Source organism: Fodinibius sp., from assembly GCF_041642155.1.
Classification (GTDB): domain Bacteria; phylum Bacteroidota; class Rhodothermia; order Balneolales; family Balneolaceae; genus Fodinibius.
Genome location: NZ_JBEPWZ010000001.1, coordinates 1 through 57,671, shown reverse-complemented (window position 1 = coordinate 57,671; position 57,671 = coordinate 1). Strand labels below are relative to the sequence as shown.

The following is a 57,671-nucleotide window of genomic DNA, read 5'->3' as shown; positions in this document are numbered from 1 at the left end:
ATTCGTGGAATGCTGTTTTCGGGGATATATCCTCCGACAGCGCGTACGGGGGCATGGGCGTACCTTTTTCTATGGGCAGCAATGTGGAAACAGAGGATGCCTATCATTTTGACACCATTACGACGATGGAAATTGAAACCATTAGAGAAGATGGGGAGTCCGACCCGCCGGTCGTCATGGAGATGCATTTCAATACAGACGAAAGGTATACCGGCACTTTTTTTTCCGGGGAGGGCATGAGTCAGGATGAGGGAGACCTGTTTATTGTCTATGATTTTAACAACGCCGCCATGCTGATGCTGATGGAAAATGAAAATGACAAATTTTCTTTTGCCTACGACTGGAAACAGGCGTTGGAACATCCAGAGAGCAGTGCCGAAACCCGTCAGGCGGAAGAAACAGACTGGGATGAAGTAGACGAGTGGCAGGGGTACACCAAAATCGGAAACAAAACTATTCAGGGCTATGAATGTGATGGCTACCGGTCGGAAAACAGCGATGGCGTAGTCGAAGTGTGGGTGAGCCGGGATGAGACGCTTGGAATGCAGAATATGTTCAAGGCGAACGCCAATGCCAAGCAGGTGAGGGGCAAAATTCCGGACAACTATCCCTACGGCATGATGATGGAAATGACCTCCGAAGACCGGCAAAGCGGGGACAAGACCGTTATGAAGGTAACCGATATCAATAAAAATGCCCGGGTAACATATGCGATGTCTGATTATCCCACCATGAGTCTCGGTGGAAAAAGCGCGAACAAGTAGGATGCCCGTCACGGCTCAAAGTTACATGGGGTTGCAGGACCTGATAGTCCTTTATTATTTATTTTATTTTGACTACCCATTGTGATTAGTTTGGCCGGGTTACCATCCTGAAATTATCTTTTCTATTCCACGACCATCAGGGCGGAGGACCAATCCATTCTGGACTGGTGAATAAAACAGCAGAGAACTTTGAAAAACCAGTCCCGAAGTATCGGGAAATATCAAAGTCTGAGCACATTCAAAACAGCTGAATATAAGGCATAAATGAGGATTCTGAATTCGCGAAAATACAGAGCTTGCCCACAAGAACAGCTTTGCAAAGCCCTATAGAAGTTCTTTTAACTAGCAATATCCAATAAAGTTATAAAAAACAGCTATGAAACAGTCATTTGTTATTTTGATGTCCGCCCTTGGCGGTCTGGTGCTTTTGCTGCAGGCAGAGGTGGTGTGCGGACAGAGCGGTCATACTCATGAGTATGACCACAACCACGACCATGAGCACACCGCTGACCACACGCACAAGAAGGTCGACTATAGTTTTCGTTCTGACGCGGGACAGTACGATCCCCCTGAGCCGGATGAAAACGGCTATTACTGGTGGAAGGGCAACCTGCATACCCATACACTCTGGAGCGATGGCGACCAGTTTCCGGAGGTGGCGACCCAGTGGTATTATGAACACGGCTATCACTTCCTTGCGCTCTCCGATCACAACATCCTGCAGCGGGGGAAAAGATGGATCAATCCCGAAACCAACCCGCTTGCCGGGAGGGGCGGCGGTATGGAGGTCTATGAGCTGTACCGGGAGCGGTTCGGTGATGAGTGGGTGGAAACCCGCCAGGTGGATGGCGAGCTGGAGGTACGACTCAAGCCCCTGGACGAGGTTCGGGCCCTGTTTGAGCAATCCGGCCGGTTTCAGCTGATTGATTCCGAGGAGATTACCGAAAGCCAGCATGTGATCCATGTAAACGCGACCAATATCAGGGACCTTATTGAGCCCCGGAGCGGGGAGACCGTCGAAGAGACGATCCGCCTTAATATGGATGCGGTAATGGAGCAGCGCAAGGAAACGGGACGGGACATGCTACCCCATCTGAATCACCCCAATTTTGGCCAGGCAGTCACTGCGGAAGACATGGCCCCGGTCGAAAACCTGCGGCTCTTTGAGGTCTATAACGGGCATCGAGGGGTTCTCAACTTTGGCAGCGATGACGGTAGTAAGGGATTGGACCGGGTGTGGGACATTGTGCTGACTAGACGGCTGGGAGAACTCGATCTCCCCCCGGTTTACGGGCTAGCGGTTGACGATGCCCACCACTATGAAGAAAGTGATTCCGAGACGGCGAGGCCTGGCAGAGGATGGGTCAGGGTCCGGTCGCGATACCTTACGCCCGAACATATCGTGCGCGCACTGGAAAAAGGGGATTTTTATGCCAGCAGTGGTGTGGAAATGCAGGAGATCTATTCGGACGGCAGCAGGTACACGGTAAAGGTCGATCCGGAAGAGGATGTGGAATATACGATCCGCTTTATCGGCACCCGTGAGGGATACGACCCGTCGAGTGAACCGTATGTGGATGCGGAGGGCCAGGTGCGGGAAGACCGAACCCGGCAATACAGCGAAAATATCGGGACGGTACTGCAGGAGACGACAGGTAATGAGGCAAGCTATGAGTTTCAGGGAGATGAGCTGTATGTACGGGCCAAAGTGATCTCCTCGAAACGTAAAGAAAACTACTTTGTGGAAGGAGAACAGGAGATGGCCTGGCTGCAGCCCCTGCTGCCCGGACAGCAATATGGAATGGGAAAGTGAAGAAATCTGTAAGATAACTTATAAAATGGTTGACCTATTCAATATCCAGTGGCGATAAGCGTCGATATTGATCAACGTTGTTTCAAGCGTGGACCCTATTGTGAAAAAAATTTCAAAGGTCAGGTAGCTTGAAACAGGCAGAAAATTATATTTTCCGGTATCCCTTTGGGATAGTTTTCAACACCTTACTCCTAATACCCGGGAGCCACACCAACATTCTGGAAGAAAAAGGACCAGGTATCAGCATGCTCGACAATAACCATGGAGGTCGGTTTGCCGGCGCCGTGACCCGCTTTGGTTTCGATACGGATAAGCACCGGGTTTTCCCCCTCATGGTATTCCTGAAGACGGGCGGCAAATTTGAACGAATGTGCCGGCACCACCCGGTCATCGTGGTCGGCCGTCGTGACAAGCGTTGCCGGATATTCCGTGCCGGGTTCCAGCGAATGATAGGGCGAATAATCGTAGAGGTACTTAAACATCTCTTCCGAGTCATCGACGGTACCATAATCCGATGCCCAGCCCGCCCCGGCCGTAAACTGGTGATAGCGCAGCATATCCAGCACGCCTACGCCGGGCAAGGCGACTTTAAAGAGATCGGGACGCTGCGTCATCGCAGCTCCCACGAGCAGCCCCCCGTTTGAACGTCCCGAAATACCCAGGTACTCGGACGACGTATAGTTGTTATCAATCAGATACTCGGCGGCGGCGATAAAATCATCGAACACATTTTGCTTGTCCATCCTGGTGCCGGCTTCATGCCACTCTTTGCCATACTCTCCACCGCCCCGCAGGTTGGGAACGGCATAAATGCCGCCGTTTTCCAGTAAGATGATATTAGCCACGCTGAAAGAAGCGGTGAGACTGATGTTAAATCCGCCATATCCGTATAAGAGGGCAGGGTTTTCGCCATTGCGTTCCACTCCTTTTTTGTGCGTGATAATCATAGGAACGCGGGTGCCGTCCCTGGAGGTGAAAAACACCTGCTTCGATTCGTACTGCTCCGGATCAAAGTCCACGCCGGATTCCTTGTATACTTCGGACGCTCCCGAGGCAATATCATAGTGGAAAATCGTCGGCGGATAAATATAAGAGGTAAACGTATAGTACAGTTCGTCTTCCTCTCTCTTTGTGCTAAATCCCCGGGCCGACCCCATGCCCGGAAGATCAATCGTACGCTCCAGCTCTCCATCCATTCCGTATTGCTGCACCAGAGAAGTGGCGTCCTCCAGGTAATGAGCAAAAATCTTGCCCCCTCCGGTAGAAGCATCCAATACGTTGTCGGTCTCCGGAATAAGGTCAGTCCAGTTTTCAGGGCCCGGATCGGCTGCCTCCGCCGTTATCACGCGCTCATTGGGAGCATCGAGATTTGTCTGAATGTACAGGGTATCGCCCTCGCTGGCAAGGACGCTGTGTTCGTGGTCCATATTCTTAACCACTGGCATAATCGGGCTATCCGGATTGCTGAGATCCTTAATATAAAGCTCGTTTCCGCTGGTTGAGTGGGCGGCGGAAATAACCAGGAAACGCTGGTCTTCCGTTACTGATGCCCCGATATACCGCCGGGGTGTTTCGGAGCCTCCGAAAATCAATTTGTCTTCACTTTGGAGCGTACCCAGCTCATGATAATACAGTGTATGCTGGTCCGTCATGGCTGAAAGGGCGCTGCCTTCATCGGGTTTGTCGTAGCTGCTGTAGTAGAAGCCCTCGTTTCCTTTCCAGGCGATACCTGTAAATTTGAGATCTCTCAGCGTATCACCGACCTGCTCTTTGGTTTCCGTATCCACAACGATCGCCTTGCGCCAGTCCGAACCGCCCTCGGAGATCATATAAGCCGCCTGGCTTCCGTCTTTGGTAAAGCTGATGCCGGCCAGCGAGGTGGTTCCATCTTCGGAAAACGTATTGGGATCCAGAAATACCTCCGGCTCGCTATCGTCCTGCTGGCGATAGAGCACCGAATGATTTTGCAGCCCGTCGTTTTTATAGAAGTATGTCCACCCGCCCTCTTTGAACGGGGCGCTGTATTTTTCATAGTTCCATAACTCTTCAATACGCTCCCGAAGTGGAGATCGGAAAGAGATTTGCGAGAGATAGTCAAAGGTCACTTCGTTTTGCGCTTCTACCCATTTGGCGGTGGCCGCCGAGGTATCATTTTCCAGCCAGCGGTAGGGATCGGGCACCTCTGTGCCAAAATAATCATCCACCACCGTTGTATTCTTGTCAGTCCGGGGATAGGATTTTAACTCGACAGGAGCAACTTCTTGTTGGGATTGTTTAACGTCGCATGAAATGATTGAGGCTGACATCAAAAGAAGTAATAATGACTTAGGGCAATTCATAATAAATGGGGGTCTTACTTTCTTACACCGCTGCTTTGTGCTATGCAAAATAGGAAGCTACAGTTACCATCGGTAAAAGATAGCATATTTGACATACTTTTCACGGTCCGGATTTGGGTTTCCCCATCTATCAGCGATATCCCCCATACGGTATGTTTGGGGGCGTTTATCACCGTTGATTCTGGTTGCTCCTGGCAGAATAATTCAACGGAAATAGTTTGTCAGACGAAAAAAGATTTGCGTAACTGATCAGTTACATGTAAATTAGTAACCGAACAGTTACGTAAATATGCTTAATCCCTGATATATATGCAACGAGATGTTTTCCAGGCCATCGCCGATCCGACGCGGCGTGAGATTATCGATCTGCTGGCGGATCAGTCGCTTCCGGTTAAAGATGTAGCCAGTAACTTTGAAATGTCGCGGCCGGCTGTTTCCAAGCATCTGAAGATTCTGGATGAGTGTGGATTGGTCGTGATTCGAAAAAAGGGCCGTAAACGGTTATACCGGTCCGATCCCCGCAAGCTGCGAGAGGTGGCGGAATGGACGGCACGCTATCACAGATTCTGGTCTCAAAAGCTGGATGCCCTGGAAGCGGCTTTGGCCGAGGAAGACAACAACAAAAATGACTAATCGATAAACAGACAGTTTTATAAGTACACAAAATCCACCACTCGTACAAGTGCAAATGCTTATCCGAAAGCCCGTTGAAGAGGTTTTTGAAGCGATGATCAATCCGGATATCACTTCAACATTCTGGTTCACTAAAAGCAGCGGCCGGGTTGAACCTTGGAAAACCCTGGAATGGGAAGGCGGACAGTTCTCTTATGTAGTGGACCGGGATGGCCAGAGAATCAACCATATGGGCACCTATCGGGAAATTCAACGCCCGAACCGGCTGGTTTTCACCTGGGGTGTTGATGTTGAGGCCGGAGATGAGAGCGTAGTGACTATCACGATTCTACCTGCTGAAAGCGGATGCCGGCTGACTCTCGTTCACACCTTGGATCCCAAATGGGAAGAATATAAAGACCGTACCCAAGAGGGCTTGAGTTATATGCTCGGCAAACTGAACAAACTATTAATAGGTAGTTGAAAAAAATAATTCTATGCAAGATGGACACCCAACCCATAAAACACCCAAGACATGAATCCAAAAATTACCACCTTCCTGATGTTTGAAGGCGACGCAGAAGAAGCGATAACCTTTTACATATCACTTTTCGATGACTCTGAAATTGTGAGAATCAAAAAATACGGGCCCGGGGGACCGGGAGGGCCGGAAGCCGAAGGCACCGTGCAGAATGCCGTATTTACCCTGAAGGGGCGACGATACATGGCATTCGATAGTTATATTGAGCATGATTTTACGTTCACCCCCTCTATATCGTTGTTTGTTGAATGCGATTCGGAAGAAGAGCTTAAAGCACTATTCGACAAGCTGAGTGATGGCGGCGAAGTGGCGATGCCGCTCGACAACTATGGATTCAGCACCAGGTTCGGCTGGGTAAACGACCGGCTCGGGGTCTCCTGGCAGTTGAATTTCGGGCCGTTAAATTTTGAGTAAGCAACTCGGGACAGGTACCGGGAACCATACAGAAAGCCTCCGTTTAATGTCGTGTAAAGCTCTTTTTTTTGCACGCAGTTCAATAATAAAATGAAAAATAACAATGAATAATTACGGCATCTTTACAGAAACGGGCACCATTCGATTTGAACGGCTATTACCCGGGCCGATCGAGCGTGTGTGGGCCTATCTGACGGAATCCGGTAAAAAGGCAAAGTGGCTGGCTGCCGGCGTGGTGGAACCCCGTGTGGGCGGGAAGGTGGAGCTGCGTTTCCGGCACGACACGCTTTCTCCCCATGATGAACAGCCGCCCGACAAATACAAGCACATGAAAGACGGCACCGGTTTTACCGGTCGTGTTACCCGGTACGATCCTCCCCGCCTGCTCAGTTACACTTGGGGAGAGGGGACGGGCGAAGAGTCGGAAGTCACGTTTGAGCTGACTCCCGAGGGAGAAAAAGTCCGGCTGACATTAACGCATCGCCGGCTCGGAGACGATCCCGATATGCTCGCCAGCGTGGCCAGCGGCTGGCATACGCACCTGGGTATCTTGTCCGCCCGTCTTAATGATCGGATGCCCCGGGGATTCTGGTCGGTGCACCGTGAGATGGAAGAGAAGTATTTGAAGATACTGTCCGGATTCTAAAAACGGGGTAAAGAATTCATAATGTGAGCCTGTTAGTGGTTCACCAGTGGGAATCGAAGAGCAATCAGCACGAAAAACGGCCGGGTGATGGACCGGTTATCATACCCGGAATAAGGGAGTTAAGCATATGAGTATACATTTATACTCCTGATCACCATGATTGTAAACAACGCTGCTAACAGCAGCAGTCAGCCTGGGCGGGTTCTTCTTTTGTTGAAGGATCCGCAGGGGGACTAAGGCTGAATTCTTCATCCGTGTAATGGTATTGAATGCGGATGGCGTTCGCAATAGCGAGGAGGGCGACTCCCACATCCGCAAAAATGGCCTCCCACATAGTTGCCATCCCCAGCGTAGCCATGACCATGACCAGGATTTTAATCCCCAGGGCAAAACCTATGTTCTGCCATACCACGCGGTGCGTGAATTGAGCAATATCGATGGCCAGGGGTATTTTGGACGGCTGGTCGGTCTGAATGACGACGTCCGCAGTCTCTACGGTGGCATCGGAACCGATCCCTCCCATGGCGATGCCGATATCGGCGAGGGTGATGACCGGGGCATCATTTACGCCGTCCCCGATAAAGCCAACCGTACGGCCCGGTTGCAACGCCTCCTCCACATGCCGGTATTTTTCGTCCGGTAGCAGATTGCCATACGCCTTGTCCAGTCCCAGTTTCCGGGCTATCCCATCGACCACTTCCTGGTTGTCGCCGGACAGCATGATAAGCTCGCTGATTCCCAGCCCGCGAAGCTCTTCGATTGCTTTTTTACTGTCGTCTTTTATTCGATCGGCAATACCGATGGTTCCGGCGTGGACTCCCTCAATAGCCACATGCACGTATGTATAGGCTTCATCTAATCCATTTCCGCTGTACGTTACACCATGTTCGGCCAGCCAGTCGCTGTTTCCTACCAGTATGTTGCGCGTGCCGACCTCTCCCTGCAACCCCTTGCCCGGACTCTCCTGCTGCCGCTGCACCGGTTGCAACGGTTGTCCGGTCGCATAGTCCAAAATAGCTTTTGCGATCGGATGAGTGGAGTGCTGTTCCAGGGAAGCCGCTAACCGCAAAAGCTCCTCCCGGTCAAAGCCGTTCCGGGGGTGGACCTCCCGCACCTCAAAGGTGCCTTCGGTAAGGGTTCCGGTTTTGTCCATGAACAGCATCGTCATCTTTCGAAGCTGATCCAGGAAGTCGGAACCCTTGAGCAGGATACCGTTTTGCGAGGCCGCACCAATGCCGCCAAAGTAACCGAGGGGAATGGAGATAACCAGTCCGCAGGGACAGGAAACAACGAGGAAAATGAGTGCACGATAAAACCAATCCTGGAACACGTAATCATCCACAACGAGATAGGGAACAAAGGTCAGTGCTGCCGCCAGCCACACGACCACCGGGGTATAGATTTTTGCAAACTTTGTCATAAACCGCTGGGTGGGTGCCTTGCGCCGGGCCGCCTCCTGAACCATGGTAAGGATATGGGACAGCCTGGTATCCTCGTAATCGCTGGTGACTCTAATACGTGCCGGCACGTCCTGGTTGATGGACCCCGCCCAGACCTCTTCTCCGGCTTTGCGTGCCATTGGTTTGGATTCCCCCGTCAGGGCTGCGGTATTAAAGGAGGCTCTTTCCGTGAGCAGTTCGCCGTCCAGCGGTACTTTTTCTCCGGGCCTGACCCGGATAACCTCCCCCTTTTCAACTGCTGAGGGATGGACTTGCTCGGTAGAGCCCCCCCGTTCGACCGCCGCTATATCCGGCTGTTGATTGATCAGCTTCCTGATGGAATGTTTGGCGCGGTGCACCGCCCCGTGCTGGGCATACTCGCCGATCATATAGAAAAGCATGACGGCGACCCCTTCGGCATACTCACCGATGGCAAAAGCCCCGACGGTAGCAATACCCATTAGCAGGAATTCACTGAATATTGTGCCGTCTTTTATGGAATAAAAAGCCTTCAGCCAAACGGGTCCCCCTACTGCCAGGTACGAGAGGCCATACAACGGGAGGTACAGGTAATGCCGGCTGGGAAAATCGGCACCGTACTGGACGGTTAGCGCCGCGGCAAGCAACAGGCCGCTGATGACTGCTTCCTTATATTTTTTTATAAATGCGATAATAAGGTCCATTATGTATTTAAAGAGAGCTTTGAAAATCAGTTTTGTGATTCAATCTCTGTATTTTCGCGCATCCAATATCCTCACATATGCTTTATACGGGGTGGTTTTGAAGGCGCTCAGGCTTTGATATTTCCCGATGCTTCGGGACTGGCTTTTCAAAGCCCCAGAAATTCAGGCCGTAAGATAGGGATAGAGCGGGGAACGGTCTTATATCTTTATGTATATCTTGTGCAGGATTATGTTACAGCTGATCGATGGAGGTGCGTTTGTTCTCCTTTATATTCTTGAAATGAGAGGGCGCGAGGCCGGTTTCTTTCTTAAACTGTCGCGAAAAATGCTGCTGGCTGCTGTAGTCCAATTCATAGGCTATTTCGCTGAGTGTCTTTTCGCCATAGACGATGAGTTCTTTAGCCCGCTCAATTTTTTGGAGGATGAAATAGCGTTCGATGGACTTTCCCTCTACCGCGGAAAATAGCCGGCTGAGCTGCTGATAATCCTTGTGGATACGGTCCGAAAGATATTCCGAGAGGTTGCCGTTAAGCGGCTCGCTGGAACGGATGTGATCAATAATAAGATGTTTGATACGCTCTACGATCTGGCTGGCTTCATCATTGATGATGTCAAAGCCGTTTTTGCGCACGACCGACACCAGCCGTTTATAGGCAGTCTGATCGACCGGTCCCGCCAGCTGCAGTTCCCCCAGCTCAATTTTTTGTACACGGAAACCGTTTTCTTCCAGTTTTTCCTTCAGTACCTCTGCACAGTGACTGCACACCATGTTTTTTATGAGAAAGTTTTTTTTCGTATCCATAAGCTGATGAAATGGTTCTTTACCGTGGCTAAGAGGGAGCGTTCAGGGGCTGACAAGTTGGTTAAAATCAATCGCATAACATGTTAAGTAAACTATTTGATATGGTCTCTGCAACAGAAAACAGGTAAAGAATGTAAAGAATTCTGCTATAACTTTTGCTTTGCATGTCCTTTGATTATTATTGAGTGGCCATTGCGGAACCCAACAACTAATTAAATAAGATCAACTGACCTATGTACACCGGATTTCAACACCTGCATTCCGGCATAGCCTACATTGTGCTTGCCGTCCTGCTGTTTTCCTTTATCTATGCGCTCATTAATTTTATACAAAAAAAATCCTTCACTGAAAAGGTACGGAAAGCATCGCTGGCGGGGCTTATTGCAGCGCATCTACAGCTGCTGATTGGCCTGGTGTTGTATTTTATTTCTCCACAGGGACTATCGAACTTTTCGGGTGAAGCGATGGGGGATGCGATGTCGCGGCTGTATATGCTGGAGCACCCGCTGACCATGATCATCGGCGTTATTTTAATCACCGTCGGTTATTCTAAAGCAAAGCGGGGAGCAGGCGACGCCACGCGATATAAGAAATTACTCATCTATTACGGATTGGGTATTGCATTCATCCTCATACGCATTCCCTGGTCCGTCTGGCCTCCGATAGGCAACTGAATTCAGGTACCTATTAATCTGCGTTGTATCCAGTAGTAACCAACGGGAACGATCACGCCGGGGTTACTTTCCGATATTAATGAGGTGTTCTTTACGGCGACGGCGTGCTTTCAGGTATCGCTCGTCCTCGGCGTAGGTAGTCGGATATACCTTGGGCACCGGCTGGGGCTGCATTTTATGATCAACATTCACAAACGTGAAAACACAGGTATTGGAAAGGGCCCGGGTCACCTTGTCCAGGCTGGTGCGTTCAATATCAATTTCAATACTGATGGACGTCTCACCGGTGTAGACGATCCGGCTGGTAAAATCCAGCTTATCGCCAATACGGATGGGCTGCAGGAAGTTAATGCGGTTCACCCGCACAAACACCGGCCGGTGGGTGGCGATTTCTTCCGCATGCATCAATGACAGTTCAAAGGCGCGGCGAATGACATACCCGCCGAAAATCTTTTTGGGCACATTTTCCTGATCCGGGTACATTCGCTCCATGCTGTTCCGTATCAGGTTTCCGACCAGTAACCCGTCAAAATCCTCTTTTTCCTGCGCTTTGTGCAGCGCCCGCAGGTGGTGGAACTCCTCTTTGCTCGGCGGGTCTTCCAGCGCGTCGATCTGCTCGCGATACGCTTTGCGGCGCTTAATAGCCGCTTCGTACCGCTCCTTTTCGATGGCGCTCTTATATTCCAGGGGCGGAATGGGCAGGCTCTCCGCATCATTGTCCCTGCCGGTCCGGGCCACCATCGTAAAATAGCAGGCTGCCAGCGAGTGCCTGGCCTCCTTGTCCTGGTCCACGCGAATGCCAACTTCCATAGACGTGCGTCCCACATAATTAATGCGCGCCCGCAGGAAGACATCCTTGTTGATATCTCCGGGCACGTGCAGGGCAATATCATCAACCGCGGCCGTAACCACGCGTCCCCCGGGCTCAAACTGGTGCACATAGTCAAGAGCGATATCTTCGGCCAGCTTATCGAGCTCTTCAAGCAGCAGTCCCCACCGCATGTTGCCCGGTATATCCCTGTCCAGGATCATATAGCGCCGGCGAAGGGCGGGATCGGTACTGAATGGTATCGTACGTTCGATTGAGGTATCCACAGGTCTCATAACGCGGTCGATAATTACAATTAAACAGAAAGTAAAGAGAATATCTGTTTCGTAGAGGACTTTGCAAAACCGTTTGGTTGGCCAATTTCTGCATTTTCACGAATTCAAATTCCTCCCGTATCCTAAGATAGGAAGATAGATGAGTTGATAAAACGATTTATTGGATTTCTTCCGGAGGCCTACCGGAGAGGATTATAAAGAACCGGGATGCTTCATGAGTCCCGGACGGGTCGAATCGGGGGGGCTGAGATCATGCGGGAGACTCTCTCCACGGGGTACCTTAAATGATCGTTCATATTCACGGCGAGATCGAGGTATAGAAATACAAGGATAAGCAGGGTTTTCTTTTTAAAGCAAAAAAATAATTGGCAGGGTTCATATTTTTTATTACATTAAATATGGTTGTCCAAACAACTATATAACACAGGTGTAAAGGGTATAACTATTATTTAGGCTTTTATGTTCATGGATGTATTTAGGGGTTCTATGATACTTAAACCTTTTCGTGCAGGTAAAAGAAGATTTTAGCTTATCTGTTGAACAAGCGTGAATATGTTATAGCCGTAAATACTTGGTACTAATGGGACCGGTAAGGTAAACCCATTCAAGCAGTATCTTTATAACATACAGGAAGGGTTTTTGGTTGTCCACCCGGTGAAATTAAACGAAACTGTTATAACCTAAAAAACGGGTCTTTGCACGTGATTTTTTAACCTTAACGTTGAAACAGTACCGTGAAATAGTTCGGGTGCAGTGGTCTTGAATTGACTTGTTGGTAACCACTTGCATCGTTAAAAAGAAAGTTGGTGTGGGTGTTTTGGCAGATTTCTAATTCATCAACGTATCAACAGGGGGCTACTGCTGCATCGTTTACGGTGTCGGCCGTACCATTGTAAAGCAAACTGCTGAATACATACTCTTTGAAAGCGAAATAGATAAGGGCGTATACTTTCTGTCTATTTTGGTTTCTGAACTTTAATCTAATAATATCTTATCTATAGCATGGGGATACAATCAATGAAAAATAAGCTACTGTTTACGTTTAGTTTACTTGTCTTTTTGGCGTCAACCGCCGTTGCCCAGGAGGAAAGAACAATCGAGGGTACGGTAACGGATGCGGAGGGGAAGTCGCTACCCGGCGTGAATGTCCTGGTTAAAGGGACCAACATAGGTACCGCAACCAATGCGGAAGGCCATTATGAAATAACGATAAGCGAAGAAAACGTGACGCTTATCTTTAGCATGGTGGGTTTCGAGCAACAGGAAATCAATACGCAGGATCGGAGTGAAATCGATGTGGTATTGCAAGAGGGAACGGTCGGCCTGGATGAAGTGACGGTCGTCGGTTACAGTGAGGTGGAGACAGAACACCTCGCTTCCTCGGTTTCAAAAGTAGAAATGGATAACATAGAAACGCGTTCTATCGCTAAACTGCAAGAGGCTTTCAGCGGTACCATACCCGGGGTGACACTCATGCAGGGCAGCAACTTGCCGGGCAGCGTGCCGGGTACTATCTCCATTCGGGGGATCAGTACCCTGCAAAATGCCTCTCCCCTGGTCATTGTGGACGGGATGGAGCAGTCCCTGACGGATATAGATCCCAACCAGATTAAAGATATAACCGTGCTGAAAGATGCCGCTTCGGCGGCCATGTACGGTTCGCGTGGGGCCAACGGAGTCATTATCATTGAAACCAAGCGGGGAGCCGCCGACCGGTTTATGGTTGATGTGCATAGCTGGACCGCCATCGACGATCCGATTAAATTGCCGAATTTCGTCGGATCAGCCAACTATATGCGCCTGAATAACGAAGCTCGTTCCATGCAGGGTCAGTCGGAACAGTATACACAGCAGGAGGTCGACCGGGCCGAGCAGGGCGAGTATACCAACACCGACTGGATGGATACCATTATGGAACGGAAGGCTTATTCTCATAATACGTCCGCCAGCATCTCCGGTGGTGGCGGCGTCGGTACTTTTAACCTGATGCTGGGGTATATCAATGAAAATGGGCTAAACAATTATGAAGGTACACAGAAGTTCAGTGCCCGGTTTAATACGAATATTAACATAGCCGATCAGTTTGAGCTTTTGGCGGACTTTTATGCGCACCGGCTGCAGGTCGATCGCTTGAATGCGAACAGGGACGGTCATGGATTGTACAGGATGGCCTGGGAAATGAATCCTACGCAGGAAGTATTTTATGACTCGGATCTGGACAACCATTATAAATTGCATAACGACCAGAATCCGCTTGCCTCTATTCATCACGGGGGAGCCTATAACGCCTTATATGACAGAAGCACGATTAATCTAAGGCCAAAATATTATATTAATGAGAACCTGCATTTGGCGGGTAATGTATCATATATGGTTAATAAGTCCGCAAATAAGTATGAGCGGGATACCTTTAAGTTTTACGACGGGGATGGCGAGCCCGTTGACGTCTGGCAGAATGCGGTCGGCTCTTCCCAGGGAGTGAGCAGAAGTCAGATAACGGCGCGGGCAATGATTAATTACGAGCAGAATATCCGGAAGGATAAGGATAAGATCTATTTTATCGCCGGTTCGGAGATTATGAATAATACCTATACCGATTACCGTGAAATTTCAAAATCTTCCTTTTTCGGCAAGCTCAACTACTCTTTTGACAACCGTTATCTGCTGGAGGGAACGGCACGGGCCGATGGCAGCAGCAAATTTGCTCCCGGTAAGCGATGGGGTTTCTTTCCCTCCGGGGCTTTTGCCTGGAATATCCACAATGAGAACTTTATGTCGGGCCTGACCGACAGCGGGTTTTTGAACAGGCTGAAAGTTCGTTTTTCCTACGGCATCATCGGAAATGAAGATGTGGATCCGTACCTGTGGCAGGAGGTTGTAAATACCTGGGGATGGACGATGCGTGTCCCCAACCCGGATTTTACCTGGGAGAAACAAAAACAGCAAAATGTCGGGATTGAGCTCACCACCTTCGAAGATAAGCTTGACGTTTCATTTGAAGCCTATAATAAACATTCCTATGACTTAATCTATTCAGACTTTCCGGTCCCCCCGCTGACCGGTTCGTACTACCTGACCTCCTCCGTAAATATAGGAGAAGTTGAAAACAAAGGCTGGGAACTTTCAGCCAGCTGGAGCGACCAGGCCGGTGATTTTTCCTATAGCGTGGGTGGAATGCTTTTTAATAACGAAAACAAAGTATTAAAGGCGGGATACGCAAAGTCGGACACCCTCATCTTTACCGATGATCCCGATATGATCTGGTACAGAGGCATTGCCATCGATAACTACTACGGTTATGAAAGTGACGGGTACTTCCAGAACCAGCAGGAAGTGGATGAAGCCGATGCCAAATTGGCGAATACCATGCCCGGCGATATCCGGTATGTCGATCAAAACGGGGATGGCGTGATCAATAACCAGGATAAAGTGAATCTCGGCGATCCGTTTCCGCACTTCAATTACTCTATTAATTTGGATCTGAATTACAAGCGGTGGGATTTCAGCGCCATAGGCCAGGGGGTCGGCCAACGCACCGGACGGTTAAACGGGCTGGAGGGCTACCCGGTTAAAATGGATGGTTCAACGAACAGTTTGGGCGTCCCGAGAGAGTATTACATGAATAATCGCTGGACCCCCGACAATCGCGACAGCCGTTTTCCGCGGGTCTGGACCGGGTCCTCTCCCAATGATGAGTTAAGTGACGTCTGGCTGAGCGACGCCTCCTTTTTCCGGATCAAGACGCTGGAGTTGGGATATTCTATTCCACAGATTGGCAACAGTATCAGGGATGTTCGCATCTATCTGAATGCCCAGGATGCCTTTACGTTTACGAACTGGGAAGGCCTTGAGCCGGAAAGAGATGGCGGTAATGGGACCTATCCAAGGATGGCCAGCTACAGTATCGGGATCCAGGCAACCATAAATTAGGATGGTGTCGGATAGTATAGCAATACCAAAAATATTAATAGTAAAGCTTATGTCAGTTATGAGAAAGGTAATATATTTCATAGTGTTTATTTCCGTAGGGTTGGTGGGATGTGAGGACTTTTTAGACAAGACGGATCCCACGGCCACGTCTTTTGACGAGTTCTATAATGATGAAGATGATTTGCGCCGGGTGGTGTACAGTAGTTATTATGATGTTTTTACGCATCATTATAATCGGGAGACCCTGTTTTACATGCAGGACGGGAAATCCGACAACGCTTACAGCCGGTTGGAAGGCGACCACCACCAGCGCATAGCCAACGGTGATTTCAACAGCAATACCGAGGCGTTCTCTTATTACTACGAACTGCAGATGAAGCACCTCGGCAGGTTGAATACCTTCATCGCGAACTCGGACGTGCCGTATGTGGAGGATGAGGCTACCCGGACGAAATACGAAAATATTTTAAGGGGACTGCGCATCTGGCATTATTTTAAGCTAACCTTCAGGTGGGGCGATGTGCCGTTTCATCTGGAGCCGGCCGATTTATCGAATGCCACCCAGCCTACGACGCCCAAGGAGGAGATCCTGGAGACCATCTTTCCTCTGGCGATTGAGATTGCGGAAAATTTACCTTCCGAAGAATACACAACCAATAAATACATGTTTAACGAGTATTCCCTGAAGGCACTTACGATGCGCTACGCGCTGTACAACGAGCGCTATCAGATGGCCATTGATCTGGCCCGGGAGATCATGGAGAGCGGAAACTACGAACTGCACCCCAACTACGGCCACCTGTTTCAGTATGAAGCGGATTCTGATAACAATGAATTCATCATACACCAGAACCAGGAAAGCTATAGCGGAAGCACGACCTACTCCTTCAGAGACTTAGGCCCCCATTACAGAACCGGGGACGGGCAGTCGTACCTGGTTCCCCTGAAGTCGCTGGTGGATGCATACTGGACCCTGGACGGCTACCGTATTGAAAACTGTCCCCAGCACACCAAAAGAGAACATGAACTGGACCCGAATTTGCACCGGGACCCCCGTTATGAGGCCAGCATTATGGGACACGGTGATCTGTTCTATGAAGATACCATTGATATCTATAATGAGAACAGCCCCATGTATCATGAAAACGAGCGGGCCAGTGAATCCGGCTACTGGTTCAGAAAGTTTGTCTCAGAAGCTGATGCCTTTAGCAGCGGAAACTTTGAATTTGGCTTGCTGAGGTATGCCGAGGTATTGCTGACGTATGCAGAGGCGAAGATCATGATAGATGAGATAGATGCTTCGGTCAAGGATGCCATTAACCAGGTCAGGGAGCGGGCCGGCTTGGATATGTCCCAGGCAGACGTAACCCTGCCGCGCTACAGCGCTTACACCCGGGATCAGTGGATTGACCTGATAAGAAACGAGCGCAGGATTGAGTTTGCGGCGGAAGGGCTTCGCTATGCGGATATCAAGCGGTGGAGAACAGCAGAAGAGGTGTTGAATGAACCCGCGTTGGGACACACCAGGGAAGTAAACGGGGAATTACAGTCGCTTCACATTGAAGACCGCTCGTTTGAAGATCACAATTACCTGTGGCCTTTCCATGAAAACAGTTTGAAGGTAGAGCCGGGATTGGAACAGAACCCCGGGTATTAATTAATCGGCCACTCCGGCCAACACGGCGCCGGATGCAAAAGGAACAAATTAGCCGAATTGGGTGGAAAAAGCTGAAAAATAAACCAACCAACATAAGACTATCGCTACCCTCAGGCAAGTAACAAATGCGAGTTAAGGCTGCAGGGGACGCACTTGTACATCGGTGTAGTGGAAGTTTTGGGAGCATTCCAGGATATGCACGGCCGATCGTGCCAGCTCATCGGGTTTCAGTTTATTCTTCTCCGAATCCGAAAAGCCGGTATCCACCGAGCCGGGTGACAGGCAGGTCACCTTGATCCCAAAATCGCGCAATTCCTGGTGCAGCGAGCGCGAGATGCCCACGACCGCGTGCTTGGTCGCCGAATAGCAGCTCATGCCCGCAATGCCGTTGGTCCCCGCGCCGGATGAAATGTTGATAATATGTCCCTCTTGTCGAGTTTTCATCGGTGGAATCACCAGCCGGCTCACATAAAAAATGCCATGTACGTTCAGATCAAAAAGATAACGCCATTTTTCCGACGGCATCTCATCCAGGTCCCCTTTATAGCCCACGCCGGCATTGTTAATCAAAATGGAGATGTGTTCTCCCAATGCATCCGTTGTCTGCTGGTAAGCCTGTTGTACGGCGTTTTGCTGAGTGAGATCGGCTTTTATATAAGAAAAGTTCTTATGGCTGAAATTTTCGGGTTCCGAGCGGCTCCATCCGGCTACGGTAGCGCCTTTGTCCAGCAGCGCCCGGGTGATAGAGCGACCGATACCCCGGCTGGCTCCTGTTACAATAGCGGCTTTGTTTTTTAAATCCATGAATAATAGCTTTTTCTTGAGATTATTGATCTCTATAACTTGAATTGAGCACAAAACGTTTGATTGATCTTGTCGGCAAGGTGCGGACCGTGGACGGCCAGCTATGTAATATTTGTAGTCATCGTGGGTGACGAGCTCGACAATCCGTCCCCAAAAGAGGATACCGTGATTGGAGTAGCTCCACTGGCTGGCGGGTTTGAAAAGATTTTGTGGCACCTAAATCAGTCTGCCCCAGCATGGTCCTCCCCGGCTTGCGCGGCCTCCCATCCTATGATGGCCGTCTTGCGGGTGCTGCCCCAGCGATATTCCCCGATGCCTCCCGCTTTCCTGATTACCCGGTGACAGGGAATCAGGTAGGCGATCGGGTTGTTAGCCAAGGCCGTGCCTACGGCGCGGGAAGCTTTGGGGTTCTCGATTGCTTGTGCCACATCGGAGTACGTAACCAGCTGGCCGACCGGAATTTTCAGCAGGGCTTCCCATACTTTCAACTGGAATTCAGTTCCACGAATGTGGAGTTTGATTTCATCCGGGTCCTGCCAGCCGCTTCCGAACCTGTTATCCAGGTTTCGTATGTGTTTGTCTTTGCCTTCGGTGATGCGGGCCTTCGGCCAGCGTTTCTTCAATATCCGTATGCTTTCATCCCGCTCTTTCACAAAACTCAGATTGCTAATCCCCTTGCCCGTAGAGGCGATCAGGATATCGCCAAAGGGACTTTTACTGAAATGGTAGCGGATGTCAAGCGACTGGCCCCGGCTCTTAAATTCTCCGGGCGTCATTCCTTCGATATTGACAAACAGGTCGTGAAGGCGGCTGCTGCTGGAGAGCCCGGTGCGAAAAGTTGCTTCTTCGATAGTCTGGTTCTTTTTTAACAGCTTTTTGGCGCGATTCAGACTAATGTATTGCAGGAATTCTTTAGGGGTTACCCCCGCCCACTTCTTAAATATCCGGTGGAAATGATAGGGACTGAGGTGGACGGCTCCGGCAATATCTTCCAATTGAGGCTGCTCGCTAGAATGGTGTTTGATGTACGTGATGGCTTCGGCCACCCGCTGGTAGTCTGTCATCGTTTGGTCTGTCATTTATGTGTGTTTCAAACATAGCAGGAATAAACGCCAGAAAAAATCCGATTCTTGCGAATAATTTCTGATATTCTATTTCTGTAACGCCAGGTTCTCTAAAGAGAATATTTCGGGTTATACTTTAGAAAACTTCCTGTCGGCAGATTTCGGTTTTTCTCTTCAAACAACCGTTGAATATAGACGATCTGTCCAAAGTGGGTGATAGAGGTCGTGCTGCGGGAGCCCCCAGGCGTGTCCCCTGCCAGGGCCTCATGCATGCAAGAGGTTTTACTCGTCAGCAGTGAAGGCGGACCATAAGATGCCTGCCCGACTGCCCCTTAACTTCAGTTTTGCTTCAAAATCATTTTGTACCTTTTGACGTATGAAACTGCTTATTATCGAAGATAATGAAGATTTGCTGCAGAATATCCGTACCTACCTGAAGCGGGAGGGCTATATCTGCGAGTTCGCCCGGGATTACAGGGTGGCCTTCGATAAGGTGATGTCGTATACGTATGACGTGGTGCTCATTGATATTATGATTCCCGGCGGGTCGGGGCTGCAGGTTTTGCGTGAGCTTAAATCGGTCAATCCCCAAACCGGAACCATCATCATTTCCGCAAAAAATGCCCTTGATGACAAAGTGAAGGGACTCGAACTGGGGGCCGACGACTACATTACCAAGCCGTTCCAGCTGCCGGAGCTGCATGCGCGCATTAAAGCCGTTAACCGCCGTAACCAGCGCGATGGCCGGGAGATCATCAACGTCAATGAAATTGCGATCAATACGGATACGATGGAGGTGACCGTCAATGGCACTGCCGTCGACCTGACCCCCAAGGAATATGACCTGATCCTCTATTTCGCTTCCAATAAAAATCATGTGCTCTCCAAGCAAACCATCGCCGAACACTTGTGGGGCGATTACGTGGATCACCTTACGAATCTGGATTTCGTCTACCAGCATATCAAGAACCTGCGCAAAAAACTGGAAAAAGCCGGGGCCCAAAATTATATCGAAAGTGTGTACGGAATTGGCTATAAGTTCAAAGTGAACAACCGCCCGTGAAACTCATTAACAAATTCATATTAATTTACCTTGTCGTCACGGTCATTGTGCTGGGTATAGGGGGGTATATATCCTTTTTCGTTATCAAGGGGGAGCTGGACAATGAGCTGAAGTGGCGCTTTATGGACCGGATTGACCGGGTGACGTACCTGCTGGAGAAAGGAAAGGATTTTAAGTCTGAAAAACTGAAAGGGTCGGGCGATCGCAACCTCATAATCCAGCAACTCCCCCAAAAAGTAGCCCCGGAAACCGTTATCAAAGATACCATGGTCTGGCACGACCGCCTGCAACAGATGGAACCCAACCTGAAAGTCTCGGCCTACCGGACCGTGGAAGACACTTCTTATTTTATTTCCACCTACGGGGCCCTGGTTGAGACTGACGATATCACGGAAGCGGTGATACAGATCTTGCTGTGGATTTTAGGACTGCAGGTCATCGGGGCGATCGGGGTTGGATTTATCGTCTCCGGGCGGCTGTTTAAACCCTTTCGCGAGACCCTGGCCCGTATCAAGCGGTTTAATATCCAGGATAGGGAACCTATTCTGGCGAAAGAGACCAGCGTCGAAGAGTTTAATGATTTGAACCGGTTTGTGGAAGAAATGACCCGCAAGGCCGTCAAGGACTATAAGAACTTAAAAGAATTTGCCGAAAATGCGTCACATGAACTGCAAACCCCTCTTTCTATTACCAAAGGAAAGCTGGAGCTGCTCACCGAGACGGATCTTACGCCCGAACAGTATCAATATGTGGAAGCAAGTCAGCGCTCGATCAAGAAACTGTCGCGGCTCAGCGAGTCGCTTGCACTGCTGACCAAGATTGAAAATCACGAATTTACAAACAAGGATAAGGTGAATGTTACGAACCTCATCCGGGAGAGCACGCAGGCCTTTGAGGAGTTTATCAAATTAAACGGCCTGCAAGTGGAAACGGACCTTGAAGAGGAGGTTTTCCTGCAGATCCACCCGGTATTGGCCGATATCATGTGGACCAATCTTTTTCAAAACGCTATCAAGCACAATATTGAGAATGGCCGTATCCGCATTACGCTGGCGAATGACCGCCTGGAGATATCCAATACCGGCAAGCCGCTTGATATGGATACCAATGTGCTTTTCAAGCGTTTTAAAAAGGCTGATCACGGCGTAGACTCCATCGGCCTTGGTCTCTCGATCATCGAACAAATTGTAGATCAGAATAACTACGCGATCTCTTATGACTATGAAGATGGCTGGCATACCATAAACGTGAGATTTCATCCGGAGTCTGTATAATCCGGAATCAATAAAAAAGCGTTTCCCCGCAGTTTCAAAATGGGTCCCATGTATTCGACTATGCCGGCAATCTCCTCTCCTTCATCCCGGGCGAAATTCAGCTGCTTCAGTACCGCCTGGTCGTTTACTGTTCGGCCCTGCAGCCCAGTTGTTCCTGTAACGTGGCCTCCGGCGTTGTTTCAGCCTGTATTTGAAGCGAAGCAGGGTGCGCTCAGCAAAGTCGAAAGACTATTTTGTAAATATTTGTTAGAAGTGATTAAAAACATCAATAATTCAGATTTCCTTCAGCTTTCATACAATCTTACCACAAGTTCGATTGTTACGTTAAACACAAACAGAAAAGGAAACTATATTGGTTGAATGAAAAAGTTATTATTATCACTTGTCTTCACCTTATTGATAACTTCTTTTGCCATCGGACAGGCCGGAGAGGGTGTCATTACCGGTGAGGTTCTGGACAATCAGGACGATCCCGTACCTTCCGCTTCGGTATCGGTGTATGATTCCACCGAATCGGAGGTGGTAACAGGAGCTCCCACCGATTCCGACGGAACCTTTAGGATTGATATAGATCCGGGCCGGTATGTCTTGAAAATCACTTTTCTGTCCCTTTCTCCCCACACGCAGCCGGTAGAAGTCGATGCCGGTGAAACCGTGGATATCGGTCAGGTAACGCTGACTCCTACCTCCCAGGAAATGGAGGAAGTGGTCGTCCGCGGTGAAAGTTCACAAATGGAGATGAGCTTCGACCGGCGCGTTTTTAATGTGGGCCAGGATATCACCAGCCTGGGCGGCTCGGCCGTAAACGTGCTTGATAACGTGCCTTCTATTGCTACGGATATTGAAGGAAATATCAGCCTTCGGGGGAATGAGTCGGTCCGTGTTCTTATCAACGGCAAACCGTCAAGTATGGTAAGCAGCAGCAATGTGGATGCCCTGAGAAGTATTCCGGCTTCCATGATTAAAGAAGTAGAAATTATTACCAATCCCTCCTCTAAATATGCTGCCGAAGGTTCAGCCGGCATTATAAATATTATCCTTACGGATGATCGGGAGCTTGGACTGAACGGGAGCGCGAGTATAGGAACTGGTTATCCCGAAGAATATGAAGGCTCAATTAACCTTAATTATCGAATGCCTCGTGTAAACTGGTTTGCTGACGTGGGAGTTGATTACCGCTCCGAACCGGAATCCGGCAGTTCTTTCCAGCGATTTTCGGGACCCGATACAGAGTATATGTATCGAGAAGAGACGGATGCCCATGAATCGGAAGTTGACGGAGACTTCCGTTTTGGGGCCGATTTTTATCTTTCCGATGATGAGATCTTAACCGCCAGCACCTATATCAGTCTCGAGCAGGAGGTAAACGAAGAAGATATGATTTATACCGACTGGGAGTATACCGACTGGGAGTATAGCGGGGATAACTTCGGGGGAAATCCAATGGATTATATAAGTGCCTCGCCCGAAGAGGTTACCAACCGGGATACCGAGGAGACGGAAAACGAAAGTAATTTTGATTTTAATCTAGATTATGAGAATGAGTTCGACGGTGATGAACATAAATTCGAGGCCGACGCAAGTTTTGATATCAGCCGGGAGAATGCTGATACGGATATTGACGAAGTGGTGCAGCAGGGATTGGCCGATCCGCTGCAGCAGCGGGCCGAAGATACCGAAGAAGAGATGGATCTGCGATTCGATGCCGAGTATGTGCGTCCCCTGGGTGAAAACGGCAAGCTGGAAACCGGTCTTCGCAGCGATACCGAATGGATGGACACGGGCTATAAGGCGGAAACGCTTGTCGACGGTACATGGGTGGAAGAGCCGGCCTACACGCAAAACTTTCTCTACCGGGAAAATGTGAATGCGGCCTTTCTCATTCTGGGTGGCGAGTTCGGCGACTTTTCCGGGCAGGTTGGCGTGCGTGCGGAAAACACGAATATCCGCACTGAAATTAAAGAAACGGGCGATGTAAATGAGCAAAACTATATCGGCCTGTTTCCCAGCGTCTTTTTGAACTACTCATTTAATGAGCAGCAGTCGGTACAGCTGAGCTACAGCCGGAGGTTGCGCCGACCGTGGTCCCGCTCGTTACTGCCGGGCATCGATTTTGATGATAACAGGAGTCAGTATATCGGCAATCCCGATTTGACCCCTGAATACAGTAATTCCTACGAAGCAGGGTACCTGCAATACTGGGGAAGCGGCTCGCTGCTGACCAGCTTTTACTACCGCTATCGCACCGACGTAATTGAACGTATCAATGAGCAGAGAGACGGCGTGCAGTTCCGGTTTCCGATCAACTTTGCGAGTGAAGAAGCGTGGGGCATTGAGTTTTCGGCTGACCAGGAGATCGGTGATATCTTTACCCTGACCGGCAGTGCCAATCTGTTCCAGTCGAATACGGAAGGTACGTACGAAGAGCGGGTGTTCAGCAGCGAATCGGATAATTTTCAGGCCCGCATGCGACTCCGGTGGGAGATTGTTGATGGCTTGAATTACCAGGCTTCCATGCGGTATCGCGGCCCGAGCAGTACGCCGCAGGGAAGCCGGGACGGCATGACGATGACCGATACCGGAATCTCTTACGATCTGTTTGAAGAAAAAGCCAAAATTGTCTTCAATGTGCGTGATGTGTTTGATGCCCAGAACTTCAGCCATACGGTTAATACGGATGGAAATCCCAATACCGATTACTACACGCAGCGGGAATTCAGTTGGTCTACGCGTTCATATTCCCTGAACTTCCAGTACTTCTTCGGAAGTCAGCGGAACCGGTGAGGACGTTGAGAAGCCATAGCTTCTGAAAGCATCAGGGGTAATATAGTTTGCAACCCGTATAAATCGACATAACTTTATCTCTACTATAAGGTACAACAATACATCCTGCCTCTTGGTGATAAATCCGGGATAATTTTTCCGGCTCCCGGTTAATGCGATTCCCGCTGCACGGTGCTTCCGGAACCACCGGCCAAAAAATCCATATCGGCTCCCAGGTGTGCCTGCTGCACGTGGTCGATGTAGAGCCGAACGTAGCCCCGGTCGTAGTCGTGGGGGGGCGGGGTCCACTGGGCCCTCCTTCGCTGCAGTTCCTCTTCGGACACGTCAAGGTGCAGGCGCTTGTTTTCCACGTCGACCTCGATCATATCCCCGTTTTCCACCAGCGCCAGAGGGCCGCCGGCATACGACTCCGGGGACACATGCAGGAAGGCCGTGCCGTAGGCGGTGCCGCTCATGCGTCCGTCGGAGATCCGCACCATATCGTCGACCCCCTGCCGGAGGATCTTCTTCGGCAGTGTCATATTACCCACCTCGGCCATCCCGGGATAGCCTTTGGGTCCCACATACTTCAGGACCAGTACAGAGTCCGGGGTCACCTCCAGGTCGGGATCATCGACCCGGGCGTGGTAATCCTCAATCGTTTCAAAAACCACGGCGGGTCCCCGGTGCCGGAGAAGCCCGGGGGAGGCCGCGGAAGTTTTGATGACGGCCCCGTCGGGACAAAGATTGCCGCGTACCACCGTGGTGCCGGCCTCCTGCTGGAAGGGATCCTCAACCGAGGCGATGACATCGCGGTCGTAACAGGGGGCGTCCCGGTTATTTGCTACCAGGGTTTGGCCATTGGCCGTTATCGGCTCTTCGCTTAGGTGATCCTGCAGCTCGCAGATAACGGCCGGCAGCCCGCCCGCATAGTAAAAATCTTCCATATGATGTTCGCCTGACGGCTTCAGGTTTACCAGCAGCGGCACCTGGCTGCCATGGGTATCAAAGTCCTCCAGCTCCAGGGCCACCCCGACGCGGCGGGCAATGGCCGTCAGGTGCACGATGAAATTGGTAGAGCCTCCAATGGCGGCGTTGACCTTGATTGCATTCAGGAAAGCCTCGCGGCTGAGGATCTTCGAGAGGGTAAGGTCTTCCTCCACCATCTCCACCATTCTCCGGCCGGAGCGGTGGGCCAGGACCTTGCGGCGGGCGTCGACGGCGGGAATGGCCGCGTTGCCCGGCAGGCTGATTCCCAGCGACTCTGCCATGGAGGCCATCGTGGAGGCGGTTCCCATGACCGCGCAGTGCCCGGCGCTGCGGCACATCGCTCCTTCGGCCTCCCTGAACGCATCCGTGCTCAGATCGCCCACTTTATGCTCGGCGGCAAACCGCCACACGTCGGTGGTGCCGATATCCTCCCCCCGGAATTTCCCCGTGAGCATGGGTCCCCCGGAGACCACGATCGCCGGAATATCCACGCTGCAGGCTCCCATCACCAGCGCGGGGGTGGTCTTGTCGCACCCGCACATCAGCACCACCCCGTCCAGGGGATTGGCCCGAATCGATTCTTCTACATCCATGCTGGCCAGGTTCCGGAACAGCATGGCGGTGGGACGAATGAGCGTCTCGCCCAGGGACATGACGGGGAATTCCAGGGGAAGTCCGCCGGCCTCCCAGACCCCCCGCTTGACCGCATCGCTCAGTTCGCGAAGGTGGGCGTTACAGGGAGTCAGCTCGGAGAAGGTATTGCAGATGCCGATAACCGGCTTGCCCTCAAACTCGTCGGGCGGAAAACCCTGGTTTTTCATCCAGGCCCGGTAAATGAATCCGTCTTTTCCGCTTTTGCCAAACCAGTCGCTGCTTCTGAGTTTTTTGTCTGTGGACATAGCATCTTCTGTTTTACTATTATGTGTATGTGTGTAGTGTAAACCTCATGCAATACATCAGGAGACACCATCTCGTCTCTTTGAGGGACCCATCTTTACTCAACGTCAGGCATACCCAATCCTGAAGGATTAGTGCTCAAGTTACGCAGCGTAGTCACCAAAAACCACAATGGGTTCCGCTGCGTAAGTTTTGTCTCTTTTGCGCGCAGCTGGTGATAGCCTGCGGGGGACATTAGACAATATGCCTATCATCCCCCGAACCGGGCGGCGGGACTGCCTCCAAAGGGGACGCTCGCTTTAAAGAGCGAGCCCGACAGCGGCCACCGCTGGATCTCTTCCTCTGACATATGCTCACGGGCGGTGGTAATATAAAGCTCGCGAAAGCTCGCCCCGCCAAAGGTGCAGGAGGTGACCTGGGGAACCGGGAGGTGGACTTCAAACAGGGTTTCGCCGCTGACGGGATCTATCCTGATTACTTTGTATCCGTCGTAGAGGGCTATCCACAGCGCTCCCTCCCGGTCGATGGTCATCCCGTCCGGGTAGCCCTCCCCTTCGTCCACCGTTCTCAGGATCTCCGGGCTGGCGACGGTTCCCGACTCCTGATCATAGGCAAAGGCCATAACCTGCCGGGTGGGCGTATCAATAAAGAAAAACCGGTCCTCGTCCCAGGCCATCCCGTTGGAGATGGTCACCCCGCGTAGCCTGACCGCCACCTCCAGGCCCCGGTTCAGGCAGTAGAGGCTTCCCGCTCCCTCTTCCAGCTCATACGACATGGTTCCCGCCCAAAATCGGCCCGACGGGTCGCATTTTCCGTCGTTGAACCGGTTGCCGGGCCGGTCCGCTTCGGGATCCGCGATGGGCGTGATCTTCCGTTCCGCCGGGTCGTAAAAGGCAAAGCCCGATTGCAGGGCCACCACCAGGCCCCCTTCCCGGCGGAGCCCGACCGCCCCGAGGTGCTCCCCCAGATCATGGGCCTTGTTGCGGTTGGTTACAGGGTCGTAGACGAACAGGGTGCCCGAGAGGATATCGACCCAGTACAGCCGCCCCTCCCGCTCGTCCCACACGGGACCCTCGCCCAGGGTGGCATCGTGTTGGTATTCCATTGAAGCTTCCATCTTCTGCATGCTAACTCCCATAGTCAATCTTTTTTGCTTTCCGCTATTATAATGCCCACCCCCCCGTCAATGCGAATCGGCTGGCCGTTCATAACATTAATTATAACTACCCCCTTAAGTTTTACCAAATAACACGGCAAATTTTTTAGCCCTTATGACCGCCGGTCCAGTCGGTGTGAAAGAAGGTCCCCCCCGGCCGGTCCAGTCGTTCATACCGGTGCGCTCCGAAATAATCGCGCTGCGCCTGGATGAGATTCGCCGGCAGCCGCTTTGTGCTCAGATTGTCGTAATGGGAAAGTGCCGCCGTGGTTGCGGGTACCGGTATACCCCTCTCCACGCCGAAACGAGCAGTTGAGCGCCACCCTCCCTGAACGGCATTCAGTATCTCCCTGAAAGCGGGAGCCAGCAGCAGGTGAGGCAAATCCGGATTTTCTCGAAACGATGTGGCGATCGGCTGCAACAATGCCGATCGTATGATACACCCGCCGCTCCAGGTCCGGGCGACCTCGCTGAACGGTATGTCCCAGTCAAACTCCTCATTGGCAGTTTTCAAGAGCCAAAACCCCTCCGCAAAAGCTACCAGCTGTCCCCCCAGCAGCGCTTCCCGCAGCGAGGTAGTACTGATCGCATTTGGTTCCCCTCCAGCCTCAAATCGTAAAGTGTCGGAAGCCTGCCGGCGTAAATCTTTGAAACTGGAGATGCTTCGTGCAAAAACCGATTCCGTAATCAGCGGCAGCGGGACGCCCAGTTCCAGGGCCGTAAGGGCGGTCCACCGCCCCGTCCCCTTCTGGCCCGCCCTGTCGAGGATGTGATCGAGAACAAGGCTGCCGCTTTCATCTTCAGTGTTAAAAATGCGGGTGGTAATTTCCAGCAGGTAGCTGTTTAATAACCCGCTGTCCCAGGACTCAAAGGTATGGGCGATGGCCTGGTTTTCCATGTTCAACCCGTTGCGCATCAGCTGGTAACATTCGGCGATAAGCTGCATGATTGCGTATTCAATGCCGTTATGGACCATCTTTACAAAATGCCCCGCGCTTTGGGGGCCCATCCACGCGCAGCAGGAACCTCCTTCAGGTGATGGAGCCGCGATGGACTCCAGGAGCGGTTGCACGGGCGGCCAGGCTTCTGCATTCCCGCCCGGCATCAGCGAGGGACCGTGGCGCGCGCCTTCTTCCCCGCCGGATACCCCCATACCTATGTAGCGGAGATGTCGCTGGGAAAGCGTTTCGAGGCGCCGGTTGGTATCGCTGTAATGCGTATTGCCCCCGTCAATCAGGATATCCTCTTCATCGAGGAGGGGGGTGAGCTGATCGATGACCGCATCTACCGGGGGACCGGCTTTCACCATGAGCAGTATTTTGCGCGGCCTTTCCAGCGAAGCTACAAATGATTCTACCTCGTTAAAGGTCCGGATGGGGGTTCCTGCGGCTTCACCGGATGAAAAAGCAGCTATAAGGTCCTCTTCGCCCGGAAGATTGCGGTTGTAGACCGACACCCCGAACTCGTGATCGTTAAAATTAAGGGCCAGGTTACGTCCCATCACCCCCAGCCCGTAAATGCCGATATCCGCTTTTTTCATGAATCGGTATTGTTAATTAACGTTTTGTGCGGATACCTGACCTGACGGCATGCTAACGGGAGGCAACTCCTGTCAGTGTCCCTGCAAAACCAATGGTTACAGGTTTTATGGACACGGAAGGCCCATTTGGAAACCAGCCGCACAACGAGTAGGTTAATAATAAACAGGATTTTAAACATGTTACTCTTTCTGTTAGCAACCGAATCGACAGCAAAGATGCAAAACTTTGAATGAGCTTGCAAGAGGATGTTAACGTCCGGCAGGCCGCAGGAAATATTCAGCTTGTACGCTGGCATATGACTTTGTGTTTTGTCAGAAAGAGGTCAGGTTCTTGGCGCTTCCAAGTGGTTTTCTGGTAAAAAGAAATCATGCCGCTCAGCCCTCTTCTTTTGGTTGAAGCTGCCCGAGGATAGCCGATACGATCTCTTCCGGCGGCGGTTCAATGGAAACGGTGATGGCTTCGGAAGGTTCTTCCAGGGCTTCAAACTGGGATTCCAGCAATTTTTCAGGCATAAAATGACCTGTCCGGTCCGCCATTCGTTCCGCAATTAGCGGGATGGGTCCTTTTAAATAAATAAATTGGGCATTCTGTCTGGAGCAAAGAAGATCCCGATATTTTTTTTTGAGCGCCGAACACGCCAGGACGGCTCCGCCCGAGATATGCCACTCGGCTATTTTCCGGGCCAGCGTCTCGAGCCAGGGACGACGGTCCCGGTCGTTAAGCGGCCGGCCCGATTCCATTTTCTTTATATTGTCCTGCGGATGAAAGTTATCCCCGTCATGAAAAGGGACACCCAGCCGCCGCGCCAGTTTTTGTCCCACTACCGTTTTGCCGGAGCCCGAAACGCCCATTACAATATAGATCATGGATCAATTGGTTAGCTGTTTTCCAGGTGTTTCCAGTTATTGTGATCATCAAAGAGTTGATTGTTCACCACCTTTAAAATGCTGCACGAGTTGGCAATTCCCCCGCAGTATGAGGGTTCCTGAGCGATGGTGAGCCCGTCCGTCCGGGGCAACAGATAGTCGAAAACCGGGCTTTGATGGTCGATTACGGCCTTGATTTCGGTCTCCGAGTAAGGTTTGAAGGTGCCCGGGTAAAAGACATTGCCTTTGCCGTGGATGAAATAATCGAGATCGATATCCAGGAAGATATTGTGATCGTCACGTCCGGTCAAAAATTCTTCAAACCGTTTGTATGTTCTGAATTCGAAAATCTGATGGCTGTTGTCCTCCCGGTCCGTGAACGTGTCACGCAGGGGACCCGCTGCATTTTTAAGCAGGACGATATCCCCGATCAGGTTCAGCCAGGCTGCAGAGAGGATATGTCCATCGTTGGTGTGAGCAAACTGCGCCCACACATAGTTTGCGGTATCCGACAGGTTCGAGGGGTCGAGCTTCTCAAGCTGCCTCTTATGGTGATCCTCCGGCGGAGCCAGATCCCGGTGCCAGTCAATCGTAACCAGGGTGGGCGCGGGCTGGCGGAGCCAGCTGCGCTGCTGCAGCGCTCGTTTCCATTTCATCCAGAAAACAAAGGCAAAACGATGCTCCATCATAATGGCCTTCTCGATTACGCGATTATATCCCCCGGGATGCGCTACAACTTCCCGGAATGTGCCCGGCGGATCGCATTTGGATGGTTCGCTATTACGGTACATGGGCGCCTATTGGTTGTAACTGGTAACTGACTTACGGTTAACCCTGTCTGTCGGGCGTAGTTAGATACGGGTAAAGCTCCTATAAGTTAGGAGAAACAGGGAGAATCTCAACCGAAAGATTACCGGGGCTGCCACCATCGGCTTGTGATTTCCGTTATGTGCGGGCACCGCACCGGCTTGAGCTCTTTCCGAATAATGTTACGTATACATACAATGTAAATAAAGCAGGGATGTAATATCTCCCCGTAAACTAATCATCAATACCTAACACAAAAGAACGCACTTAATATCTTATTATGAAAACACAGAAATCTCTTAGTCAAAATTACATCCAAAAATTCATGCTTCTGGTTATACCTTTGGCGCTGGTATTGGGAACCATGGCCGGCTGCGAAGGTCCCCAGGGCCCCGAGGGAGTACAGGGAACACAGGGGCCGCAGGGACCGGCAGGATCGGTGGGACCGGCCGGTGAGGATGGCAGTGTCATTCATGCAGATGCCGGAACTCCTTCAGCCGAGGTCGGGGAAAACGGAGATTACTACTTGAATAAGGACACCGGTGAACTCTATGGACCCAAGGGCGATGACGGATGGGGGACCCCGATAAGTCTGAAAGGACCGGCCGGTGAGAACGGACAAGATGGAGCCGATGGACAGGACGGCGCTGACGGGAAAGACGGGCAGGACGGGCAGGACGGCGAGGACGGGCAGGACGGTGAGGACGGCAGCCAAATATATGCCGGGACCGGCTCGCCGGGGGCTTCACTGGGTGCGACCGGTGACTATTATCTCGATAAAGCTGACTATGAACTTTATGGACCCAAATCTGGCAGTGGCTGGGGGACGCCGATCAGCCTGAAAGGGACGGCCAATGTGATATACTCTTCCTGGACTACCCTCGATTCTGCTGTACGTGACACAACCATTGACGGAAGTAAATTAAAGGTGGGTGATATCAATGCTCCTCAGCTTTCGCAGGAAATCCTGGATCAGGGCGTGGTCAATGTCTATATGAGATTCTTTGATAGTGTATACCCGCTTCCCTATACAGGGTATGCCGGCGGTGCGGCGAATGTCATGGACTTTCTCCCCCGCCTGAACAGGCTGTTGATAACCCGTTTTACGATGGACAACAGTGGCAGCACCGGTTTCAACAGTTCGATTGAATTCAGGTACGTCATTATTCCCGGAGGAGTAGCGGCTAAAAACAAGCTGTCAAAAGATCAATTGCAGAAAATGTCGTACCAGCAGATCCAAAAGCTGTTTTGATTAGAGGCAAGAGCAGACTCAGTCTTCAGTTAGTAAAAGCAGGCCCCGTTCAGGAAACGGGGCCTGTTCTGTTTGGGAAAGCACCAGTTAAAATTCACAAAGAAACTGTTTTGTCTTATCTTGCTGCAAACCGAAGTAAAATATGAATACTGTGATTGACTCCTACAAATTAGGCTCCATCAGTGTCGAGATAAACGAGACCGACCATCCCAACAAGCTGAAGGTGGTATGCAATGACGGCAATTACCGCTCGGAATTTACCGTCCGGAAATACGAATATGAAAATTACAAGCGGCATATGAATCAGCGCATCAAGAATGCTTATAACGAACAGTATGAGGAGGAATAAGGCCTTGTCTCTTTCAATTTCTTCCCTCTCATAACCAAGAATACAAACGGGGTGCCCCTAACAAAAGAGGACCGGGAAGGAGATAGAAAAGTTCTATTTAGTATTATTGGATTCCTATTGCTGGCGGCGGAATTCGAGGTGGTCCATCTGTTTTCAGCCCATTCGGCCGTAGATTTCCCGTCCGATCACTTCAGCCGGGTAGGAAAGAGCAACGAGCAGTCGGTAAGTAATTGACCGAACACGCAGCTGTTTTGCACTGATTGCCATTCCACGCGGGACTGGAGTATGTTTCAGAAGGTGCCTGTCCGGCCCATCTCCATCAGTCGCTCCACCCGCTCCTCGGTCTCGGGGTGCGTGGAAAAGAGACTCATCAGGCGCTTGCCGCTGAAGGGATTCACCGGAAACATGTGGGAGGTGGATCGCATAGCCGATTCGGAAACATTCATCGGTATCTGTTTTGCCGCTTTTTGGATGCGCTGTAGCGCGGAGGCCAGCTGTTGCGGCTTGCCGGAAATCCGGGCTCCCTCGCGGTCAGCCTCATATTCGCGGGTACGGCTGATAGCCGCCTTCAGCAACATGGCGGCGAGAGGGGCTGTGATCAGCACGATAATGGTTACCAGGGGATTTCCCCGGTCCCGGTCACCCATCGGGATAAAATAAGCGAACTGGGCCAGCATGCTCAGGGCGCTGACAACCGTGGCGACAACGGTCGAGGTAAGGATGTCGCGATTTTTAATATGGGCCAGCTCATGGGCCGCCACTCCGCGCAGTTCATCCTCATTCAGCGTTTGCAGGATGCCCTGGGTAAAAGCCACGGCCGAATGCTCGGGATTTCGTCCCGTCGCAAACGCATTGGGCTGCTGCTGCGGTATGATATACAGCGCAGGCATCGGGAGATCTGCATTTTGAGTCAACTCTTCCATCATCCGGTATAGCCCCGGATGCGATTGCCGGTCTACGGGCTGTGCATCGTACATCTTAAGCACCATTTTATCGGACTTCCAGTAGCTGAAGAAATTCATGGCCGTGGCCACTACAAATGCTATAACCATCCCCGAGGTACCGGCCACCAGGTAGCCCACAAACATGACCAACACCGCAACCAGCGTCATCAGGAATACCGTACGCAAACCATTACTGTTCATCATCGAATTTCATTAACTTGTTATTTGTTATATCACTACTAATTTTAGTTATATAACCCTACATTTGGCAGTGAGTGGCAGGCTCGGGCCCGCACGTGACTAATGTCACAGGATGTTACCTAAAGCGCATTCGTACATACTATATATTTCTAAATAATGAGTACTCATACTGCCATAAACAGGCTTAATATAATTTTCATTCTTTGAATGTAAGAGAGATAACAATTATAGTTTAAATACCGTTGCTGTTTCTCTTTCTCTTCTACAAAAAACCTGTGCAATACACTCCTGAGAGCTCGCGCTGCGGTCAGACGTTTTAGTCACTGATCGGATGACAAAGTCAGCCATTCGACAAATTTTTCAAAGCTTTTTTATAAAACGCAGTCATTTGAGGTTAAGTATTTACTAAATGATATGAAAACACAGATTAAAAAACTTGAACGCCAGGCCCGGAAGCTCGAGCTTGGCGCCGGCGATCGGACGAAACTTATAGATAGCGCCAAGGCCTACAGTGAGCGTTTCCTGGAGGATCTTCCCGAACAACCAGCCCATGTGGAGGCTGAGAACAGAGGTCGGGGCGTGTACAAGCTGCCCTTTAGCGAAGACTCCAGGCCATTTCCGCAGCTGCTTGAGTTGCTGGACTCCGAGGTGGACCGGCCGGGACTTAATCCCGCTTCGGGGCGACATGCCGGCTATATACCCGGCGGCGGCGTGTATCCCTCTGCTGTGGCCGATTTTCTGGCGGCCGTTACCAACCGGTATGCGGGGATGTTTTTTACCTCGCCCGGGGCGGTACGGATTGAAAATATGTGCATCCGGTGGATATGCGATCTGATCGGCTATCCCGGGAACGCGGCCGGAAACCTCACCTCCGGTGGTTCCATTGCCAACCTGATCGGCATGGTAGCGGCGCGCGATGATTCCGGTATCAGGTCCCGGGATTTCGAAAGGGCCGTCATCTATACCACGCACCAGGTGCATCACTGCGTTATCAAAGCAATTAAATTTGCGGGACTCCGGGAAGCCGCCATTCGTGAGGTTGAGATGGACGATCGCTACCGGATGAAAGCCCAGTCGCTGAAGGATCATATTGAAGCGGATAAGCGGGAGGGACGCATTCCTCTGATGATTTTTGCTTCGGCCGGTACCACGGACCTCGGAGCGGTGGACCCGCTGGATGATATTGCCGATATTGCCGAGAAGCATGCCCTCTGGTTTCACGTGGATGCAGCCTACGGCGGCTTTTTTCTGCTGACCGAGCACGGCAAAGAAGTGATGCGCGGGATCAGCCGGTCGGATTCCGTGACGATTGATCCCCATAAAGGCCTGTTTCTTCCGTATGGCCTGGGAGCGGTACTGGTCAAGGAGGGTGAGAAGCTCTACGCGTCGCAACACATGTCTGCCAATTACTTGCAGGATACGCTTAAAGCGACGGAAGAATATTCGCCTGCCGATCTTTCCCCGGAACTTTCCAAACATTTTCGCGGCCTGCGGATGTGGCTGCCGCTCCAGCTTCTGGGGATAGCACCGTTCCGGGCGGCTCTGGAAGAAAAATTGCTGCTCACCCGGTATTGTTATAAAGAAATACAGAAAATAGAAGGTATTGAAGTGGGACCGGAACCAGAGTTGTCCATCTTATTTTTTCGATATGTTCCCGATTCGGGGGATCCCAACGATTTTAATAAAAAGCTCGTGGATTACATCCACCGCGACGGACGAATCTTCCTCTCTTCTACCCACATCAACGGAACGATTTATGTGCGCATTGCACCGCTTAACTTCCGTACCCACCTCGATGAAGTCGAACTGATGCTGGATATCATCAGGGAAGCCATCCGCCATGTCAAGGAGAATTCGTCATGAATTCAAGCTTCGAGTAGGTTTCGTTTTCCCGTTTGCGTTCTTGTTTTTCACCACAAAAAAGACTGTGCTTTTTTTGGCAGGACGTAAAATGCCCCTTGCAGCCCTCTAAGCCGTCAGCCAGTTTAAGATCGTATCGAGTACGATGCCCTGGCGGCCGGCCGTCAGCTCCCGGCCGGACTTGTCGTCGCCGTCGGTCAATACCGCCCGGTTGACAGGCGCCGACAGCGAGGGATAGTAACACAGCGAAAAGATATTCAGCAGCAGCTGGTTTGGATCCACCGAGGTTATAGTGTAGCTGGCGGACGCTTCTTCTATCTGCTCGGCAAATGCAGACTTCTCCAGGGTGATCTCTTCCTCGATGACGGGCAGCAGCCAGTCGGCGTTCCGGTTGCTTTCGGTGAGCACAAACCCCAAAACCCCGGGATCGCTTTCGGCTTTATTATGACAAGCGGAAATCAGCTGCTCGATTTTCTTGAAGAGGGGAATATTTTTGTCCAGCAACTCCGCCAATCCGCTGAACATCTCCTCGACGGACTGCCGGAACACATGCTCGAATAGTTCCCTTTTGGTATTAAAGTAATAATGAATCATCGCCTTGGTAACGCCGATCCGGTCTGCTATTTTCTGCAGGCGGGCTCCTTCATAACCATGGGCTACAAATTCTGCCCGGGCCGCATGCGCGATCTCCGAGCGGGTATTCTTCATTTTGTCAGACATAGTATAAACCAATTAATTAGTTAATCCTACTTGGGTAAACATAACCCCTGATTTTAAGTAAATCAATAGAAACTAATTGGAAAGTTAGCTATATTAAACATGATTTTTCCGTTTCTTTTTTCCCGCTCCCCTTACTTCTGGGAGTCATTTTACATATTTCAATATGCGGTTTTTATATAAATATATAGACGGGCAGAAAATCAGCAGTATCTATTGCTTCCGAAGTCCTTTTTGATATCTTACATATATGAAGCAATTGACGATCATCATAGCACTGTTATGCCTGGCAGCCGGGCACGGGAAGGCCCAGGAGGATACCGCCGCCGTATCCGACACGTCCACCACCCGGGTAGCCATGATTTCGGTCGAGGGGTCTATTTCTCCCACGACCACCAATTACATAAATCGCGGAATGGCAAGGGCGAGAGAGCTGCGGGCCGAAGCGCTTATTATTCAACTGGACACCCCGGGCGGTCTGCTGGAATCCACCAAGGATATTGTACAGCTGTTCCTGGAGTCCGATGATATGCCTGTCGTCGTCTATGTAGCTCCCGAAGGGGGACGGGCGGCCAGTGCGGGCACCTTTATCACCATGGCTGCCCATATTGCCGCCATGGCTCCCGCCACAACCATTGGGGCCGCCTCGCCGGTACAGATGGGAGGAGGTCAGCAGGACTCGGTGATGCAGAAGAAAATTTTTAACTATTCGGAAAGTTTTATCGAAAGCGTGGCGAACCGGCGGGACCGCAATGCCGAGTGGGCGAAATCCGCAGTCCGCGACGGGGAATCCATTACCGCCGCCGAAGCACTTGAACTGAATGTTATCGATTTTATCTCCAATGACCGGGAGGAGTTGCTCGAACAGATTGACGGTCGGGTGATAGGCGGCGATACCCTGCAAACCCGAAATGCCAAAATCGAAGAAATTCCCACGAATTTGGCAGAAACGCTCCTGAGCTTCATCATGCGTCCCGAAGTCATGCTCATTCTCACCATGATCGCCATCTACGGGATTATCGGCGAAGTCACGAATCCGGGCGCCATCGTCCCGGGCGTGGCAGGTGTTATCGCACTGATACTGGTGCTTTATGCTTCGGCCTCCATGCCCATCAATATTGCAGGTTTTGCACTCATTGGTCTGGCGATTGTTCTTTTTGTTGCCGAAGCGTTTACCCCGGCTTTTGGTATACTGATCGGGGGTGGGGCTGTTGCTTTTTTCCTGGGGGCACTCATGCTGTTTCAGGACTTGCCACAGTCTATGGCGCTTTCGTGGGCATGGCTTGTTCCGGCCACGGTACTGACCACCCTTTTCTTTGTCTGGATCGTGACAGAGGGGATCCGGATTCAGTTCTCCAACAGTATAACGGGCAAGGAATCGATGATTGGCCGCGAGGCGGAGATAGTAGAGCCCATCAAAGAGGGCAGGGGACGCATTTTTATCAGTGGAGAATACTGGAATGCGGTCAGTGATGAGGAAATCGGGGAGGGGGAAACATGTAAAATTATTGAAATTAACGGCCTCACGGCCAAAGTAAAACGCAGCACTTAATAGAAAACACCACTAAAATTTATACTGATATGGAAAACGGAGATGAATTTATCAACTCTCTCACATGGATTATTACCATTGCAGTGCTGGCGGCTATCCTGTTGCCCCAGATGTTTAAGATCCTCAGGGAGTATGAACGGGCGGTTATTTTTCGGCTTGGAAAGTACAAGGGAACCAAGGGACCCGGACTTATTTTTCTTATTCCCTTTATTGATAAGATAGAGCGGGTGGATCTCCGGGTTTTGACCATTAATGTGGATAAGCAGGAGGTCATTACCAAAGACAATGTGACGGTGAATGTGGATGCCATTACCTTTTTTCGGGTTATCGATGCGGAAGATGCCGTCATACAGGTCGAGCAATATATCCATGCAACGTCCATGCTGGCTCAAACGACCCTGCGCAGCATTGTGGGACAGGTAGAACTGGATGAACTGCTGGCGGAACGCGAAAAAGTGAATAGAAATATTCAGGAGATTATTGACCGCCAGACCGACCCCTGGGGCATTAAGGTGGTTTCGGTGGAAGTCCGTGACGTAGTATTACCTGAAAATATGAAAAGAGCAATGGCCCGGCAGGCTGAAACCGAACGTGAGCGCCGCGCCAAGGTGATTAACGCCGAAGGAGAGTTCCAGGCCGCCGAACGACTTGTTGAAGCCGCTACCATGATGAAAGAAGCTCCGATGGCCCTGCAGCTCCGTTTTCTGCAGGCGATGACCGATATCAGCGAGGAAAACGCGACCTTCGCATTTATCCCCCTGCCTATGGAGATGCTGGAGGTATTTAAAAATATGTCGGGGGTGCAGCTGCCCCCCCAGGTCGGAGGTAATGAGGACGAGTCCGGCGAGGAGTCATAAAACGAACCGCAATATACATTACCAATACTTATTTGATCTGTAATTATGGAAAAAAAGCGAACCATCCGCTGGGGCATACTGAGTACCGCTAAGATCGGGGTTGAGAAGGTCATCCCGGCGATGCAGCAGGCCGACCACTGTGAAATTGTGGCTATTTCATCCCGAAGTGGCGAGCGGGCCCGGGAGGCCGCCGGCCAGCTGGGCATCGACAGGGCCGTCGGGTCATACGAGGAGCTCCTGGCGCTTCCGGAGGTCGAGGCCGTCTACAACCCGCTCCCCAACCACTTGCATGTGCCCTGGTCGGTAAAAGCACTGGAAGCCGGCAAGCATGTGCTCTGTGAAAAACCGATCGGACTCTGTGTGGATGAAGCCGAAAAGTTGCTTTTTGAAACCCGCAAGTATCCGGATCTAAAGGTGATGGAAGCCTTTATGTACCGGCACCACCCGCGCTGGGTCAGGGCCAAAGAACTGGTTGAAAGCGGTATTCTGGGGGAGGTGCGTACCATCCGGTCATTCTTTTCCTATTACAATGACGACCCCGAAAATGTACGCAACAAGCCCGATATAGGCGGGGGCGGACTTATGGATATAGGCTGTTACTGCATTTCAGTACCCCGTTTTCTGTTTGGGCAAGAACCCGACAAAGTTTTTGGTACCAGAGAAATCGATCCCGATCTGGGGATCGACCGGCTCACCTCCGGGGTCATGGCATTTCCCGGGGGGACGGCTACCTTTACCTGTGCCACCCAGCTGGCACCGCATCAAAGTGTGCGTATTTTTGGGACCAAGGGGAAAATGGAGATCGATATGCCCTTTAACGCTCCCGTTGACAAACCAACGTCTATTCACCTGCACACCGATAACGAAAGCCGGAAGATCCACTTTGAGACGGCCAATCAGTATACGGTTCAGGGCGAGCTGTTTTCCAAAGCCATACTCGAGGATAGAGAAGTGCCTACCAGGCTCGATGATGCCGTGGCCAACATGAAGGTGATAGAGGCGGTGGTGCAAAGCGATAAGGAGGGAGCCTGGGTTGAGTGTTGAGGGGTAACCCGCACAACAGCGGGTTGTCCCCGGTCAATGTCCGGTGTCGGGCTTTAAGGCGAGCCGGCATTTCTCACCTCGAAGAATGGGGTTGGTGGAGCCCCGTTCTTCCTGTAAATATGCGATCCATCAATTGACCGAGCAGCGCTGCACGACGCTCGAAGTCGGGCTGAAAATGGCGAAATCCCGTGACCCGGGTTGAATCCTTGTTAAACTGCAGCTGGTAATTCCAAACGTAGGGGGCCGGCTGACCGGTAAGCCAAAAATCCGATCGTCCGAAGCGCAGGTCGTGAACAAACAGTTCACCATTCGCACCTTTATCCGCCACAAAATAACCCCGCGAGAACCAAAGCAGCCGGTCGACGGCGGGTTGTCCCCGGTACGGCTCCAGGAGTTTTTCATTTTGTGCTATCCGGTGGAACCGGATATCGTCCTCATCATCGAAAAGGGAATAGAGCCCGGCATAAAGCGTATCCCCTTGTTCGCCATAGCCCGTCCACAGAAAAATATTAAAGGGCGTAGGCGTGGTGATGTACTGTTCGGGAGTGATGGTTTCTGCCTCGAAGTTCCGTTCGAAAACCGCATTTACGTGTGATTTGACGGCCAGTCCGGCCAAAAGATACAGGGAGCTGACCGCAATACCGGCATAATTGGCCCACCGTCTCGCGGTTGACTCTCGCCGAATAAAGAGCGCAATGAGGATACCGATTACGAGGGGCAGGGTGTAGAAAGGGTCGACGATAAAGATTGTATCTAAACTAAAGAGCCTGTTACTGAACGGTTGCAGTATCTGGGTGCCGTAGGAAGTACAGACATCAATAAAAACATGCGTGGACAGCGTCCAAAATGCCATCCACGACCAGTTGCGCCATCCTACACTCTCCTTGCGGTAGAGCCGGTCGAGCATCCAGCCCAGCAGTATCGCGGCCGCCACGCAGAAAACTATCGAATGCGTAATGCCCCGGTGGATGGCCAGGGCCTGCATGTTGCTGACAAAGGGAATGGTTAGGACGTCAAGGTCGGGTACTATGCCCAGGACGGCTCCCCACAGAGGAGCTTTGTTGCCTATCTTCTTGCCCAGTACCATCTCCCCGACGGCCGCCCCGAGGGTGGCCTGTGTTACAGTATCCATAGCGTGCCTGAATGGATTCGCTGCTGGCTTGTAGCTTGCCTTTTTATCGGTTTTAGTTGCATATGGGTATCAGTTCTGGTTGAACACGATCGTCTGGGGTAACGCGCCTCCCGCCCGTGTAAATTTCGCGATTTGGTTCATTGTACCCCTGGTACCGGTTATGGGACTACAGGGAAAACACAAGGTACTCATCCCATTTCATTACTCCAACTGCCCGGGATTCGGGGCGGCCTGTTATTCCTGACCGGGAGTATTTATTTGTCAAGAACACTCGTTGTGATGAAATACGTGCTGATGTTTCTTTTATTGTGGGTTGTCATCAGGACCGATGACGAACGGATGTTTGTAAAATTACATTAAATAAATCCCGGCGAGAGATTTTACAGCCCAAAACTCAGTTTTTCTTCAGAATTATGCCCTTTATTTAATTCTAATAAGATATTACATCTCTTAATGCAAGTTTTGATTAAAATTTGATATATATTTTAACCAATACTGTTTTTTGTGAGGACTTATATTATATACTATCTCCGTCCCCGGGGCAATGCAGATGCGGCCAGCCGGTTTAAGCAAGTAGCTAATAAGGTAACCCTCCTCTTCCATCGGACATCGGACGCCCGAACCGCCCCGCTGCGAGACAGACGGAGTTTAACCAGTAGCGAAGCTACCCTCAGTGAACGGCCAAACCAGCCGCCCCACAGATCGGTCAAAATCCTCTACAGTTATTTGAGAACGTAACATGAATGTTCATACAAGCAACGAATGATCTTTTTAAAGTCTGATATTTCCATCCATACTATTCTCCTGTTCCTGGCGGCGATGTTGCTGGTCTCCTGCTATGGCTCTTCAGATAGCAGTGAAGAAGGGCCCAACACTTCCACTATCCCGGCTGTAGAAGCGGTACAGGCACGATATGGGTCGCTGCCCCTGTCTGAGCGATTGAGCGGCACCGTGGTCGCCCAGAACCAGGTGCAACTCTACCCCGAGATATCCGGGAAAGTCTCGCAGATCCACGTCCAGACCGGCGATTCCGTCCGCAAAGGGGAGTCCCTCATCTCACTGGAAGATCGCCAGTACCGGGAGCAGGTCGAGCAAGCCCGTGCGAACGCCCGTATTAACCAGGCAAGGTTGAAGCAGGCGCAGGCGCGTTATAAAGAGCTGGAAGCGCAATACAGACGTACGAAACAGCTCAGCGATAAAAACCTTTCAAGTGATATGGAGATGGAGACCCTCGAAGCTCAGATGTCATCTGCGGAAGCAGACATAGAACTGGCCGAAGCTCAGCTGGAACAATCCGAATCGAGCGTGGAGGAACAACGGGACATGTTGTCAAAGACCGTTATTCGTGCGCCCATAAACGGGACCGTGGGACAACGCAACGCAGAAGTGGGCATGCAGGTCGGTCCCAATTCGCCTCTTTTTACCATTGGCGATCTGAAAAATCTGCGTATAGAAGTGGTTTTGACGGATGATATGCTGAACAAAGTACAGATTGGTCAGACCGCCCGCATTTATACCGGGTCCACAGCCGGGGGGAACCGCGAAGTTATTGAAGCCAAACTATCCCGCATTTCGCCTTTTCTGAATAATATTACCCGGAGTACCGAAGGTGAAATTGATGTCGCCAGCCGCGATCACAACCTGCGCCCTGGAATGTTCGTCCCGGTAGATATTCTCTACGGGGAGAGCCGGCAGGCCACGATCATCCCGTCGAGCGCGCTTTTTACGGATCCCAATACCGGAGAGGATGGAGTCTACGTTGCCACTTCGCTGGGCAGTGAAATAGAGCCTGCCGAACAGGGTGATGGTGAAAACCTGCCTCCGCTGACAGAGCCGACCGAGGTGCAGTTTCAGCCGGTTGACGTCGTTGCCGAAGGCCGGCTGGAAGTCGGTATTGAAGGTATCGAATCCGGAAGCTGGGTGGTCACGGTGGGACAGGATCTGCTTGTGACCGGTCCCGGTCAAGCCCGCGTGCGTGCCAGTTCCTGGGATCGAATTTTAGCACTCCAGGGACTGCAGCGCCAGGATTTACTGCAACGCGTCCTGGATGGAGAATAGCTCGCCACGATTTCTCTAACTCATATGATCCACCATGATTGACTAAATATCACTGTTATGAAGATTACTGAAACCGCTGTCAAACGTCCCATCGCTACGACGATGCTATTTCTTATTATCGTCGTTCTGGGGATCACGTCTTTCCGCTACCTGCCGGTGGATCTGCTGCCGCCGGTTGAATACCCGCAGCTGACCGTGGCGACGGAATATCCCAATGTAGGGTCAGAGGAAATTGAAAAAATTATTACCCAGCGTATAGAGAATACTATTGCAGGCGTTCCGGGGGTAGAGCGCGTACGCTCGAGTTCTTCAGAAGGACAGAGCCGGGTAACGCTTGAATTTGCCCAGGGGACAGATATAGATGTTGCGGCCAACGATATTCGGGCCGCCTTAGACCGTGTTCGGGATGAACTCCCGCCCGAAGCTGAGCCGCCACGGATATGGAAATTCGATCCCAATAACTTTCCCGTGGTCATTGTGGGAGCAAATTCGGATATGAATCTCCAGGAGCTTACGCAGGTGCTGGAACGCGAAGTGACCAAGCGTTTCGACCAAATTGCAGGGGTCGGTTCCATTGATATCTGGGGCGGCGTCTATAAAGAGGTACACATAGATATCAAGCGGGACCGGCTCATTGCCAGCGGGTTATCCTCTGCCCAGGTACAACAGGCGATTGCCAGTGAAAATGTAAACCTGCCGGGGGGGAATGTGAACTCGGGAGTACAGCAGTTATACGTCCGCACGCTGGGCGAATACGAGTCGCTCGACCAAATTTCCAACACCATTATCGCCATGGAGGATGGCAAGCCTATCCGTGTTGAGGATGTTGCAGAGGTGAAATGGGGATACGAGGATCTGAACCGGCTGGTAACCATCAATAAAAAACCGATGGTCCGTTTTGGTATCCGTAAGCAAACGGGCGCCAATACGGTGGCTGTTGCGGACGACATCCGGGATGAGATCGAGCGGGTCAACCTGGAGCGCGACGACATGAACCTGTTCGTGACGACGGATCAAAGCGAGTTTATTCAAAACTCGATCAATAATGTGCAAAATTCGGCTGTCTGGGGGGCGCTCCTTGCGATTGTTGTTTTATATCTGTTCCTGAGAAATGGTTCGTCAACCTTTATTATTGCCGTTTCCATTCCGATTTCAATTATTGCCACCTTTGCGCTGCTTTATTTTAACGGCCTGACGCTGAACCAGATGAGTTTTGGGGGACTTGCCCTGGGGGTGGGCCTTATTGTTGATAATGCCATTGTGGTGCTTGAAAATATTATCAGGCTCCGGGAGGAGCGAGGCAAAGACCTTCAAGCCAGCGCCCTGGTCGGAACGCGCGAGGTGGGTGGGGCTATTGTAGCTTCCACCATTACCACTTCCGTCATATTTCTGCCGGTGGTGTTCATGCAGACTATTTCGGGCTCGATATTCCAGCAGCTGGCACTGGTCGTCGTCTTTGCCCTCGTGTGCTCCCTTTTCGTCGCTCTTACGCTGGTGCCGATGCTCTGCAGCAAGTTCCTGACTATCCAGCCCGCCGGTTCCGAGAAAGCCCAGCAAAAGAACTGGTTTCAGCGAATTTTTGCAGTCATGGAGCATAAATATGCCAAGCTTATTGATCGTACACTCCAGCGGAAGCCCCTGGTCTTTGGGGTTACGGGGGCGTTGGTTATAGGGTGTGTGCTGCTTATTCCCCTGATACCGGTTGAGCTTACCCCGCAATCGGATGCGGATGAAATTGATGTGGATTTCATGATGGCCGAAGGAACAAATATTGCCGTGCAAAACGAATATTTGCAAGAGCTGGAACAGGCGGTCCGCGCCAACCTGCCCATGGAAGATGTCAGGCATATAACAACTGACGTACGTGACGGGCGGGCGGAAGTAGAAGTAGCTATGGTGGAAGCCTCTCAGCGATCGATGAGCACCTCCAGGATTGCCGATCAAATCCGGGACAATGTGGCTGGCCTTGTCCCGGGCGGCGATATACGGGTAAGCGCCCAGTCGGGGCTGTGGATGCTGCGCAGGCTGTTCGGCTCGGGAGGGGGTGAAGAGGTAGAGGTGCAGCTGCGGGGCTATAACCTGGACCAGGCCAAAACACTGTCCGAAGAAATTAAACGCCGGATGGAAGAAATCCCGGAGGTAACGGGGGTCCGAACCGACCGGCGCGAGGGGCGACCGGAGCAGAATATGGTCTTTGATCGGGAAAAAATTGCCGATCTTGGTCTTTCGGTCCGTGAAGTCGCCCAGGTAATTCAGACCAATGTGGGGGGGAGCCGGGCCGGAACATACCGCGTAGGCGGCGATGAATTCCCGATTACGGTCCGCCTGCAGCCGGAAGACCGACTCAGCACGACCGACCTCGAAAATATTTCGATCCGCACGCCCGGGGGACAAGTCCTGCCCGTTTCGGCGGTGGTTTCCAAAAGCAAGGGACGGGGGCCGACGGACATCAACAGGGTGAACAGCCAGCGGGTTTCCTATATTTCAGCGAACCTGGAGAGTGGAGTGGCCCTGGGAGAAGCCGTGGAGATGATCCGGGATAAGCTTTCCGACATGCAGCTGCCGGAGGGTTTTTCCATTGTCTACGGCGGAGAATATGAAGAACAGCAGAAGGCCGCGGCTGATTTTCGCCTTTCTATTATCATGGCGCTGATCCTTATCTATATGGTTATGGCGGCCCAGTTTGAGCGCTTCTTTGATCCCCTGGTGGTCATGTTTTCCGTACCGTTGGCTATTATCGGGGTGATCCCCACCCTGATGATTACCGGCACGACCATTAATATGCAAAGCATGATGGGTATCGTAATGCTGATCGGGATCGTGGTGAATAACGCTATTGTGCTGGTCGATTATATCAATCTTATGCGCCGCGAACACCATATGAATATTCGCGAGGCTGTTATTCACTCGGGGAAATTGCGCCTGCGGCCCATCCTGATGACCACGCTTACCACGATTTTAGGGTTGCTTCCGCTCTCTTTTGGTTTCGGATCCGGAGCCGAACTTCAGGCTTCCCTGGCGCGGGTGGTGATTGGGGGACTTGCGGCATCAACGCTCGTTACCCTGGTATTTATCCCGGTAGTCTATGTGGCTGCGGAAAATGTACTGGCCAGGGTCAGGGAAAAAAGCTGGTTGCCTTTCGGTAAAAGTGAAACTGTCAAGCCGGCCAAGGCTTAGGTTCCGCCTACTCGTTATGGGCTTTTGAATTAACCTTCTTACCCGCAGAAGGTAAGCGCCTTTTTTATGGTATGAATCGGAAATTAGGCTAATGGTACAGCCGGTGAAGGGTAAAACTTATTACTTTACGTTACTATTTGTTTTGTATATCCTATGCCTTGAAAGTTGCTCGTCAGCCAGATTCAGGAACACATAAAATTATCTGTGTCGATATCACGCAAACATTTTTTACAACAGGCCGGGGCCCTGACACTGGGCTTTTCAGGGTTACACATACTAAGCAGCTGCACCTCTTCGGGACGAGTGGCCCAAAAGCTGATAACCGATCCCTTTGGTCCGCTGCAGTCAGATCCCGCCGGACTTTTTAATTTGCCGGAAGCGTTTTCCTATAATATTATTTCTACCTTCGGCGATAAAATGGATGACGGCTTTTCGGTACCGCATCGCCCGGACGGGATGGCCACCTTCCCGGGGCCTGACGGACTTACTATCTTAATTCGGAATCACGAAGTGAATGCGGCCAAGGGCGGGGCCGAGAGCGCGTTTGGCGAAGATTTTGCTCTTGCCGGCCGGCTTGATCCCGGTGAGTTCTATGATCCGGGGCAGGATAATAACCCCGGACAGGGTGGGACGACGACCGTGGTGTATGACACCGAAAACCAAAAGGTAGTCCGCGAGTTCCTAAGCCTGGCGGGTACCATCCGGAACTGTGCGGGGGGACCCACACCCTGGAACAGCTGGTTGACATGCGAAGAATTTGTGTCCAATCCCGATGATATGATGGGCAGAGCTTTGTGATATTGGATTCAAAACAGACATCTATTCGTTAAACCCTGAGTCCGTCTCACTCGGAAACTGACCGGCAAGGATCCAGGCCCCACCCGCCATAGCGGTATCTTTTAACAACATCGTCATTGCTGATTGTCCCCCTTCTCCCAGTACACCGGGGAGGTGAATGGTCAATACAAAGATAAGCAGCATAACCCCGAGCAGTATACAAGCCAGGCGTGCTTTTTTTTCAATCAGGATACTAATACATGCGGCTAACAATGCTATTCCCGTCAAGTAAACCCAAAAAACGCCACCGGGAATCGGAACCATTCCTGCCATCTGTCCTGCATTCATAAAGTGAAAGAGTCCAAAAATGCCAAATGGCAGTGCGAATAAATAACGACCTGCTTTTTCTATCATACCCATATCCTCATCCTCTTTTTTATTACGATTTGAATAACAAAGTAATATATAGAAAAGTCATTCAATGTTAAACTATAGTGCCGGATGAGTGAGCGGACCGGTTAATCAAGTGTAATTCAGGTACCTGATGGGATACTACCTCCCCCTATTGCAGCTTCGCACCGGCAGCGACGGATAGTCTTGCAGAATTGCAAGACCGAAAGGAAAGGCTTGCAGACCGTCATTTTTCCATTTAAAAAAAGAGTGAGAAAAATCCCGCCTGTAGCCCCTTAAAGGGTAATTCGTGATGTTATTCAATTTTTTTATCTCTTCTCTCCTTTTTGGAACAGAAGTTGTAATCACTACAAATGGAATGCACGGAAAGCACTTAGGATATGCTCTTCAGCATAGCCAGCATCAACGAAATTTAATGACATCATTATTCAATTTTAACAAAACCAGTAAGCACTAACTCCAAAAAACAGGTACTACCATGAAATATTTCATACAATATACCTCACTATTCCTTCTCGGCTTCTTTATGATGGCGGGAAGCGCCTTTGCCCAGTTCGACCGGGAAATGCAGTATTTTACCAATCCCGACCAGACCGGGCTTAACCAGTTTGAAGCTCCTTTTGAGACGGACGTTGAATTCGACGGAGTGAACGTTCGCATCGGCGGGGCAAATACCCTTCAATTTCAGGGTCTGAGCCATGAAAATGCCGGCCCGTGGCAAACGGGGGTCGATGAAAACGGCGAGCCTATTATGAACACCTTGTCGGAGCTGGAATCAAATTTCAATCTCGCGACCTCCAATTTAGACCTTGATGTCGCCCTCGGGGACGGACTTCGCATGCACTTGCGGACCTACTTAACCTCGCAACACCACACGGAAGCCTACGTCAAGAGTGGCTATATGCAGGTCGATCGTCTTGATTTCATCCAGGAAGGCTTGCTTTCCGACGTGATGGACAAAGTTCGTATTAAAGTGGGCCACATGGAGCTCAACTACGGCGACAACCACTTCAGAAGAACGGATAATGCATCAGCTATCCACAACCCATTTGTAGGAAATTACATCATGGATTCGTTTACCACGGAAGTAGCCGGCGAACTCTATTATTACAATAAGGGCTTGCTTGCCATGTTCGGCCTGAGCAACGGTAAACTGAACCAGAGCGTTGTTGCCGGTGATATTAAAACGCATGCGACCGTCTATGGTAAATTGGGGTATGAAAAGAAGATGGGCGATGTCATACACCTTCGTTTGACGGGGTCCATTCTGAATGTATCGAACTCTCCCTCGATCTACCTGTACTCCGGAGACCGGGCCGGTTCCCGCTACTACAGCGTAATGGATGACGGATTTCGTTCCGGGCGCTTTGCTCCCAGCTTTACTCCCCCACGAGGTGCTGAACCTGGCGCAGGAGAAATGACGGCCATTATGATCAACCCCTTTGTAAAATTCCAGGGGCTGGAGTTCTACGGAGTCTATGAAAATACGTCCGGTAATGTTAAAGGAGCCGACTCGCGAACTTACAATCAATATGGTGCGGAACTGCTCTATCGCTTTGGGGCCAATGAAAATTTCTACCTGGGTGGCCGTTATAACCTGGTGGATGGTGAATCTGTAAACGGAGATGTCGAGATCGATCGCTTCAACCTCGGCGGCGGCTGGTTCCTGACTAAGAATGTACTGGCCAAGCTGGAGTATATGAAACAGTCCTATGACGGAGATAGCTTTGTAGGTACCAAATATGACGGTGGTGAATTTGACGGTGTCATGCTCGAAGCGGTCATCAGTTTCTAATGTAGCCCTGACTATTCCCTATCCCTAATCCCTTCAACGGTGTCGCCATGATATGGTGGCACCGTTTTTTTATATAGTGTCCCACGCCAACCTCGTGCTGGATCATTCCCGTAGAGGGTAACAGACAGCTTCTGGCGCCAACTGTGCAAAGTGCTTAAAATCCAGGGAACCGGTGATCGTGGAATCTAAAAGATTCTCTTATCCACCTGTATGTATGCAATTCAAGACCTTCAGAACATTGGGGTGGAAAGAGGGGAGACCACTGCCGGGATGGGGAGAAAGGCGGGCTTTTTGTAGTAGGGAAGGCCGGGCTAATCATCATAGGGGTCCCATCGCAACGTTGAGGTGCTGGGGTATTCGGGTGAAGTTCTATATTCAGGGTGTAATAACGGTTTTACCCCGTGTATGAAGAGATTCGATCTCCCGGATAGCTTTACCGGTGTCCTCCAGGCCAAATGTTTTGGAAACGGGGATCTTAATGCTATTCTCATCGACCAGTTCCTGAAGATGTTTCAGTTGTCTCGCATTCGGCTCTACAAACACGTACTCGAAGCGGATATCGTCACGGACCCCGGGTTGGCTGTTCGTAATGGAGACAAGCTGTCCCCCGCTTTTGAGCGTATCGATACTTTGATCCAGGGAATCGCCCCGGGAACAGTGAAAGATAAAATCAATATCCTCCCTGACGGCGGCCCGGATCGCTTCTCCCACATTCCCGGCCGCATAGTCAATCGTTTCGTCCGCACCGAGCTCTTTCATATACGCCTGGTTGTGTTTGCCCGCGACCCCGATGACGGTGGCACCGGCGGTTTTGGCCAGTTGTATGGCGAGGGTACCGACTCCACCGGAAGCACCGAGTATCAATAACGTATCGCCTTCGCTGAGATCTCCGGCCAGGAAAAGCGCCTGGTAGGCCGTAAGTCCGACGAGGGGAATCCCGCCGGCTTCGGTCATCGTTATCGTTTGGGGGCGGCGGGCAAGATAGCACTCCGGCAGGGCCACATATTCCGCGAAAGTCCCGTGTTGTACCGTGGGCCTGCGCGCATAGGCATAGACCTCGTCCCCTTCGTCGAACCTGCGGGCCGCATGACCCCGCTCTTTCACCTCTCCGGCAAGATCCCAACCCGGGACGGCCGGGAATTTAGCCGGTATGGCCTGCTGCAGCATCCCCCGGGCTACGGCGGCGTCCACGGGATTTACGCCCGCTGCCCTCACGCGGACAAGCACTTCCCCCTCCCCGGCTTCAGGACGTTCCAGCGTGCCGGTTTTTATCTGGTCTAACTCTCCGAATTCCTCAAAATAGGATGCCCTCATTGGTGTACTCATAACAGCAAATGGCCTTAATATGTTTTGTGGGTGCGATTATATAGTAAAACGTCCAATAGGTTAGATACGTTTCGGCTTTGTTTCGGTCTTATCGCAAGAGGCAAATATCCGGGAAGCGTTATGTAATTTGGTATCCGAATTTGTAGTATACAGCTCAGGCTGGAGAGCAAGTTCAATCCGGATCAGTAATCAAGTCCCCCACTCTTATAAAGAAGCAGGTTCCGTTAAGCGATTGACCAGGTCAATCAGTTCATCAAAATCCAGGGGCTTAAGAATAATTCCATCCGTATTGTCCATCAGGACCAGCTGAATACTCTCCAGTGCTGCATACGAACTGATAACAATTATTTTGATCTTTGGGTACCGTTCTTTAATGATGGTCGGCAGGCCTGTTTTAATAGTCAGCTGGCTATCAAGTATAATGACGGTAATGTCTTCCTTAGCAAGTATCTCCAGTATTTCTGATTTACTGGAACCGGAGAAGCACCGATAACCCTCGTCGCTCATGATTAACTGAAGCGACTCTCTGACTGCTTCTTCCTGGTCTGCAATAAGAATGGCCCGCGATTGCATCGTTTGTCAGTATTTCTTGAATGTTATGATGTAGTAAATACACTGCCGTGACGGTTGGCTTAAAGCAAGCGTTACCTGCTTTATATCAATGCAATTAACAGACCAGTTTTCTGATTTTGGGTATGTTAATTTTATATTCTCCCTCCGGAATCCTCCGGATAAGCATGGCCGGTATCCCCTGCAAGTAAAATAGAATTCCGATAACCTAATTAATAGCAATGCATTAGCGCTGTTAAAAGAAATGAACCGGCACTGAACCTGCTAGAACGGTGAAATGGGTCCCCGGGTGCTGAATTGGCCTCCCAGGCATCGGTGTTAACAAAGAGAAACATCTTTCCCGCACTTTTGGGGATTTGTTTTGTCCCCGGTCGTGTTTCCCGGTGTGAAGTCCGGGACAGATGCCCTGAACATTCACTCAACATCTTACGGTATTGCATAGCTGCAACGGCCATTTTGGCGGTGTTTGCATGGTTGCAATCTTTTCCTGGATGCTATAGCTGGCGAGCTGTGGCTTACTGCCGGAAATGCGTTTCTATACCCCGTCAAGGTATTTTTTAGTTAAAAGTTTTGTTATGCGCATTCTTTGGAACGATGATTGCACTATTATACACTGAAAAACATTTAACAATAAAATGAGGTTATTATGAAATCGTTACTACTATCACTGTTACTGTTCTTGTTTGCATTCAGCGGAAGCGTGACCGCGCAATCTTCCGATTATGAATTGCTCGACAAGAGTACCATGCAGGTTGACGGCACCTCCTCTATTCACGACTGGACTGCCGACGTAGAGGAAATAAATATTGACGCTAATTTTAATGCATCCGCCTTTACGCCGGAGTCTGACGAAAATCCGGTTACATCACTTACTCTTACGGTACCGGTAGAGGAAATGGAAAGTGGCAAAGGACGAATGAATGGCAAGATGTATGATGCCCTTAAAAAAGACGACCATCCAAATATCACGTTTGAGCTTTCAACGGCCGAAATATCGGAAGGCTCTTCGGAATCTTCGTTTACACTCAATACAACCGGTACGCTTACTATTGCCGGCGTCAGTGAAGAAATAAACTTTCCTGTAGAAGGAAGTGTTACAGGGGATGGAGTCTATACCTTTACCGGCAGCTATGAACTTAACATGGAAGATTATGATGTTGATCCACCGTCTGCCATGTTCGGTACGATAAAAAGCGGGGAAATGGTTACAATCTCTTTTGAACTCTTTTTCTCTGAACAATAAGTAAATAATAAATAAGAATACATTTGCTGATGTCTCGCCTCGCCTCATATTTCCCGGCTGGAATCATGCGCACCCTCCAAAGAGTGGGTGGCATGATACTGCTGGTGGTGCTGATCATCCCATCGCGAGGGGACGCACAATCGCTTCCCGGCGCTATTTCTATAGATGAAGGCGGTGAGCTCTGGATCGAAGGCACGGCCGGCCCCGTCGACTTTAGCTGCCATGCCGAGGAGCTTTCGGGCCAGGGAAATATTAAAAATACGACGGACCCCGCATCAACCGTCACCGGGGAAGGCCAGGTCGCTATTGCCGTATCCTTGCCGGTTGCCTCTCTCGACTGCGGCAAGCGAAAGATGAACAGGGATATGTATGAAGCTTTGAAGCAAGAACAGTTCCCGGTTATCAGGTATCGCCTGCTCAATGCCTCGCTGGCAGAAGAACCGGAAGATTCGGTAGCCGGCGGGGATAAATGGATGTCCATTCGCACCCGGGGCGTGATGGAAATTGCCGGGGTGCGGGATACCACGACCTTCCTTGTCCAGGGCAGAATCCATGACAACAACAAGTTTCATGTGAAAGGCCGGAAAGAAGTTCACATGGATACGTACGATATCGAGCCTCCCAGTACAATGTTTGGCCTTATCCGCGCAAAAAAAACGCTGATGGTTTTCTTTGATGTCACCGTAACGCTCAGAGATGGGAAGGATGGGGCAGCAACGATGAGTATGATCCCGGTTCCGGGCATGCCCTAAAGAGGGCTTTGCACCATCGCTCCGTACCGCCTGCCCGGGCGTTGGACGTTGGATTGCGCTCATCGGCGGTAACAATCAGAGTATTCCTATATCCTGTATCTCAGTTAAAAGTCCGGAATAAATATCCATGAGACGGTTGAAAAACAGCCGTTTGGTGGTATTTTCAAAGTCCCTCATCGTATGACACAAAGCCATACGAATAACGGGTAACCGTTTAACAGCTATTCCGACAATCCCAGCCGCTCCATTTTGCGATAAAGGGTAGAGGGATCAATCCCGAGCAATCGGGCTGCTTCTGATTTATTGCCGTCCGTGCGCTTAAGCATGCTTTGGATATGATGTTTCTCGAATACCTGCACGGCCTGGTCCAGTTTGCCCGTATTTACAGGTACCGTTTCCGAGTGATCTACCTCCCGGATGGCGCTCGGAAGGTCTTCCAGCAAAAGATAATCGTTATCGCTGAGTAGTACCGCGCGTTCAATTACATTTTCCAGTTCCCGAACCTGTCCTTTCCATTCATAGGACATCATAGCACTCATCGCCTCACTGGAAATTCCCTTTTTATTTCGTGTTAACTCTTTATTGTATTTTCGCAGGAAATGGTGGGCCAGGAGCGGGATATCCTCGCGGCGCTGCTGCAAATTGGGCAGCTCCAGCTCTACAACATTCAGACGATAGAACAAGTCGTCCCGAAAAGCCCCTTTTTCCACCTCTGCTTCCAGGTCTTTGTTCGTCGCTGAAATGATGCGCGTGTCAAAGCTTATATTTTGATTCGCCCCCACGGGCTTAACTTCACGCTCCTGCAGTACCCGCAGCAAATTGACCTGCAGGTTAAGCGGTATTTCCGCCACCTCATCCAGGAAGACGGTCCCGCCGCGTGCTGCTACAAACACCCCGTCTTTATCGGAGGACGCTCCGGTAAAAGCCCCTTTTTTATGGCCAAAAAGTTCCGATTCGATCAGGTCTTCGGGAATGGCACCGCAATTGATCGCCAGAAAGGGTTTTTCGGCCCGATTTCCGTTGAAATGAATGGCCCGTGCAACCAGCTCCTTACCGGTTCCGCTTTCACCGGTAATAAGTACATTACTGCTGGCGCCGCTGACCCGCTCGACCATTTTATAGATCTTCTTCATGGCCTCGCTCTCACCGATAATATGGTTGAAGTTGTATTCCTGGTCGATCTGTTCGCGCAGGTGTTTATTTTCCTGAACCACCTTTTTGTGTTTAAGCAGGTTTTCGATTCGGATTAGCACCTCGTCAAAATCGAGAGGTTTCAGAATATAATCAGCTGCTCCCTTGCGTAACGCCTGGATAGCCGTCTCTATGGTTCCATGCGCCGTAATAATAATGGTGAGCGTATCCGACGAGTGCTGTAAAGCATGCTCTAACACGCCGAGACCATTAACGTTCGGCATTTTTAAATCCGAAATAATAATATCGTAACTTCTTTTATCGATCGCTTTGATGGCTTCCTCTCCATCGCGGACTGCCGTACAGTCGTAGCCTTCGTCCTGTAATACTATGGTCAGCGATTCACGGATGCCCGCCTCATCATCAGCTATTAAAATAGATCCCTTCATCATTCTTCAGTTTTTATCGGTAGTTTAATAATAAATGTCGTGCCTTTTCCATATTCAGATTCCGCGTGTATAGCGCCTCCCATTTTATTAATAATACCGTGACTCACAGAAAGTCCGAGTCCGGTACCCCGACCGACATCTTTCGTGGTGAAGAAGGGTTCGAATATACGCGGCTGGTTTTCCTCTTTAATCCCTATGCCCACATCCGCAACCGTCAGTTTAATGTTATTTTGTTGCTTCAAGGTGGATATTGTGACCTTTGGATTCGCCGTCTCTTTCATCGCATCGACCGCATTCAGCAGAAGATTTACGAGTACCTGGTGGATCTGATCGGGTACGCAGGAAATGGACGGAAGATTATCGGAAAGATTCAGCTTAAAATCCGTATCCCGGCAGCGTGCGTCATGTTTCAGGAGTCCGACCGCAGATTTAATGACTTCATTGATCTGAACATGTTCGGTCTGCATGCTCGAAGGGCGTGAAAAATCGACCAGCTCGCGCACAATTTTATTGATCCGCTGGATATGCTCCCGGACTTTTTTTAGTTGATCCTGTATAAATTCGTCATCGGTTTTTCGCTGGCAGACCTGCACCAGCGACGAAATGGCCGTCAGGGGATTACCAACCTCGTGAGCGACCCCTGCGGCCATATGTCCCACGGTAGCCAGTCGCTCCGACTGCTGAATCTGCTCCTCCCGCATCTTCACATCCGTCAGGTCACGCAAGATGAGCGAGCGGCCTACCGTCTCGTTGTCTTTATTGCGGACATAAGATTCCGTAAGGTTTACCAGCTTTTTTTCGCCCTTCTTCGTCAGGCGTTCAGTTTCAAAATTTTGGATATACCCGCGCTTCTGCATTTCAGCGTCAATATACTCAAGTTCCTCTAATTCAATAAGCTTGTCGGGGACAATAACGGCAATCGATTTACCGCTTATTTCGTCGCGCTCCCATCCGAGCATCTGTTCTGCCCCCCGGTTCCATGAGGTAATCCGGCCCTCGTTATCCAGCGATATAATCGCCTCGGCCGAGTGTTCGATAATATCGCTGTAGCGCAGCTTGGTAGCCTGCAGCTGATCTTCATAATATTCGTGATAGTTGTAAACCGTCCACGCTGCCCAGATCATGAGCAGGAGTGCAGCCAGGGCTCCCCGGCTGAAGTACAGCCACCGCATCGCCTCCGGCGGTATGTCCTTGAGGAGCGTTTGATCAATAATTTCAAAAGCCCCGAAAATAACCCCCAGTACAATCAGTGAAGTAAACAGCAGGTAACCGATGCGGGCTTCCCGTAAGAATTTCAGTACGTCCTTCATAATATAATTATAATATAAAAAGAGTAGTAGCTCGCCGCAGCGATGACTGTTTATTACCAGCTGCCCATTGAACGGCGAACTTGCACAATCTGTCCGATATGGTACGCATTATGATCAACAAATAACATGGCTTCCCGAAAAAGCGTTTGCCCATCGCCATGCGGTATGGGCGTCTGCAAGTTATTTTGAGGGTCAGACACCATTGCTTTCATCTCATCGATACCCTCTGGCACCGCACGGACCGATGTATGGAATGCCTTTTCGTTTTCCGGGCCGGCGGATGCAGGCCAATAGTCATCGGGCCAGTTCGGGGCTTTATAATCGGGATTTTTACAAAACTCCAGAATGTCATCCTGGCTGATTCGAATATGTTCAATAAGCTCCCAGATTGTGTGGGGAAGTCCCTCTACCCTTATACCGCTTTGTTTATAGGTCAATCCCTGCACAGCCTGCGTAAAATTGACATGTGCGTTTTTACTGTCGAGCTGCTCAACAACTAAGTCGCGAATAGGTATAGCGGGGGACATGAGAATCGTTTTCTGCTTAAAATGAGTATATCATTTTAATATAACCGAGGGAAAACAAAAAGTTTAATCTCTTTACAATTCAATTCTAAGATATAGGTTACGGAGGCAGTGGGAAAGATGACATACATAAAGAAGAAGGAAGGGAGTCCAGAAAAACGTCCATCAGAAGGGTTGCAAAAACAAAAACCCTGCGGTTGCAGAGCTTTCTTTTAAATCACTGTTTACAGTATACGGGGTATAGCCTATACAGAACAAGTATTTTTCATATCAGCTGGTTAATGTATAACTAATATATAATTAATATATAATATTCTTTTATTATTATATAATTATTATTAACTTTAATATTACGTGTTATTCACGTCATATCTGATAAAAAATTATTTTTTGTGCATTATGGCCAGGCAAATAGGAGCTCTTACTCTTTATTCGGTTGATGATCTCCACGCTCAGCTGGGTCTCAGTAAAATGACTATACGGGCCTATCTTCGGGAGGGCAAAATACGGGGACGCAAGCTGGGCGTGAAGTGGTATGTTACCGAAGAAGCGCTTCGAGATTATTTCGCAGAGCCCGCTGCGGGAAATCAGCAGAAATCCGGCACACCAAAAAATTACCGGTATATTGTAAAAGGGATAAATGATCTGGTAAGCGAGCAGGAAGAGTGCGATACCATTGAAGAAACGGTCAGGTGCATCGAAAATCAGGCGATCATCAGTTTATTCCAGGTTGTGGTTATCGACAAAGAGAGTGATGAGGTTGTAGAACTCATTAAAGCACGCGATTTTTTAGAGCGGTATCAATCCCAATAAGACAGCGGCTTCTCAAAGCGGCGTGGTGTATGGTAGGTTTACGCATGTGCGGGACAGCCATTTTTTTACAAAAATATCCTTCTTGTGTGGTATATTTAAGATAAATTACAAGGCTAAGTATATATTTTAAGAGCATGCTGCAACAAGACGATACAAAGCTCGAAATATTTGGGTTTGGCGACGATGCGGACGATAATTTTTACTGCCTTGTCAATACCCGGAAGTGTCCGGAAGGTATTGACCTGGAAAAGCTTTCTTCGGCAGACCCCCGCAAATTTGATAAAGCACTCAATGAAATGGGTTGTATTTTACTACTGCGCGGCGATGAGCTGGAGGAGCTTATCGACCGGGGGGTAATCACGGATTCGGATCTTCACACCTCTATTTATGAGCTGGCTGTACAAGAAGGAATTATAGAATAGCAGTAGCCGTGGATCCGCCCGCCGCCGTCCCCCGTTACTGCTCGGTGTCCTCCCGTTCACGGTTTACCGGACTACGAACGGCCCTTTCCGCTCCCACCAGTGCCAGGCTCGCAGGAGTGTTACCATCGATTTTCCGTCGGATATTTCGCCCGAGTGCACCATATCCACGGCTTCCCGAAAGGGGATCCGTTCTTTCAATAAAAATTCATCTTCATCAACCTGCTGATCAAAAGATTCGATATCCCAGGCCGTGTACAGGTGAATTAGTTCATCCGAATAACCAATACCTGGGTAAAATTGCCCTATATATTGAAAATGGCTGCATGTGAGTCCCGCTTCCTCTTTTAGCTCGCGCCGGGCTG

At 50.6% G+C, this 57,671-nt stretch carries 48 protein-coding genes (1 of these 48 running past the window's edge); 27 read left to right on the top strand and 21 right to left on the bottom strand.

Annotated elements, in window-relative coordinates:
- A protein-coding gene (locus ACESLU_RS00240) for a DUF4412 domain-containing protein (RefSeq protein ID WP_372633467.1) crosses the window boundary here: on the top strand, window positions 1–764 show its 3' portion. The gene continues 175 nt to the left of window position 1, outside the view; the window shows 764 of its 939 coding nt (coding positions 176–939); its start codon lies off the left edge, out of view; the stop codon is at window positions 762–764.
- Between the two features lie 376 nt (window positions 765–1,140).
- On the top strand, window positions 1,141–2,577 hold the full coding sequence (locus tag ACESLU_RS00235) for a hypothetical protein (RefSeq protein WP_372633465.1): 1,437 nt from the start codon (window positions 1,141–1,143) through the stop codon (window positions 2,575–2,577).
- A 191-nt stretch (window positions 2,578–2,768) separates the two neighbouring features.
- On the opposite strand, the gene ACESLU_RS00230 is transcribed toward ACESLU_RS00235, so the two are convergent.
- A complete protein-coding gene (locus tag ACESLU_RS00230; RefSeq protein ID WP_372633462.1) occupies window positions 2,769–4,883 on the bottom strand; it encodes a prolyl oligopeptidase family protein in 2,115 nt (704 codons plus the stop codon).
- Window positions 4,884–5,225: 342 nt separating this feature from the next.
- Here ACESLU_RS00230 and ACESLU_RS00225 point away from each other — a divergent pair, with 342 nt between their 5' ends.
- The 4 genes from ACESLU_RS00225 to ACESLU_RS00210 all read left to right on the top strand — a co-directional run bounded on the left by ACESLU_RS00225 (window position 5,226) and on the right by ACESLU_RS00210 (window position 7,129).
- The gene (locus ACESLU_RS00225) at window positions 5,226–5,549 is read left to right on the top strand and encodes an ArsR/SmtB family transcription factor (RefSeq protein ID WP_372633460.1); all 324 of its coding nucleotides are present in this window, start codon (window positions 5,226–5,228) and stop codon (window positions 5,547–5,549) included.
- Window positions 5,550–5,604: 55 nt separating this feature from the next.
- Complete coding sequence (locus ACESLU_RS00220) at window positions 5,605–6,012, top strand: SRPBCC domain-containing protein (protein WP_372633457.1); 408 nt, start codon at window positions 5,605–5,607, stop codon at window positions 6,010–6,012.
- A gap of 51 nt (window positions 6,013–6,063) precedes the next feature.
- Entirely contained in the window at window positions 6,064–6,483 is a 420-nt protein-coding gene (locus tag ACESLU_RS00215; protein WP_372633455.1) for a VOC family protein, read from the top strand.
- Between the two features lie 103 nt (window positions 6,484–6,586).
- Window positions 6,587–7,129 carry an SRPBCC family protein gene (locus ACESLU_RS00210; protein WP_372633452.1) on the top strand — a complete coding sequence of 181 codons (543 nt, stop codon included), beginning with the start codon at window positions 6,587–6,589 and terminating at the stop codon, window positions 7,127–7,129.
- A gap of 175 nt (window positions 7,130–7,304) precedes the next feature.
- On the opposite strand, the gene ACESLU_RS00205 is transcribed toward ACESLU_RS00210, so the two are convergent.
- Window positions 7,305–9,251: a heavy metal translocating P-type ATPase gene (locus ACESLU_RS00205; RefSeq protein ID WP_372633450.1), complete on the bottom strand. Its 1,947-nt coding sequence runs from the start codon at window positions 9,249–9,251 to the stop codon at window positions 7,305–7,307.
- A 232-nt stretch (window positions 9,252–9,483) separates the two neighbouring features.
- The gene (locus ACESLU_RS00200; protein WP_372633448.1) at window positions 9,484–10,053 is read right to left on the bottom strand and encodes a helix-turn-helix domain-containing protein; all 570 of its coding nucleotides are present in this window, start codon (window positions 10,051–10,053) and stop codon (window positions 9,484–9,486) included.
- Between the two features lie 233 nt (window positions 10,054–10,286).
- On the opposite strand from ACESLU_RS00200, the gene ACESLU_RS00195 reads away from it, so the two are divergent.
- Window positions 10,287–10,727, top strand: a complete 441-nt coding sequence (locus ACESLU_RS00195) for a hypothetical protein (protein WP_372633445.1) — start codon at window positions 10,287–10,289, stop codon at window positions 10,725–10,727.
- 63 nt (window positions 10,728–10,790) lie between these two features.
- Here the strand turns inward: ACESLU_RS00195 and ACESLU_RS00190 are convergent, their stop codons facing one another.
- Complete coding sequence (locus ACESLU_RS00190) at window positions 10,791–11,831, bottom strand: hotdog domain-containing protein (protein ID WP_372633442.1); 1,041 nt, start codon at window positions 11,829–11,831, stop codon at window positions 10,791–10,793.
- Between the two features lie 1,017 nt (window positions 11,832–12,848).
- Here ACESLU_RS00190 and ACESLU_RS00185 point away from each other — a divergent pair.
- Window positions 12,849–15,761 carry a SusC/RagA family TonB-linked outer membrane protein gene (locus ACESLU_RS00185; protein ID WP_372633440.1) on the top strand — a complete coding sequence of 971 codons (2,913 nt, stop codon included), beginning with the start codon at window positions 12,849–12,851 and terminating at the stop codon, window positions 15,759–15,761.
- 58 nt (window positions 15,762–15,819) lie between these two features.
- Window positions 15,820–17,418 carry a RagB/SusD family nutrient uptake outer membrane protein gene (locus tag ACESLU_RS00180; RefSeq protein WP_372633438.1) on the top strand — a complete coding sequence of 533 codons (1,599 nt, stop codon included), beginning with the start codon at window positions 15,820–15,822 and terminating at the stop codon, window positions 17,416–17,418.
- A gap of 132 nt (window positions 17,419–17,550) precedes the next feature.
- On the opposite strand, the gene ACESLU_RS00175 is transcribed toward ACESLU_RS00180, so the two are convergent.
- Window positions 17,551–18,222 (bottom strand): SDR family oxidoreductase, encoded by a 672-nt coding sequence (locus ACESLU_RS00175; protein ID WP_372633434.1) that lies wholly within the window; start codon window positions 18,220–18,222, stop codon window positions 17,551–17,553.
- 221 nt (window positions 18,223–18,443) lie between these two features.
- Entirely contained in the window at window positions 18,444–19,301 is an 858-nt protein-coding gene (locus ACESLU_RS00170) for a bifunctional transcriptional activator/DNA repair enzyme AdaA (RefSeq protein WP_372633431.1), read from the bottom strand.
- A gap of 361 nt (window positions 19,302–19,662) precedes the next feature.
- Between ACESLU_RS00170 and ACESLU_RS00165 the strand changes: the two genes are divergently transcribed.
- From ACESLU_RS00165 to ACESLU_RS00155, 3 genes are all read left to right on the top strand, one after another.
- Window positions 19,663–20,349, top strand: a complete 687-nt coding sequence (locus ACESLU_RS00165; RefSeq protein ID WP_372633429.1) for a response regulator transcription factor — start codon at window positions 19,663–19,665, stop codon at window positions 20,347–20,349.
- Window positions 20,346–21,623, top strand: a complete 1,278-nt coding sequence (locus tag ACESLU_RS00160; protein ID WP_372633426.1) for a sensor histidine kinase — start codon at window positions 20,346–20,348, stop codon at window positions 21,621–21,623. The genes ACESLU_RS00165 and ACESLU_RS00160 overlap by 4 nt, the downstream gene beginning before the upstream one ends.
- A 360-nt stretch (window positions 21,624–21,983) precedes the next feature.
- Complete coding sequence (locus tag ACESLU_RS00155; RefSeq protein ID WP_372633423.1) at window positions 21,984–24,407, top strand: TonB-dependent receptor domain-containing protein; 2,424 nt, start codon at window positions 21,984–21,986, stop codon at window positions 24,405–24,407.
- A 149-nt stretch (window positions 24,408–24,556) separates the two neighbouring features.
- Here the strand turns inward: ACESLU_RS00155 and ACESLU_RS00150 are convergent, their stop codons facing one another.
- The 5 genes from ACESLU_RS00150 to ACESLU_RS00130 form a co-directional block, all read right to left on the bottom strand.
- Window positions 24,557–26,275, bottom strand: a complete 1,719-nt coding sequence (locus tag ACESLU_RS00150) for an IlvD/Edd family dehydratase (protein ID WP_372633420.1) — start codon at window positions 26,273–26,275, stop codon at window positions 24,557–24,559.
- A 248-nt stretch (window positions 26,276–26,523) separates the two neighbouring features.
- Entirely contained in the window at window positions 26,524–27,411 is an 888-nt protein-coding gene (locus tag ACESLU_RS00145) for an SMP-30/gluconolactonase/LRE family protein (RefSeq protein ID WP_372633418.1), read from the bottom strand.
- Between the two features lie 124 nt (window positions 27,412–27,535).
- A complete protein-coding gene (gene gndA, locus ACESLU_RS00140) occupies window positions 27,536–28,969 on the bottom strand; it encodes an NADP-dependent phosphogluconate dehydrogenase (protein WP_372633415.1) in 1,434 nt (477 codons plus the stop codon).
- 375 nt (window positions 28,970–29,344) lie between these two features.
- Window positions 29,345–29,836 carry a gluconokinase gene (locus ACESLU_RS00135; protein WP_372633413.1) on the bottom strand — a complete coding sequence of 164 codons (492 nt, stop codon included), beginning with the start codon at window positions 29,834–29,836 and terminating at the stop codon, window positions 29,345–29,347.
- Between the two features lie 11 nt (window positions 29,837–29,847).
- A complete protein-coding gene (locus ACESLU_RS00130; protein ID WP_372633410.1) occupies window positions 29,848–30,627 on the bottom strand; it encodes a hypothetical protein in 780 nt (259 codons plus the stop codon).
- A gap of 296 nt (window positions 30,628–30,923) precedes the next feature.
- Between ACESLU_RS00130 and ACESLU_RS00125 the strand changes: the two genes are divergently transcribed.
- From ACESLU_RS00125 to ACESLU_RS00115, 3 genes are all read left to right on the top strand, one after another.
- Window positions 30,924–31,895, top strand: coding sequence for a hypothetical protein (locus ACESLU_RS00125; RefSeq protein WP_372633407.1), 972 nt, complete (start codon window positions 30,924–30,926; stop codon window positions 31,893–31,895).
- A gap of 142 nt (window positions 31,896–32,037) precedes the next feature.
- Window positions 32,038–32,244 carry a hypothetical protein gene (locus ACESLU_RS00120; RefSeq protein ID WP_372633404.1) on the top strand — a complete coding sequence of 69 codons (207 nt, stop codon included), beginning with the start codon at window positions 32,038–32,040 and terminating at the stop codon, window positions 32,242–32,244.
- Window positions 32,245–32,295: 51 nt separating this feature from the next.
- Window positions 32,296–32,478: a hypothetical protein gene (locus ACESLU_RS00115; protein ID WP_372633401.1), complete on the top strand. Its 183-nt coding sequence runs from the start codon at window positions 32,296–32,298 to the stop codon at window positions 32,476–32,478.
- Between the two features lie 56 nt (window positions 32,479–32,534).
- Here the strand turns inward: ACESLU_RS00115 and htpX are convergent, their stop codons facing one another.
- Entirely contained in the window at window positions 32,535–33,392 is an 858-nt protein-coding gene (htpX, locus tag ACESLU_RS00110) for a zinc metalloprotease HtpX (RefSeq protein WP_372633398.1), read from the bottom strand.
- Window positions 33,393–33,803: 411 nt separating this feature from the next.
- Here htpX and ACESLU_RS00105 point away from each other — a divergent pair, with 411 nt between their 5' ends.
- Window positions 33,804–35,252 carry an aspartate aminotransferase family protein gene (locus ACESLU_RS00105; RefSeq protein ID WP_372633396.1) on the top strand — a complete coding sequence of 483 codons (1,449 nt, stop codon included), beginning with the start codon at window positions 33,804–33,806 and terminating at the stop codon, window positions 35,250–35,252.
- Between the two features lie 105 nt (window positions 35,253–35,357).
- Here ACESLU_RS00105 and ACESLU_RS00100 read toward each other — a convergent pair whose 3' ends face one another.
- On the bottom strand, window positions 35,358–35,969 hold the full coding sequence (locus tag ACESLU_RS00100; protein ID WP_372633393.1) for a TetR/AcrR family transcriptional regulator: 612 nt from the start codon (window positions 35,967–35,969) through the stop codon (window positions 35,358–35,360).
- Between the two features lie 247 nt (window positions 35,970–36,216).
- On the opposite strand from ACESLU_RS00100, the gene ACESLU_RS00095 reads away from it, so the two are divergent.
- The 3 genes from ACESLU_RS00095 to ACESLU_RS00085 are packed head-to-tail and all read left to right on the top strand — an operon-like array spanning window position 36,217 to window position 39,419.
- Complete coding sequence (locus ACESLU_RS00095) at window positions 36,217–37,518, top strand: nodulation protein NfeD (protein ID WP_372633390.1); 1,302 nt, start codon at window positions 36,217–36,219, stop codon at window positions 37,516–37,518.
- Window positions 37,519–37,547: 29 nt separating this feature from the next.
- On the top strand, window positions 37,548–38,375 hold the full coding sequence (locus ACESLU_RS00090; RefSeq protein WP_372633387.1) for an SPFH domain-containing protein: 828 nt from the start codon (window positions 37,548–37,550) through the stop codon (window positions 38,373–38,375).
- Between the two features lie 45 nt (window positions 38,376–38,420).
- Window positions 38,421–39,419, top strand: coding sequence for a Gfo/Idh/MocA family protein (locus ACESLU_RS00085; RefSeq protein ID WP_372633385.1), 999 nt, complete (start codon window positions 38,421–38,423; stop codon window positions 39,417–39,419).
- A gap of 73 nt (window positions 39,420–39,492) precedes the next feature.
- Here the strand turns inward: ACESLU_RS00085 and ACESLU_RS00080 are convergent, their stop codons facing one another.
- Entirely contained in the window at window positions 39,493–40,551 is a 1,059-nt protein-coding gene (locus tag ACESLU_RS00080; protein WP_372633382.1) for a metal-dependent hydrolase, read from the bottom strand.
- 762 nt (window positions 40,552–41,313) lie between these two features.
- Between ACESLU_RS00080 and ACESLU_RS00075 the strand changes: the two genes are divergently transcribed.
- The 3 genes from ACESLU_RS00075 (at window position 41,314) to ACESLU_RS00065 (ending at window position 46,584) form a co-directional block, all read left to right on the top strand.
- Complete coding sequence (locus ACESLU_RS00075) at window positions 41,314–42,609, top strand: efflux RND transporter periplasmic adaptor subunit (protein ID WP_372633379.1); 1,296 nt, start codon at window positions 41,314–41,316, stop codon at window positions 42,607–42,609.
- Window positions 42,610–42,666: 57 nt separating this feature from the next.
- Window positions 42,667–45,786 carry an efflux RND transporter permease subunit gene (locus ACESLU_RS00070; protein WP_372633376.1) on the top strand — a complete coding sequence of 1,040 codons (3,120 nt, stop codon included), beginning with the start codon at window positions 42,667–42,669 and terminating at the stop codon, window positions 45,784–45,786.
- 204 nt (window positions 45,787–45,990) lie between these two features.
- The gene (locus ACESLU_RS00065) at window positions 45,991–46,584 is read left to right on the top strand and encodes an alkaline phosphatase PhoX (protein WP_372633372.1); all 594 of its coding nucleotides are present in this window, start codon (window positions 45,991–45,993) and stop codon (window positions 46,582–46,584) included.
- 21 nt (window positions 46,585–46,605) lie between these two features.
- On the opposite strand, the gene ACESLU_RS00060 is transcribed toward ACESLU_RS00065, so the two are convergent.
- Window positions 46,606–46,983: a DoxX family protein gene (locus tag ACESLU_RS00060; protein ID WP_372633369.1), complete on the bottom strand. Its 378-nt coding sequence runs from the start codon at window positions 46,981–46,983 to the stop codon at window positions 46,606–46,608.
- Window positions 46,984–47,452: 469 nt separating this feature from the next.
- Between ACESLU_RS00060 and ACESLU_RS00055 the strand changes: the two genes are divergently transcribed.
- Window positions 47,453–48,769 (top strand): hypothetical protein, encoded by a 1,317-nt coding sequence (locus ACESLU_RS00055; protein WP_372633365.1) that lies wholly within the window; start codon window positions 47,453–47,455, stop codon window positions 48,767–48,769.
- 375 nt (window positions 48,770–49,144) lie between these two features.
- Here ACESLU_RS00055 and ACESLU_RS00050 read toward each other — a convergent pair whose 3' ends face one another.
- Together ACESLU_RS00050 and ACESLU_RS00045 are read right to left on the bottom strand one after the other, a co-directional pair.
- A complete protein-coding gene (locus tag ACESLU_RS00050) occupies window positions 49,145–50,095 on the bottom strand; it encodes an NADP-dependent oxidoreductase (RefSeq protein WP_372633362.1) in 951 nt (316 codons plus the stop codon).
- Between the two features lie 204 nt (window positions 50,096–50,299).
- Entirely contained in the window at window positions 50,300–50,668 is a 369-nt protein-coding gene (locus ACESLU_RS00045) for a response regulator (RefSeq protein WP_372633359.1), read from the bottom strand.
- 643 nt (window positions 50,669–51,311) lie between these two features.
- On the opposite strand from ACESLU_RS00045, the gene ACESLU_RS00040 reads away from it, so the two are divergent.
- Both ACESLU_RS00040 and ACESLU_RS00035 read left to right on the top strand, forming a co-directional pair.
- A complete protein-coding gene (locus ACESLU_RS00040) occupies window positions 51,312–51,908 on the top strand; it encodes a YceI family protein (RefSeq protein WP_372633356.1) in 597 nt (198 codons plus the stop codon).
- A 29-nt stretch (window positions 51,909–51,937) separates the two neighbouring features.
- The gene (locus ACESLU_RS00035; protein WP_372633353.1) at window positions 51,938–52,660 is read left to right on the top strand and encodes a hypothetical protein; all 723 of its coding nucleotides are present in this window, start codon (window positions 51,938–51,940) and stop codon (window positions 52,658–52,660) included.
- 221 nt (window positions 52,661–52,881) lie between these two features.
- Here the strand turns inward: ACESLU_RS00035 and ACESLU_RS00030 are convergent, their stop codons facing one another.
- From ACESLU_RS00030 to ACESLU_RS00020, 3 genes are read right to left on the bottom strand one after another with little or no spacing between them, the layout of a single operon-like run.
- The gene (locus ACESLU_RS00030) at window positions 52,882–54,243 is read right to left on the bottom strand and encodes a sigma-54-dependent transcriptional regulator (protein ID WP_372633351.1); all 1,362 of its coding nucleotides are present in this window, start codon (window positions 54,241–54,243) and stop codon (window positions 52,882–52,884) included.
- Window positions 54,240–55,550, bottom strand: a complete 1,311-nt coding sequence (locus ACESLU_RS00025) for a nitrogen regulation protein NR(II) (RefSeq protein ID WP_372633348.1) — start codon at window positions 55,548–55,550, stop codon at window positions 54,240–54,242. The genes ACESLU_RS00030 and ACESLU_RS00025 overlap by 4 nt, the downstream gene beginning before the upstream one ends.
- A 53-nt stretch (window positions 55,551–55,603) precedes the next feature.
- Window positions 55,604–56,077 (bottom strand): DinB family protein, encoded by a 474-nt coding sequence (locus tag ACESLU_RS00020; RefSeq protein WP_372633345.1) that lies wholly within the window; start codon window positions 56,075–56,077, stop codon window positions 55,604–55,606.
- A 396-nt stretch (window positions 56,078–56,473) separates the two neighbouring features.
- Here ACESLU_RS00020 and ACESLU_RS00015 point away from each other — a divergent pair, with 396 nt between their 5' ends.
- Window positions 56,474–56,887 (top strand): helix-turn-helix domain-containing protein, encoded by a 414-nt coding sequence (locus ACESLU_RS00015; RefSeq protein ID WP_372633341.1) that lies wholly within the window; start codon window positions 56,474–56,476, stop codon window positions 56,885–56,887.
- A 134-nt stretch (window positions 56,888–57,021) separates the two neighbouring features.
- Window positions 57,022–57,309 (top strand): hypothetical protein, encoded by a 288-nt coding sequence (locus ACESLU_RS00010; RefSeq protein WP_372633339.1) that lies wholly within the window; start codon window positions 57,022–57,024, stop codon window positions 57,307–57,309.
- Window positions 57,310–57,372: 63 nt separating this feature from the next.
- On the opposite strand, the gene ACESLU_RS00005 is transcribed toward ACESLU_RS00010, so the two are convergent.
- The coding region (locus tag ACESLU_RS00005; RefSeq protein ID WP_372633336.1) for an NUDIX domain-containing protein at window positions 57,373–57,671 on the bottom strand (299 nt) is incomplete at its 5' end.

What these genes read in the sequence shown, in the direction of transcription:
- ACESLU_RS00235 (WP_372633465.1), top strand. Translation starts at nt 1,141, where the DNA reads ATGAAACAGTCATTTGTTATTTTGATGTCCGCCCTTGGCGGTCTGGTG.
- ACESLU_RS00230 (WP_372633462.1), bottom strand. Translation starts at nt 4,883, where the DNA reads ATGTCAGCCTCAATCATTTCATGCGACGTTAAACAATCCCAACAAGAA.
- ACESLU_RS00225 (WP_372633460.1), top strand. Translation starts at nt 5,226, where the DNA reads ATGCAACGAGATGTTTTCCAGGCCATCGCCGATCCGACGCGGCGTGAG.
- ACESLU_RS00220 (WP_372633457.1), top strand. Translation starts at nt 5,605, where the DNA reads ATGCTTATCCGAAAGCCCGTTGAAGAGGTTTTTGAAGCGATGATCAAT.
- ACESLU_RS00215 (WP_372633455.1), top strand. Translation starts at nt 6,064, where the DNA reads ATGAATCCAAAAATTACCACCTTCCTGATGTTTGAAGGCGACGCAGAA.
- ACESLU_RS00210 (WP_372633452.1), top strand. Translation starts at nt 6,587, where the DNA reads ATGAATAATTACGGCATCTTTACAGAAACGGGCACCATTCGATTTGAA.
- ACESLU_RS00205 (WP_372633450.1), bottom strand. Translation starts at nt 9,251, where the DNA reads ATGGACCTTATTATCGCATTTATAAAAAAATATAAGGAAGCAGTCATC.
- ACESLU_RS00200 (WP_372633448.1), bottom strand. Translation starts at nt 10,053, where the DNA reads ATGGATACGAAAAAAAACTTTCTCATAAAAAACATGGTGTGCAGTCAC.
- ACESLU_RS00195 (WP_372633445.1), top strand. Translation starts at nt 10,287, where the DNA reads ATGTACACCGGATTTCAACACCTGCATTCCGGCATAGCCTACATTGTG.
- ACESLU_RS00190 (WP_372633442.1), bottom strand. Translation starts at nt 11,831, where the DNA reads ATGAGACCTGTGGATACCTCAATCGAACGTACGATACCATTCAGTACC.
- ACESLU_RS00185 (WP_372633440.1), top strand. Translation starts at nt 12,849, where the DNA reads ATGAAAAATAAGCTACTGTTTACGTTTAGTTTACTTGTCTTTTTGGCG.
- ACESLU_RS00180 (WP_372633438.1), top strand. Translation starts at nt 15,820, where the DNA reads ATGAGAAAGGTAATATATTTCATAGTGTTTATTTCCGTAGGGTTGGTG.
- ACESLU_RS00175 (WP_372633434.1), bottom strand. Translation starts at nt 18,222, where the DNA reads ATGGATTTAAAAAACAAAGCCGCTATTGTAACAGGAGCCAGCCGGGGT.
- ACESLU_RS00170 (WP_372633431.1), bottom strand. Translation starts at nt 19,301, where the DNA reads ATGACAGACCAAACGATGACAGACTACCAGCGGGTGGCCGAAGCCATC.
- ACESLU_RS00165 (WP_372633429.1), top strand. Translation starts at nt 19,663, where the DNA reads ATGAAACTGCTTATTATCGAAGATAATGAAGATTTGCTGCAGAATATC.
- ACESLU_RS00155 (WP_372633423.1), top strand. Translation starts at nt 21,984, where the DNA reads ATGAAAAAGTTATTATTATCACTTGTCTTCACCTTATTGATAACTTCT.
- ACESLU_RS00150 (WP_372633420.1), bottom strand. Translation starts at nt 26,275, where the DNA reads ATGTCCACAGACAAAAAACTCAGAAGCAGCGACTGGTTTGGCAAAAGC.
- ACESLU_RS00145 (WP_372633418.1), bottom strand. Translation starts at nt 27,411, where the DNA reads ATGGGAGTTAGCATGCAGAAGATGGAAGCTTCAATGGAATACCAACAC.
- gndA (WP_372633415.1), bottom strand. Translation starts at nt 28,969, where the DNA reads ATGAAAAAAGCGGATATCGGCATTTACGGGCTGGGGGTGATGGGACGT.
- ACESLU_RS00135 (WP_372633413.1), bottom strand. Translation starts at nt 29,836, where the DNA reads ATGATCTATATTGTAATGGGCGTTTCGGGCTCCGGCAAAACGGTAGTG.
- ACESLU_RS00130 (WP_372633410.1), bottom strand. Translation starts at nt 30,627, where the DNA reads ATGTACCGTAATAGCGAACCATCCAAATGCGATCCGCCGGGCACATTC.
- ACESLU_RS00125 (WP_372633407.1), top strand. Translation starts at nt 30,924, where the DNA reads ATGAAAACACAGAAATCTCTTAGTCAAAATTACATCCAAAAATTCATG.
- ACESLU_RS00120 (WP_372633404.1), top strand. Translation starts at nt 32,038, where the DNA reads ATGAATACTGTGATTGACTCCTACAAATTAGGCTCCATCAGTGTCGAG.
- htpX (WP_372633398.1), bottom strand. Translation starts at nt 33,392, where the DNA reads ATGATGAACAGTAATGGTTTGCGTACGGTATTCCTGATGACGCTGGTT.
- ACESLU_RS00105 (WP_372633396.1), top strand. Translation starts at nt 33,804, where the DNA reads ATGAAAACACAGATTAAAAAACTTGAACGCCAGGCCCGGAAGCTCGAG.
- ACESLU_RS00100 (WP_372633393.1), bottom strand. Translation starts at nt 35,969, where the DNA reads ATGTCTGACAAAATGAAGAATACCCGCTCGGAGATCGCGCATGCGGCC.
- ACESLU_RS00095 (WP_372633390.1), top strand. Translation starts at nt 36,217, where the DNA reads ATGAAGCAATTGACGATCATCATAGCACTGTTATGCCTGGCAGCCGGG.
- ACESLU_RS00090 (WP_372633387.1), top strand. Translation starts at nt 37,548, where the DNA reads ATGGAAAACGGAGATGAATTTATCAACTCTCTCACATGGATTATTACC.
- ACESLU_RS00085 (WP_372633385.1), top strand. Translation starts at nt 38,421, where the DNA reads ATGGAAAAAAAGCGAACCATCCGCTGGGGCATACTGAGTACCGCTAAG.
- ACESLU_RS00080 (WP_372633382.1), bottom strand. Translation starts at nt 40,551, where the DNA reads ATGGATACTGTAACACAGGCCACCCTCGGGGCGGCCGTCGGGGAGATG.
- ACESLU_RS00075 (WP_372633379.1), top strand. Translation starts at nt 41,314, where the DNA reads ATGATCTTTTTAAAGTCTGATATTTCCATCCATACTATTCTCCTGTTC.
- ACESLU_RS00070 (WP_372633376.1), top strand. Translation starts at nt 42,667, where the DNA reads ATGAAGATTACTGAAACCGCTGTCAAACGTCCCATCGCTACGACGATG.
- ACESLU_RS00060 (WP_372633369.1), bottom strand. Translation starts at nt 46,983, where the DNA reads ATGGGTATGATAGAAAAAGCAGGTCGTTATTTATTCGCACTGCCATTT.
- ACESLU_RS00055 (WP_372633365.1), top strand. Translation starts at nt 47,453, where the DNA reads ATGAAATATTTCATACAATATACCTCACTATTCCTTCTCGGCTTCTTT.
- ACESLU_RS00050 (WP_372633362.1), bottom strand. Translation starts at nt 50,095, where the DNA reads ATGAGTACACCAATGAGGGCATCCTATTTTGAGGAATTCGGAGAGTTA.
- ACESLU_RS00045 (WP_372633359.1), bottom strand. Translation starts at nt 50,668, where the DNA reads ATGCAATCGCGGGCCATTCTTATTGCAGACCAGGAAGAAGCAGTCAGA.
- ACESLU_RS00040 (WP_372633356.1), top strand. Translation starts at nt 51,312, where the DNA reads ATGAAATCGTTACTACTATCACTGTTACTGTTCTTGTTTGCATTCAGC.
- ACESLU_RS00035 (WP_372633353.1), top strand. Translation starts at nt 51,938, where the DNA reads ATGTCTCGCCTCGCCTCATATTTCCCGGCTGGAATCATGCGCACCCTC.
- ACESLU_RS00030 (WP_372633351.1), bottom strand. Translation starts at nt 54,243, where the DNA reads ATGATGAAGGGATCTATTTTAATAGCTGATGATGAGGCGGGCATCCGT.
- ACESLU_RS00025 (WP_372633348.1), bottom strand. Translation starts at nt 55,550, where the DNA reads ATGAAGGACGTACTGAAATTCTTACGGGAAGCCCGCATCGGTTACCTG.
- ACESLU_RS00020 (WP_372633345.1), bottom strand. Translation starts at nt 56,077, where the DNA reads ATGTCCCCCGCTATACCTATTCGCGACTTAGTTGTTGAGCAGCTCGAC.
- ACESLU_RS00015 (WP_372633341.1), top strand. Translation starts at nt 56,474, where the DNA reads ATGGCCAGGCAAATAGGAGCTCTTACTCTTTATTCGGTTGATGATCTC.
- ACESLU_RS00010 (WP_372633339.1), top strand. Translation starts at nt 57,022, where the DNA reads ATGCTGCAACAAGACGATACAAAGCTCGAAATATTTGGGTTTGGCGAC.